Here is a 54,100-nt window from a genome sequence, read left to right as displayed (position 1 = left end):
GACCAGTAATACAGGGGGGAGGACTGTTAGACCGTCCTCCCCCCCCCCACCCCCTGCCCTGCGCCCACCCAGGGCCGGGGCGCCCCCGCGGCGTGCGTCACGGCCTTCGGTCCCTCCACGCCCGTGCGGTCCCGGCGGCCGCCGGGCCGAGGAGGGCGATCGAGGCGGCCGGGACCAGCAGGGTCTCCCGGGCACGGTCGGGTGCGGCGGGACGCCGCACGGCGGCACGGCGCACGGCGGCACGGCGCCGTCGCGGAGCCGCCCGGGCGCGGCACACTTGCGGTGTGGAGGCAGACCCGAGCCGGTCCGCGCGGCCGAGGCGCGTGATGGGCGCCGTCAGCGGGATCGTCGCGGCCGTCGCCGGGCTGGCGTTCGCGGAGCTGGCCGCTGCCGCCGTGCGGCCCGAGTCCTCGCCGGTCACCGCCGTCGGCGGGGTGGCCGTCGACCTGACGCCGGTGGGCGTCCGGGAGTGGGCCATCCGGCTGTTCGGCACCTCCGACAAGCTGGTGCTGACCCTCGGCATCGTCACCGTGCTGGCCGCGGTGGCGGCTCTGGCCGGGCTGCTGTCCGTACGCCACCTGCCCGCCGGGATCGCGGTCGCGGGCGGGTTCGGGCTGGTGGGGGCGGCGGCCGCGCTCAGCCGTCCCGAGGCCACGTGGCGGGACGCGCTGCCCTCGCTGCTGGGCGGACTGATCGCGGCCGGGGTGCTGTACCTGCTGGTCACCGCGGCGGCGCGGCCCCGGACGGAGTCTGGCGGAGGGACCTGGTCCATGGACCGGCGCGGCTTCGGCCGACTGGTCGCCGGCGTCCTGGCTGCGTCGGTCGCGGCCGGCTACGCCGGGCGGCGCCTGGGGGCCCACGGTTCGGCCGACGCCACCGCCTCCCGGGCCCGCTTCGTCCTCCCCCCGCCCACCGTGCCCGCGCCGCCGGTGCCGGCCGGCGCGGACCTGCGGGTGCCGGGGCTCGCCCCGTTCCTCACCCCCGACCGCGATTTCTACCGGGTGGACACCGCCCTGGTCGTCCCCCGCGTGGACGCGGACACCTGGCGGCTGCGCATCCACGGCGAGGGGGTCACGCGACCCCTCACCCTCGATCTCCGGGAGCTGCTCAGCCGGCCCCTGGTCGAGCACGACATCACCCTCACCTGCGTGTCCAACGAGGTCGGGGGCCCGTACGCGGGCAATGCCCGCTGGCTCGGCGTGCGCCTCGCCGACCTGCTCCGCGAGGCGGGGGTGCGACCGCCGTCCCGCGGCGGGCCGGCCGACCAGCTGGTGTCGCGTTCGGTGGACGGCATGACGATCGGCACGCCCGTCGAGGCCGTCATGGACGGCCGCGAGGCGCTGCTGGCCGTCGGCATGAACGGCGTGCCGCTGCCCTTCGCGCACGGCTTCCCGGTCCGGATGGTCGTACCGGGCCTGTACGGGTACGTCTCCGCGTGCAAATGGCTCACCGAGCTGCGGCTGACCACCTTCGGCGCGTACGGCGCCTACTGGGTGCGGCGGTCCTGGGCGCAGCGGGCCCCGGTCAAGACGCAGTCGCGGATCGACACCCCGCGCCCGTACGCCGACCTGGCGCCGGGCCGGGTGGCGGTGGCCGGGGTGGCGTGGGCGCAGCACCGCGGGATCGAGCGGGTCGAGGTACGGGTGGATGGCGGCCCCTGGCAGCAGGCGCGGCTCGGGACCGCGGACGGGGTGGACACCTGGCGGCAGTGGGTGTGGCCGTGGGAGGCGACGCCCGGGCGGCACACCCTGGAGGTGCGCGCGACGGACGGCACGGGCGCCGTGCAGACGGGGGTCCGCACCGGGACCGTGCCGGACGGGGCGACCGGGTGGCATTCGGTGGAGGTGAAGGTCAAGGCCCTCGGCTGATCGCCGGGCCGCGCGGCGGCCGGACTGCCTCGGCGGCGGATCCACGGAATAATCCGAACATCGTTGACGTGTCGCACCCGTACGACAGGAGCCGGCGCCGTGGAGCTGACCAGTACGTCGTTCCTCGTCACGCTGATCGTCGTGACCGCGCTCGCCGTGCTCGCCGCGCTGCTCCTGTGGAACCGGGTCCCCGGGCCGGGGTGGGTGCGGTGGCCGGCGCGGGTGCTGATGATCGGTCTCTGCCAGCTCACCGCCATCTGCGTGGTGGCCACCTGGATCAACGGCAGCTACGGGCTCTACGCCTCCTGGGACGACCTGCTGGGCACCGACGACGTGCAGGACGCGAGCACGATGACCGGGCCGGCGGTGGGCCGGGCCAGGTTCACGCAGAACGGGGACGGCACGCAGACCACCTTCTTCCGGGGATCCCACGCGAAGCTCGCCGGACAGGTGACCGTGTGGACTCCCCCGGAGTACGACGCGCCGGGCGCGGACCGGAGCCGTTTCCCGGTTCTGATGCTGCTGCACGGGTATCCGGGCACGCCCCGTACGTGGATCGACCTCGGCGACATGCCCGGTGCGCTGGCGCAGCTGGTGGAGCTGGGCGCGGCGCACCCGTTCATCGTGGTGATCCCGGAGATCTACCCGGGCGGGGTGAACACCGGCTGCAGCAACACCCCGCGGCGCAGGATCGCCGACTGGCTCGCGCTGGACGTGCCGGACCTGGTCGCACGGAACTTCCGTACGCTGCCCGCCCCGGGCGGCTGGGGGCTGATGGGCGTCTCCACCGGCGGGTTCTGCGCGGCCAAGCTGCCGTTGCAGTACCCGAAGGTGTTCCGGGCGGGCGCGGCGCTGGACCCGGATCCGCTGACGGGTGATCCGGAGGTGCTGGCCGACCGGACGCTGCGCGAGCGCAACAGCCCGATGTGGCTGGTGGAGCACACGAAGAAGGCGGACGTCGGGCTGTTCCTGGCCACCTCCGCCCAGGACAAGGACAGTCCGCCGCGGCAGCTGGAGGCCTTCGCCAGGGCCGCGGCGGGCAGCGGGGTCCGGGTCAAGACGCTCGTCCGCCCGGCGGGCGGCCACAACTTCCGGACCTGGACGGGGATGTACCCGGACGCGCTGGGCTGGCTGAGCACGGAACTGGCGCCGCCGAGCGCACGTTAGTGCGCCCCGCGCGCCTGCCGGGGGCGCCGCCGGCGTCCGGGCCGTGGAAGGCCTCGTCCCGGCCGGCGGCGGTGTAGCCGGCCATCACCGGGGTGCCCCGGGGGATGACGGTGCCGTCGAAGGTCAGGTCGCGCGTGGGGTACCGGAAGGGGAACCAGCTGACCGGTCCGTCCCAGCGCGGGGTCTCGTCCACCACGTCCGACCAGGTCGCCTTCCCAGCCGTCCCCGGTGCTCGGGGTTCACCCCGAGCAGCTCGCAGATGACGCTCATCGGGAGCGGGAGCGGGAGCGCGAAGTGCTCGCGCAGGTCGGCGACCCCGTCGGGGGCTTCGGCCGCGGCCCGGGCCAGGCCGTCGAGGAGCTCGGCGGTCAGCTCCTCGACGCGCAGCGGCCAGTCGCGGGGGATGGTGCCGTCGTGCAAGGCCGGGAAGTGCCGGGCGTCCTTGGCCACTTCGGGGTGACCGAGGAGCTCCTTCAGCGCGTCGTGGCCCAGGACGACCGCTCCGGGCACCCCGCCGGGGAGCACGACCTCCGCCACCGGGCCGTGCGCGGCGCGCAACCGGGCGTTGAGGGCGTGCGGGCAGCCTCCGGCGGGGTCGATGACGTACGGGGCGTCCGGGGCGGACGGGACGGGTGGCATCGGGGACGACAAGCCGGTTCTCCTGACCTGATGGACGAAACTCGGTCAACATCGCTGCCCCGGAGGCGGGTTGGACAAGACCGTCCCCGTCGTGTCTCAGAACCAGGTGAGGGTGAGCGCGAAGGCGGTGCCGGCGGTGGCCCCGGTGGAGTCGGTCGCGGTGGCGGTGACCTGGACCGTGCCGCTGCCCCAGGGCTTGCCGGTGATCCGGCCGGAGGCGGCGTCGAGGGTCAGGCCCCAGGGCAGGCCGGTGGCGGCGTACCGGACGGGGAGCTTTCCGCCGGTGGCGGTGAGCTGGATGGTGCAGGACTGGTTGAACTTGCACGTCTGCGGACCGGGGGTGGTGAGCCTCAGGTCACCGGGGGTGGGAGTCGGGGTCGGAGTGGGCGTGGGCGTGGGGGTCGGAGTGGGCGTGGGGGTCGGCGTCGGAGTGGGGGTGGGGGTGGGGGTGGGGGTCGGCGTACCGCTGCAGCCCGGGGTGGCTTCCGGCGGCAGCGGGACCCGCCAGACCTGGGTGTCGTTCTCCGACCCGACGAGCAGGCTCGTGCAGTCGGCGTACGTCACCGTCTCGCCCTGCGACTGGGCCGGGAGGGCGACGTCCGCGAGCTTGGCCCCCGCGGTGTCGTACACGGAGGCCGTGTTGGCGCCCAGCGGTCCGCCGCTGCGCAGGGCGTACGAGGCGCCGGACGGGGAGAACGCGCCGTCGGTGGCGAACACCGGGCCGGGCCGGACCGCGGTGAGGGTGTTGACCTGCCCGGTCACGGGCGGCAGCGGGGCCTGGTACAGCTGGCCGGCGGCTCCGATGACCTTGCTCGCGACGTAGAGCCGGCCGGTCACGGGGTCGGCGAGGAGGGACTCGGCGTCGTGCCTGCCGTCGGCGTAGGAGAAGCGGTACGTCACCGGGGTCACCGTGGCGTTCGCCAGCTGGTCGGGCTCCGCGAAACCGTGCACGGTGATCTCCGCGCGGCCGCTGAAGTTGTCGCCGATGTCCCCGACCAGGATCGCCGGGGCGCCCGAGGCGTCCTTGCCGAGGGCGAGGCCCTCCCAGTCGGTGTTGCCGACGCCGGAGAGGGTGAAGGTGGCCAGCAGCCGGCCGGTGGCGCCGTTGCAGTCGACGGCGAAGACCTGGTTGGTGTTCCCGCTGTCGTTGACGGCGTAGAAAACGCCGGGGTGCTTGCGGCTCATGGCGAGCCCGCTGAACTCGGCCAGGCCGCCGGGGAGGGTGCACTTCTTCTCCGGCGCGAGCGTTCCGGTTCCGGAGACGGCCGGTGTGGCGTAAGGGGCCGGGGAGGCGGTGGCGCTGGCCATCCAGGCGACCGCGGGCAGGAGCGTGGCGAGGGCCGCGGTCGCGAGGGCGGCGGCCCATGGGGGTGTCAGGAGTCGGGACATGCGCACAATGTGAGGGGACATCAGCTCGTGTGCCAGGCTCAATTCCCGCCCCTTCGAGCATCGTTCAATGCCGAGTGGGCATGTCCCGTCAGCGCACCGGTTCCCGGACCGGCCCCTTGTGTCCGGCCTGCGCGATGAACGCGCGGGCCGCGCGGCTCAGTGGCCGACGGGCGTGGGCGATGCCCACCGGGCGCAGCAGCGGCGGGGTGAAGGAGCGGATCTCGGCCCGGCTCCCGAACGCCCTCAGCACCACGTCGCGGTACCAGATGAGGGAGCCGCGGCCGTCCGTCACGCCGGTCACCCAGGCGAGGCGTTCGTCGACCTCCAGGGAGGGGACGGGCCGTACCCCGAGGCAGCTGAACATGGCCTCCATCTCGGTGCGCCGGCCGGTCCCCGGGGTGGGCAGGACCATCGGCAGCCCGTCGAGCATGCGCAGCGGCATCGGGTGGGGCAGCCGGGAGCCGAGCGGCGAGATCAGCACCACCTCGCGCTCCTGGATGAAGTGGGTGGAGAGCTCCTTGTCGACGGGCAGGTCCACCAGGGCCAACTCCGCCCGTCCCTGGACCAGTTCCTCGACGAGGACCTCCCTGCTGCCGTGCTGCTGGAGCCGGACGTCGACCGTCGGGTGCCGCTCGGTGAAGGTCCCGACCAGGTCAGCGGCCAGATCGAGGGCGAGGGTGGGGGTGGTGACGAGGGTCAGGACGGCCCGGGTGTCCCGGCCGTGCGGGGTCCCGATGTCGTCGATGGCCTCCACCGCGTTGAGCACGGTACGGGCCAGCCGGACGACCCGGGCCCCCTCCGGCGTGAGGTCCACCCCCCTTCCCCGGCGGGCGAGGAGCTCGACGCCCAGATCGCGTTCCATGGCCTGGACGGCCCGGGACAGGGCGGACTGGGCGACGAAGACCGAGGCGGCCGCGCCGGTGATGGACCGGCAGTCGGCGACGGCGACGAGATAGCGGAGCTGCGCCAGCGTGGGGGTCATGACCGGACGGTAACCTTGCGAGGCTGTACCTGTAAGGGCTCGTCGGGTGAACAACTTCCCGGTGGCCGGTTTGCCTTCATGCCCGGGCGGCGGCAAGGCATGCCGGTGCGGCATGTCCGCGGGGACGCGGCACCCCGTGCCGCGCCGCGGGGCCGGCCGACCCGGGCTCGGTAACACCGCAGGCCACGGCTCGGCCGGGGCGGTTCGCGGGTCCGCTCGGGGTGCACGCCAGGTGGTCCGCGAGCGCCGCGGGAGCGAAACACCGTACTCCGCATGGCTGTTGACAGTGCACGGCGACCACCGCACGATGCAACGCGGCATGAGGGTGTTTGACCACTGTTCAAGCCTGCCGCACTCCGGCAGACGTGCGAGACCGCCGCACTCCCCTCCTCGCGCTCTGTCGCGTTCTCCGCTCTCCGCTCTCCGCCCCGCCGTTCTGCCGTTCCGTCGTTCCGCCGTCCTGGACTCCGCCATGTCACACAGCACTGGAAGAGGAGCGCCCGTGACCCCCCACTCCCCACAGTCCGCCGCCACCCGCGATCTGGTCGTCGCGGTCAGCCCCTTCGAGGAGCCCTGCCCGGCCGTCGTGACCGCCGCCGAACGCGCCGGGGCCCTCGGGCTGCTCGACCTCGGCCGGGACGCGAACGCCGCGCGGAACGGACTCACGGAGTCGGGCCGCCGGCTCGGCAGCGGCGGCAGGTACGGAGTGCGGGTGCCCACGGGCTGCCCGCTCGGACCGGAGGAACTGCCGGCCGAGGTCGACACCGTGCTGCTCGCCGACCCCGCGTGGCACACCCCGGAGCGGGTGGCCGCGTGGGCGGCGGCGGCCGGCCGGCCCCGGGTGTGGGCCGAGGTCACCAGCCTGGCGGAGGCCACGACCGCCGCGGCCGCGGGGGCGGACTCGCTCGTCGCCAAGGGCCACGAAGCCGGCGGCCGGGTCGGCGCGGCCACCACCTTCGTGCTGCTCCAGCAGCTGCTCGGGGATCCCGCGATCCGGGTACCCGTACGGGCCCTCGGCGGGATCGGGCCGCACACGGCCGCCGCGGCCGTCGCGGGTGGCGCCGCCGGCGTGCTGCTCGACGCACAACTGGCCCTGACCGTCGAGGGGGAGGCCGCGCTGCCGGTGGAAGTGGTCACCGCGCTCCAGGGGATGGACGGTTCCGAGACCCGGCTCGCCGACGGGCACCGGGTGTTCGCACGGCCCGACCTCACCCCGCCCGAGGGTCCGGCCCACCTGCTGCTCGGCGCCCGGGACCTGCGGACCCAGCTGCTGCCCGTCGGCCAGGACGGTGCCTCGGCGGCGCGGCTCGCCGAGCGGCACCGGACCACCGGCGGTGTGCTCCTCGCCGTACGGGCGGCCATCGGCGAGCACCTGGCGGCGGCGGCCCGGACCGGGCCGCCGGCCGTCGCGCAGGGGCCGATGACCCGGGTGAGCGATCAGCCGGCCTTCGCCGAGGCGGTGGCCGCCGCGGGCGGCGTCCCGTACCTGGCGCTCGCCGTGATGGAGGGCCCGGACGTACGCCGGCTCCTCGCCGAGACGGCCGAACGGCTCGGGGAACGCCCCTGGGGCGTGGGACTGCTCGGCTTCGCCCCGCCGGAGCTGCGGCGGGCGCAGCTGGCGGCCGTGACCGAGGCCCGTCCACCGCACGCGATCATCGCCGGGGGCACCCCGGCGCAGGCGGCCCCGCTGGAGGCGGCCGGGGTCCGCACCCACCTGCACGTGCCCTCGCCCGGCCTGCTGGAGCGGTATCTCGCCGAGGGGGCTCGCCGGTTCGTCTTCGAAGGGCTGGAGTGCGGCGGGCACGTCGGGCCGCGCGCCTCGTTCCCGCTGTGGGAGGAGCAGGTCGAGCGGCTGCTGTCCTGCCCCGAACCGGAGGCCCTGGACCTGCTGTTCGCGGGCGGCATCCACGACGAACGGTCCGCCGCGATGGCGGTGGCGGCCGCGGCTCCGCTGGCCGAGCGCGGCGCCCGGATCGGGGTGCTGATGGGCACCGCCTACCTGTTCACCGAGGAGGCCGTGGCGGCGGGCGCGGTACTGCCGGGCTTCCAGCGGGCGGCGGTGGAGTGCGCGGACACCGTACTGCTGCGCACCGCGCCCGGGCACGCCACCCGCTGCGCGGACACCCCGTACGCCGGGACCTTCGAGGCGACCCGGCGGCGGCTCGCGGAGAGCGGCGTCGAACCCCGCGAGGTCTGGGAGGAGCTGGAACGGCTCAACCTGGGGCGGCTGCGGATCGCCAGCAAGGGCCTGCGGCGCGCGGCGGACCGGCTGGAGGCCGTGGACGAGGAACAGCAGTACGGGGAAGGGCTGTTCATGCTCGGCCAGGCCGCGACCCTGCGCACCGCGACCACCACGATCGGCGCACTGCACGCGCAGGTCACCGAGGGAGCCGCGGCACTGCTGGAACGTCGGGCCCGGGACTTCGCCGACGAGGCACCGGAGACGGCGGACCCCCTCGACATCGCCATCGTCGGGATGGCCTGCGCCTACCCCGGCGCGCCGGACCTCGCCGCCTACTGGGCGATGGTCCTCGCCGGGACGGACGCCGTCACCGAGGTGCCGGCCGAGCGCTGGGACCCGGAGCTCTACTACGACGCCGACCCGGCCCGGGCCGGGGAACGCACGCCTTCCCGCTGGGGCGGCTTCCTCGGCCCGGTGCCCTTCGACGCCCTCGCGCACGGCATCCCGCCCGCCTCCCTCGCCGGGATCGAGCCGGTGCAGCTGCTGGCCCTGGAGATCTCGGCACGGGCCCTCGGCGACGCCGGCTACGGCCGGGAGCGCGCCTTCGACCGCTCGCGGACCTCGGTGGTCTTCGGCGCGGAGGCCGGCACCGAACTGGCGGGCGCGTACGGGCTGCGCGCCCTGCATCCCGCCTACCTGGGCGAGCTGCCACCCGCCCTGGACGAGCAACTGCCCAGGCTCACCGAGGACTCCTTCCCCGGAATCCTCGCCAACGTCATCGCGGGCCGGGTCGCCAACCGGCTGGACCTGGGCGGCGCGAACTGCACGGTCGACGCCGCCTGCGCCTCCTCCCTCGCCGCCCTGGACCTGGCCTGCCGCCAACTGCGTGACGGGGACAGCGACATGGTGCTGTGCGGCGGCGCCGACGTGCACAACGGGATCAACGACTACCTGATGTTCGCCTCCGTCCGCGCCCTGTCGCCGGGCGGCCGCTGCCGGGCCTTCGACGCGGCCGCCGACGGGATCGCCCTGGGCGAGGGGGTGGGGGCGCTCGTCCTGAAGCGGCTCGCGGACGCGGAACGGGACGGCGACCGGGTGTACGCCGTGATCAAGGCGGTGGGCTCCGCCAGCGACGGCCGGTCCCTCGGCCTGACCGCACCCCGCCCGGAAGGACAGCGACGGGCCCTGGAGCGGGCCTACGCACGGGCCGGCATCGCCCCGGCCGAGGTGGGCCTGATCGAGGCGCACGGCACCGGCACGGTGGTCGGCGACAGCACGGAACTGGCCGTCCTCAGCAAGCTGTTCACCGCCTCCGGAGCCCCCGCCGGGTCCTGCGCCCTGGGCTCCGTGAAATCCCAGCTCGGCCACACCAAGTGCGCCGCGGGTCTCGCCGGACTCATCAAGGCCGCACGGGCCGTCCACTCGGGCGTACGGCCGCCGACCCTGCACATCGACACCCCGAACCCGGCCTGGCGGGCGGAGACCAGCCCCTTCGCCTTCGACGCCGAGGCGCGCCCCTGGGCCGTACCCGTCGAGCGGCGGATCGCCGGCGTGAGCGCCTTCGGCTTCGGCGGCACCAACTACCACGCGGTGCTGGCCGGTTACGGCGGGGCCGACGAGCCCCGGCACGGCCTGGAGGAGTGGCCGGCCGAGCTGTTCTGCTTCCGCGGCGCGGACCGGAAGGCGGCCGGCCGGGCGATGGCGCGGCTCGCGGCCCGCCTGGAGAAGAACGACACGGCCGGCCGCCCCTGGCCGCTGCGCGACCTCGCGGCGGAAACCGCCACCGGCTCCGGCCCGGTCCAGGTGGCGATCGTGGCCGCCGACCTCGACGAACTGGCGGCCCGCCTCGAACAGGCCCGCACCTTCACGCACGGCACGGGCCTTTACATCGCCAGGGAGAACGCGGGCCTGACCGCCTTCCTCTTCCCCGGCCAGGGCAGCCAACGCCCCGGCATGCTGGGCCAGTTGTTCACGGCGTTCCCCGCCCTGCGCACCCTCCTGGACTCGGCTCCGCCCCCGGTCGTGGCCGCGATGTTCCCACCCGCGGCGTTCACCGCCGGGGGACGGGCAGCCCGGAGAACGGCGGTCACCGACACCCGCGTGGCCCAGCCGGCCCTGGGACTGGCCGGGGCAGCGGCACACCTGCTGCTCGGCGAGCTCGGCGTACGGCCGGACTGCGTGGCCGGGCACTCGTACGGGGAGCTCACCGCGCTCTGGGCGGCCGGGGTCTACGACACCGGGAGCCTGCTGCGGCTGAGCGCCCGACGCGCCGAGGCGATCCTGACGGCCGCCGGCGCGGATCCGGGCGGGATGGCCGCGGTGTCGGCAACACCGGACCAGGTCGCCGCGCACACCGGCTGCACGATCGCCAACCACAACGCCCCCCGTCAGTGCGTGATCTCGGGCCCCACACCCACCATCGAAGAAGCGATCTCCGCTCTCCGCGAGGCGGGACTCCAGGCGGAGCCCCTCCCGGTGGCCTGCGCCTTCCACAGCGAGGTGGTGTCAGAGGCCTCGAAGGCCCTCGCCACGGCCCTGGCGGACACACCGATGACAGCCCCGGCCCTCCCCGTCTGGTCGAACACCACAGGACGCCCGTATCCGACCTCACCTGCGGACATGCAGAACCTCCTGGCCCGGCAGGTCGCGGAGCCGGTCCGGTTCGTCGACGAGGTGGAGGCCATGTACGCGGCCGGCGTCCGCACCTTCGTGGAGGCGGGCCCCGGCCGGGTCCTCACCGCCCTCATCAGCCGGATCCTGTCCGACCGCCCCCACACGGTGATCCCGCTGGACGTACCCGGCGAGCACGGCCTGGTCCGGCTGGTCACGGCACTGGCCGAACTGATCGCGGCCGGCGTGCCGGTGGCGCCGGAGGCCCTGTTCCGCGGCCGCACCTCCCGCCTCCCCGAACGCGCCCCGCGCCGCCCGGGCTGGCTGGTCGACGGCCACCTGGTCCGCACCGCATCCGGCACCCCGGTCCCCGGCGGCCTCCGCCCCGCGCAGCGCGTGGCCGCGCCCACCGAAGCCGTAGATCCGCGCACGACCGCGAACGGAGGCACGGGCATGACCACGAGCCGGACGGCAGGCGCCGAGGAGACGATCCTGGAGTACCTGCGCAGCACCCGCGAGCTGGTCGCGGCCCAGCGGGACGTCCTGCTGAGCTACCTGGGGCTGCCGGTGACCGGTCCCGCCGGGGTCGGGAGTGTGCCGGGGCGATACCCGCAGGGCGCCGAAGGCACTTCCGCCCAGCTCTCCGACCCCCCGACACGTTCGGTGTCCGAGGAGACGTCCCGGCGCGCGGCCGGCCCCACACCCCCGACCGCCCCCGCCGGAGCCCCGGCCCCCGACCGGTCCCCCGAGGCGGTCATGCAGGTCGTCCTGGAGATCGTCCACACCCGGACCGGCTACCCGCTGGACATGCTCGACCCCGGCCTGGACCTGGAGGCGGACCTCTCCATCGACTCCATCAAGCGCGTGGAGATCATCGGCGCCCTGGCCGACCGGATCGGCCTCCCCCAAGACCCGGGCGGCTCCGCCGAGTCCGCGGTCGAGGAGCTGTCCCGGATCAAGACCCTGCGCGCCATGGTCGACTGGATCACCACGCACACCACTGCACACCCGCAGGCGCACGCACACCCGCACGAGCACGAGCACCAGCACCCCCACCCACACCCGGCCCCCCAGCCCACCGCACTCCCACTCACCCGCCTCCGCGTGGACACGGCCCCCGCCCCAGCCCCCACACCCGCCCCGGACCCGGAAGCCCTCCACGGCCTGCGGATCGGCGTGGTCGACGACGGCCAGGGCCTCGCCCGAGCGCTCTCCACGGCGCTGCGGGCCTACGGGGCCGAGCCGCACCCCCTCACCGAACCCGAGCCCGGTTTCGACGGCATCGTCGACCTGACCGCCCTGCGGACCGGCTCGGAGCCCGTCCTCCCCCAGCTCTTCCCCGCGCTGCGCCGCACCCTGACGGCCGGCACCCACCGGCTGCTGCTCGTCACCGCACCCGGCACCCCCGCCGCCGGCCTGCACGGCTTCGCCCGCAGCGCCGCCCTCGAGTTCCCCGGCACACTCATCCGCGCGGTGGACGTCCACCCCAAGGAGGCCCCCGAACAGATCGCCGCGCAACTCCTGGCAGAACTGGGCTGCGACACACCCCACTCGTCCGTCGGGTACACCCCCGAGGGCACGCGCACCACTCGCACACCGGTCCCGGCCCCACTCGCCCCGGCCGCGGACGCACCGCCCGGAGGCACCGCACAGCACCTCGGCCCCGACTCCGTCGTCCTGCTCACCGGCGGAGCCCGCGGCATCACCGCCCGCACCGCCCTCGCCCTGGCCCAGGCCACGGGATGCCACATCGAACTCCTGGGCCGCACCCCGGAACCCGGCGCCACCGCCACGGACGAGTTCTCCCAGGCCCAGGACCGCGTCGCCCTCCGCGCCGCCCTGATCGCCGCGGGGCTCCGTACGCCCGCCGAGATCGAGGCCGCGGCCTCGCGGATCCTCGCCGAGCGCGAGGTCCGCGCCACCCTGTCCGCGCTCTCCGCGGCGGCCGCCTCCGTCCGCTACCACCGCGCGGACGTCACCGACGAGCAGGCCGTACGGGCCGTCGTGGCCGACGTACGGGAGCGCCACGGCCGGCTCGACGGCATCGTGCACGGCGCCGGCGTCCTGCGCGACGGCCTGCTGAGCGACAAGCAACCGGCCGACTTCACCGACGTGTTCACCACGAAGGTGACCGGCGCCCGGCACCTGGCCGCCGCGGCCGCCGAGCACGGCCCGGCGCCCGCCCCCCGTTTCCTCGCCCTGTTCGGGAGCGTGGCCGGGGTCTACGGCAACCGCGGCCAGACCGACTACGCCGCGGCCAACGACGCCCTCGACGGCCTCGCGCACACCTGGGCGGAGTCCTTCCCGGGCCGGGTGCTCTCCGTCGACTGGGGCCCCTGGGCCGCCGAGGCGGGCGGGATGGTCACCCCCGAGCTGGAGCGTGCGTACGCCCGCCGCGGCATCCCGCTCATCGAGCCGGCGGCCGGCGCCGCCGCGTTCCTGGCCGAACTGTCGCACGGGACCGACGTACAGGTCGTCCTCATGGCAGCGGCACCGACGGCGACGGCACAGGACGGCGGGAGTCGATGAGCAGCCGGCGCAACGACTCCGCCCCCCGCCCCACCGACGCCGCCATCGTCGGCATGGGCGCGGTCTTCCCGGGCGCCCCGGACCTGGCCGCGTACCGCCGCAACCTCCTCGCCGGTACGGACTCCATCGGCGAGGTCCCGCCGGGCCGCTGGGACCCCGAGGTGTACTACGACCCGACCGCCGCGGGGCCCGCCGGCGGACCCGCCGCCGGTGACCGGTTCTACTGCCGCAGGGGCGGGTTCGTCGACGGCCTCGCCGCCTTCGACCCGACCCGCTTCGGGATCATGCCGGCCGCCGTGGAAGGGGCCGAGCCGGATCAGATGCTGGCCCTGCACGCGACGGCGGAGGCGATCGCCGACGCGGGCGGCGAGGACCGGCTGCCGGCCGACCGTTCCCGGATCGGGGTGGTGCTGGGGCGCGGCGGGTTCATGGGCGTGGCCACCGCACGCCTCGACCAACGGGTGCGCACGGCACACCAGTTGGCACAGACCCTGCGGGAGCTGGCGCCGGAGCTGGGCGAGCGGCGGATCGCGGCGGTGCGCTCGGCGTTCCAGGACGCGCTGGGGCCGGAGCGGCCGGACGCCTCGATCGGGCTGGTGCCGAGCTTCACGGCCGCCCGGACCGCGAACCGGCTGGACTTCCGCGGACCCGCCTACACGCTCGACGCGGCCTGCGCCTCGTCCCTGCTGGCGGTGGACCAGGCGGTGGGACTGCTGGCCACGGACCGCTGTGACGCGGTGGTCGCGGGGGCGGTGCACCACTGCCACATCGCGACGCTGTGGAGCGTGTTCACGCAGTTGCGGGCGCTGAGCCCGAGCGAGCGGATCCGGCCCTTCGACCGCCGGGCCGACGGAACCCTGCTGTCGGAGGGGACCGGGGTGGTACTGCTGAAGCGGCTGGCGGACGCGCAGCGGGACGGCGACCGCGTGTACGCGGTGATCCGCGGGACGGGCGTGGCCGGGGACGGCCGGGCGGCGAGCCTGATGAGCCCCCTGGTGGCCGGCCAGGTACAGGCGCTGGAGCGGGCCTGGCGGGAGGCCGGACTGGATCCGCGGGCGCCGGGCGCGCTGGGGCTGCTGGAGGCGCACGGAACGGGCACCCCGGTCGGTGACGCGGCCGAACTGGACACCCTGGCCCAGGTGTTCGGTCCGCCCGCACCGGGGAACGGGCAAGGCATCGGTTTCGGTTCGGTGAAGTCGATGCTCGGGCACACCATGCAGGCCTCGGGCATGGCCGGACTGATCAAGGCCGCGCTCGCGGTGCACGAAGGGGTGCTGCCGCCGACGCTGCACCTGGAGGAGCCGCACGCGGACCTGGCCCGGACCCGGATGCGGCCGGTGACGCGGGCGGAGCCGTGGGAGCGCGGGCCGGAGCCCCGCCGGGCCGGGGTCAACGCGTTCGGGTTCGGCGGGATCAACGCGCACGTGGTCCTGGAGGAGGCTCCGGCGGCCGCGCGCCCGCCGCTTCCGGTGCGGCGCTTCCTGCCCCTGGGGGCCGCGGCCGCGCCGGTGGGGCCGGCCGCACGGGCCGACGTACTCCTGATCGGCGCGGACACCACGGCGGAGCTTTCGGCGCGGCTGGCGTCCGCTTCGGCGGCGTCCGCTCCCCCGGCCTCCGGCGGCGACGGTCCCTGCCGGGTCGCGGTGGTCGGGCCGACGCCGCAGCGGCTCGCGCTCGCCGCGAAGGTGGTGGCCCGGGGCCGGCCGTGGCGGGGGCGCGGGGACGTGTGGTTCACACCGGAGCCGCTGGGCGGCCGGATGGCGTTCCTCTTCCCGGGCCTGGAGCCGGAGTTCGCCCCCGTGGTCGACGACGTGGCGGACCGGCTCGGGCTGGAGCCGCCCCGGCTCACCCGGGGCGCGACCCTCGTGGAACGGGCCCTGGACGCGATCGCGACGGGCCGCTTCTTCGCCCGGGCGCTGCCCGGGCTGGGCATCGAGGCCGATGTGCTGGCGGGCCACAGCCTGGGCGAGTGGGCGGCGATGGTGGCGGCCGGAATGTATCCGCAGGAGGCGGCCGACACCTTCTTGGACTCGCTGCGGCCGGACGACCTGCGGGTCCCGGACCTCGTGTACGCGGCGCTGGGCTGCGGCGCCCGCCGGGCCGAGGCGGCCCTGCACGGCCTGGACGCGGTGGTGGTCAGCCACGACAACTGCCCGCACCAGTCGGTGATCTGCGGAGATCCGGACCAAGTGGCCTCGGTGGTGGAGCGGTTGCGCGCCGACGGGGTGCTCGGCCAGGAACTGCCGTTCCGTTCGGGCTTCCACACGCCCATGTGGGAGCCGTACCTCGGCCAGGTGCGCGCCGCCTTCGGCCGGCTGCCGCTGCGGGCCGGCTCCCTCCCGGTGTGGTCGGCGACGACGTGCGCGCCGTTCCCGTCCGTCCCGCACGAGGTGCGGGAGCTGGTGGTGCGGCATCTGCTGGAGCCGGTCCGCTTCCGCGCGTTGACGCTGCGGCTGTACGAGGACGAGGGCGTGCGCACCTTCGTCACGCTGGGGCCGGGCAGTCTGCCGGGCTTCGTCGAGGACACCCTGCGCGAGCGTCCCCACCTCTCCGTCTCCGCCTCCTCCCCCCGCCTGGCCGGCCTCGCGGCACTGACCCGCACCTGCGCCGCGCTCTGGGCCGAGGGGCACGCGCCGCGCTGGGGGCTCCTGGCCGAGACGGCCCCGACGGCCGGTTCGGCGCTCCGCCCCGGCCCGGCCGCACCGCGGCCGGCACCCGCCGGGCCGGGGCTCCGCGTGCCCCTGGACCTCGGGTCCCCGCTGGTCCGCCTGGGCGGGGCGGCCCGCACCTCCCTGACCGGCCTCCTCACCCTCACCCCCGCCCCCGCCCCGGCCCCGGCCGCCGGCCCGGCGGCGGGAGCGGTCCGGCCGGTGCTGCTGTCCGCCCTGGACGCGGTGCTGGCCGATGCCGGCTCGGCCGCCCGGGCCGTCACCGACGCCTGGTCGGCCGCTGCCGACGCGCCCGGTCCCGGCGGTCCGGCTACGGGAGGGGCCGCGGGGAAGGAGCTCCTGCGGCTCTCGCTCGCCGCGCTGCCCTCCGTACGCGACCACTGCGTGTACCTCCAGCCCGACGGCTGGCCGGAGGACTCCGACCGGTTCCCCGTCGTGCCCATGACCACCATGCTGGAGCTGGCCGCCGACGCCGCCCGGCGGCACGCCCCGCCCGGTCTCGCCGTCGTCGGCTACGAGGACGTACGGGCCCTGCGGTGGCTCGCCGTCGCGCCGGCCGTCGACGTCGAGGTCCGTGTCCGCGGCGACGGGCCCGGCCGGGTGCACGTCGCCCTCGGGGAGTACGCCTCGGTGGTCGTGCTGCTCGGCGAGCGGTACGGACAGCCGCCCGCGCCCGACGACACGCCGCTGTGCGACCCGGGGCCCGCGCCCGTCAGCGCCGCGGCCCTCTACCGGGACCGGTGGATGTTCCACGGGCCGCGCTTCGCCGGGGTCCACGAGGTGCGGACCGTCGGCTCGGACGGCATCCACGGCGTGCTGCGGGCCCTGCCCGACCAGGGGGCGCTCCTCGACGCCGCCGGTCAGCTCTTCGGGCACTGGATGCAGCTGCGGCTCCCGGTGGACCGGCTGGTCTTCCCGGCCACCGTGGACCGCATGCGGTTCTTCGGGCCGCCGCCGACCCCGCAGGAGCTGGTCACCGCCACCGCCCGGATCCGCGAGGTGCACGACGTCACCGTGCGCGGCGACCTCGAACTGCGCCGGGCGTCCGGCGGGGTGTGGGCCCGGATCGACGGGTGGACGTACCGCCGGTTCGGCGCCGACGAGCGGGTCTGGCCGATGAAGTTCACCCCGGAGGTCTGCGGGATCGGCGAGCCCCGGCCCGAGGGCTGGTGCCTGGCCCGGCGCCGCTGGACCGATCCCGCCTCGCAGGAGCTGGTGATGCGCCGCTACCTGGGCGCCGCCGAGCGGGCGGTCTACGAGCGGCTGTCGCCGCGGACCCGGGCGCCCTGGCTGCTGGGCCGGATCGCCGCCAAGGACGCGCTGCGCGGGCTCCTGTGGGGCGGCGGAGCCGGGCCGGTGTTCCCGGCCGAGGTGCCCATCGGCAACGACGCGGCCGGCCGGCCGCTCGCCGAGGGCCCGCTGGCCCGGGGGCACCGGCTGTCGATCGCCCACAAGGACCGGATCGCGGTCGCCCTCGCCGACCCGGCGCGGGCGGTCGGCATCGACGTGGAGCCCGTGACCGCCGATCCGGACGCGCTGATCCGGATCGCCCTCGCGCCGGACGAACTCCGCCTCGCCGAACGGCTGGCGGCCCGCGGAGGCACGGGGCTGCCGGCCGCGCTGACCGCCCTGTGGTGCGCCAAGGAAGCCGCCGCCAAGGCGGCCGGCAGCGGGCTGGGCGGCCGGCCGCGGGAGTGGCGGGTGGCCGGCGACCCGGATTCCGGCGGCCTGCTCGTGACGTCCCCGGACGGGCACCCGTACCCGATCCGCACGACACGGCTCGGCACACCGCTCACCGGCACGCCGACCGCGACCCCGCCGACCGGCTCACCGACCGACCACGTCGTCGCCTGGACCGCCCACCCGACCGCGCCCTCCCCCGTCCCCTTCCACCTCACGGAGAACCGTCATGGCTACTGACATCCTCGCCGAGATCACGGACATGCTCGTGGAGATCGTCGGCGACGAGTACCTGCTCGCGGAGGAGGTCACGATGAAGACGACGTTCAACGAGGACCTCGCCCTGGAGAGCATCGAGTTCGTCGCGCTCGCCGAGCTCCTCCACCACCGCTACGGCGCCGACGTGGACCTGATGGGCTTCCTGGCGGAGAAGGACATGGACGCGATCCTGGCCATGTCCGTCGGTGAACTGGTCACCCACATCGGCCGGATCACGCACACCTCCCTGGCCCGGGTCTCGGCGGGGGCCTCGCCCGCGTCGGCCGGCTGAGCCCGCCATGGCCGTCGTCCTCGCCAACTCCCTGCGCTTCCACGTCCAGCGGCTGCCGGCCGCCGACGGAGCCGACGCCCCGGACCGCCCCGTCGTGGTCTTCCTGCACGGGCTGGTCGTCGACAACCTCTCCTCCTTCTACTGCCCCCTGGCCGTACCGGTGGCCCGGGCCGGGCACGAGGCCGTCCTCTACGACCTGCGGGGCCACGGCCGGACCGAGCGCCCGGCCTCCGGCTACGACAGCCGCACCGCCGTACGGGACCTCTTCGCCCTGCTCGGCGCGCTGGGCCTCGGGCAGCGCCCGGTCCACCTGGTCGGCAACAGCTACGGCGGGACCCTCGCCCTGCACGCCGCCCTGGCCCGGCCCGACCTCGTCGCCGGGCTCACCCTCCTCGAACCCCCGCTCGGCGGAGCCTGGGTGGAGAACATGGTCGATACGCTGTCGGCGGCCGCGCTCAGCCTGGAGGACAGCCCGGTCCCCGCCGAGCTGCTCACCCTGCGCCTGCGCAAGGCCGCCAACCTGACGGCCATCGCCGACGCCCTCCTCAACCGCACCACCCTCATCGACGACATCGCCGCGAGCCGCACCTTCACCCCGGCCGACTACGCCCGGCTGCGCTGCCCGGTCCTGACCGTCTGCGGCGAACACTCCGAACTGGTCCCGGGCGGCCGGGAGCTGACCCGCCACGCCCCGCGGGGCACGCTGCGGATCCTGCCGGGCCTGGGGCACGACGTGCTGAAGGAGAGCAGCGGGGTGCTGCGGGAGTCCGTGCTCGCCCATCTCGGCGCGACGGCCGCGCAGCCCGCGACGACCGTGACGGCCGCGGCGGCGGACGAGGCGGACGCGGCGGACGCGGCGGACGCGGCGGACGCGGCGGACGCGGCGGAGGCGGCGGCGCGGCCGCGGGCGGGAGCGCTGGTCCCGTGAAGGTGCTGTTCACCGTGCCCCCGCTGGCCGGGCACGTCAATCCGACCGTGGCCGTCGGGGCCGAACTGGCCGCCCGCGGCCACGAGATCGCCTGGGCGGGACCGGCCTCGGCGCTGACGCGGCTGCTGCCGGCGCAGGCCCGGATCCTGCCCGCCGGCGAGGAGGCGGGCGGCGGGTACTCGGCGCTGCACGAGCGCTGGCGCGACCTGCGCGGGGTGGCGGCGCTGCGGTTCCTGTGGGAGGAGGCGCTGGTGCCGCTGGCCCGCGCGATGGTGCCGGGGGTGGAGCGCGCCGTCCGCGCCTTCGGGCCGGACGTGCTGGTCGCCGACCAGCAGGCCCTGGCCGGGCCGCTGGTCGCCCGGCGGCTCGGCGTCCCGTGGGCGACTTCCGCCAGCACCTCGGCCGAACTGACCCGGCCCTTCGCGGACTTCCCGAAGGTCGGCGAGTGGGTGGCCGGGCAGATCTGCGGCCTGCTCACGGAGTTCGGTGACGCGGCTCCGGAGTCGGGGGGCTGGGACCCGCGGTTCTCCGAGCGGCTGGTCCTTGTCTTCTCCACTCCCGAACTCGTCGGAACGGCCGGCGACTTCCCGGCGCACCACGCCTACGTCGGGCCGGCCTTCGGCTCCCGGCCGGTCTCGCCCGGATTCCCCTGGCAGCGGCTGGACCCGGCGAGGCGCCGGGTGCTGGTGTCCCTGGGCACCCTCAACCAGGAGGCCGGCGCCCGCTTCTACGGTGCGGTGCTGGGCGCCGCCGAACGGCTCGCCGACGAGGTGCAGTTCGTGCTGGCGGCGCCCTCCGCGCTGATCGGGCCGGTGCCCTGCCACGTACTGCTCCAGGAGAGCGTCCCGCAGCTGGACCTGCTGCCGCACCTGGACGCGGTGGTCTGCCACGCCGGTCACAACACCGTGTGCGAGACCCTCGCCCACGGGCTGCCGCTGGTCGTCGCCCCGATCCGGGACGACCAGCCGATCGTGGCCCGGCAGGTGGTCGAGGCCGGAGCCGGAATCCGGGTGCGGTTCGGCAGGACCCGGGCCGAGGAACTGCGCGACGCCCTCACGGCCGTGCTGGACGATCCCGGCCCCCGCCGGGCCGCCCGGCGGATCCAGGCCTCATTCGCCGCGGCGGGCGGGGCTGCCGCCGCGGCCGACCGGTTGGAGAAACTGCTATGACGCCACCCCCGCTCTCCCGGGTCCGGTGGACCTCCGCGGTGTTACTGGCCGCGCTCGCCGCCGGCACCGTACGCGCCGGGCGCCGACTGCGGGCGATCCCGGTGCTGCCCGTGACCCCGCCCGCGGCGGCCGGGGTACCGCGGCCCGCCGGGTGGCGGCTGCTCACCACCGGCGGTGTCGAGCCCGACGCGGCCACCTTCCTCGCCGCGTGCGCGCACGCCGAGGCGGAGGGGCTGCGGGTGCTGGACCTGCTGCCCGCGGACCTGCCCGCCGAGCGGGCACTGGGGCTGCTGAGGCTCGTCGACCCCGCCCGGTACCGGTGGGACCGGCTCGGCGAGGGGCGCGGGGCCGGCTTCGCCGTGCTCGTCGCCGAGGAGGTGCTGGCGCGGGCCGGGGTGGACCCCCTCGGCCCGCGCCCCGTACCGGCGGAACTGCTCGCGCTGACGCGCCGGTTGAAGGAGTACGCCGCCGACGCGACGGGCCTGGCCATCGCCCCCGGCCTGAGCTGCGGCGGACCCGCGGAGCCCGGGGGGCCCGCGCGGGTCGCCGAGCTGCGGGCCCAGGGGCTGCCGCCGGGGGCCCTGGCCGCCGCGCAGCTCGGCGGGCTGGCGCTGCTGGCGGGTGCCGCGCTGCGCCAGGGCCGGTGGGGGGCGGCGGCGGCCGGGCTGTACTGGCTCCAGCCGTACCTCGCCCTGGGCGGGCCGGGCTCCCCGCTGCGGCCCGCCGGTCTGGCCCGGGCCACCGCGGCCCGGCCGCTGCGCTCCCTCGGGGCCGCCCTGCGTACGGCCGCGGCGGCCGGCGGGGGCGGATCGGGCGAGGACCGCGCGCGGGACACCGTCCGGGCCGCCGCCTATCAGGCCGAACTGGCCTCGGGTACCACGCGGTTCCTCGAACCGCGCCGCCCGGACTGCCCGTGGTGCGGCTCCGACCGCCTCGCCCTCCGGGTGCGGGTGCCCGACCTGCTCCAGGGCAAGCCCGGCCTGTTCACGCTGGAGCAGTGCGACGAGTGCGGGCACGTCTTCCAGAACCCCCGACTGACCGTGGAGGGGCTGGAGTTCTACTACCGGGACTTCTACGACGGGCGCGGCGGCGAGGGCGCGGGCACGGTCTTCGGACGGCTGGGCGCCGCGTACCGGGGGCGCGCCGAGATGCTCCTCCCGCACGCCGACCCGCTGTCCTGGCTGGATGTCGGCACCGGGCACGGCCACTTCTGCAACGCGGCACGGGCCGTCTGGCCGCGGACCCGGTTCGACGGGCTCGACATGGGCGACGGGGTCCGCGAGGCGGAGCGCCGCGGCTGGGTGGAGACCGGATACCAGGGGCAGTTCCCGGAGTTCGCGTCGAAGCTGGCGGGCCAGTACGAGGTGGTCAGCATGTACCACTACCTGGAGCACACCCGGGACCCGCTCGCCGAACTGGACGCGGCGGCCGCCGTGCTGGCCCCCGGCGGGTTCCTGACCATCGAGCTGCCCGACCCCGAGTCACGGATGGCCCGGCTGCTCGGCCCGGTGTGGCTGCCCTGGTTCCAGCCCCAGCACCAACACCTGATGCCCGCCGCGAACCTGCGCGAGGCACTGGCCGACCGGGGGTTCACGGTCCTCGCCGAGGAGCACGGACCGGCCCACCAGGGCAACGACTTCTTCGGCGCGGTGGCGCTCGCGGCGACCGGGCTGGCCCCGGACCCGGACCGCCCGTGGGGTCCCCCGGCCACGGCCCGCGCGCGGGCCCGCGCCCGCGCCGTCCGGCTGGCCGCCCTGCCGGCCTTCGCGGGCGCGGCGGTACTCGACGCCCTGCGCACGGCGGCGGCCCACCGCACGGACGGCGGCAACGCCTACCGGCTGCTGGCCCGCAAGGACGCCTCGTGACAGCTCTGCCCGGACCCGGCCGTCAAACGCCGGACGGGCTGACGGATCCAGCCTCGCCGGCGTTTGAGGCGCGGGCTCCGGGGCGGAGCCCCGGTTTCCGTCCGGACGGGACGGGGGCCCTGGACCCCACCGGAGGCGACCCGGCTGAACCCGCCGGAGGCGACCTGGCTCGGCGGGCCACCGCCGATCCGCTGTTCCGGCTCGTCGCCTACGCCCTGGAGGCCGCGCACGGACGGCCGCCCGCCGCCGTGTGGAGCGCGCCGTACGCCTTCCACCTGGGCTCTCCCGGGCTGGTCGCGGCGGCCGGCTGGCCCACGGCGGCCGCCGCGGCCCCGCGCTCCGACGGCCTGGTGCGGCTCAGCTCCCTCGCCCACCCCGCGGACAGCTGTGATCTGCCGCTGACGCTGTCCGGGCCGCCGCCCGCGGCCCCCGACTGGGCCGTGCGGCCGTACACGGTGCTGCGGGCGCTGGCCCGCGCCGGTTACGGCCGCGGCGGGTCGGACCTGCACGTGCAGGGCTCGCTCACGGGGGCCGCCGGGCTGGCCACGGCGGAACCCGCCGAGTGCGCGGTGGCGCTGGCGGTGGCCGACGTACACACGGCGGCGGGTGCGCGGCCGGACCGTGCGGAACTGGCCGGGCTGCTGGCCGGCGCACTGCCGGACGGGGACGACGGGCTGCGCCGGGCGGTGCTCTTCGCCCGGCCCGGCCGGGCCCTGCTGGTGGGTCCGCAGCCCCGGCGGCGACAGCGGTACGTGACCTTCGATCCGGCGGCCTCGGGAGACCGGCTGGTGCTGGTCGCCGTGCGCGGCGAGGCCGCGGACCGGCCGCGGGAGCTGGCCCGGGCCGTTGCCTGCGCCCGGCGGGCGGGCGCGCTCAGCGCGTGGCGGCCCGGGCCGCGGCCGGGGCGGAGCGTGCTGGTGCTGCTGCCCCAGGCACGACTGACGGCGGTACGGGCCGCGGTCGCGGAGGACTTCCGCGGCCGCGGGGTGCCCGTACCGCGCTTCCTGAACATCGCCGTGGCCGGTGCGGCCCGGCGCGAGGAATGACACGGGGTCGCAGGACCCACGACAGGGAGGAAACACCCATGCCCACCCCCTCACCCTCACCCAGGGCCGAGCTGAGACGCCGGGCCCGCTGGTCGGCGCTCGTGGCCGGGCTCGGCGCGCTCGGCCTGCTGGGCGCCTTCACCGTGGCCAACTCACAGGCGGCGGAGAGTGGTTCGGCCGCTCCCGCGGCGGCGGCCGCGGCCGCGCTGCCGACCTACGACCACGTGGTGGTCGTCGTGTACGAGAACAAGCAGTACGGGGAGATCATCGGCAGCGCGAACGCCCCGTACATCAATCAGCTGGCCAACGGCGGCGCGAGTCTGACCGGCATGAAGGCGCTGACCCACCCCAGCCAGCCGAACTACTTCAACCTCTTCTCCGGTGCCACGCAGGGCATCACGGGCGACGGCTGCTACACCCCGCAGTCGATGACGGCGCCGAACCTCGGCCAGGAACTGATCGCCGCGGGCAAGACCTTCGCGACGTACAACGAGGACCTGCCGAGCGAGGGGTCCACGGCCTGCACGAACGGCCAGTACGCGCAGAAGCACAACCCGTGGTTCGCCTTCAAGAACGTGCCGCTGAACACCGGGAAGACCTGGGCGCAGTTCCCGCAGAACAACTTCGCGGCGCTGCCCAGCCTCTCCTTCGTGGTCCCCAACCAGTGCAACGACATGCACTCGTGCTCCGTGAACACCGGAGACACCTGGACGCGGAACAACATCGACGCTTACGCGCAGTGGGCGAAGGCCAACAACAGCCTGCTGGTGCTCACTTGGGACGAGGACAACTACCTCGGCTCGAACCAGATCGCCACCGTCTTCCACGGCGCGAAGGTCAAGACCGGCAAGTACGCCACGGCCTTCAACCACCACCACCTGCTGCGGACCTTCGAGGACCTCTTCGGCACGGCGACGCACGCGGGCAACGCGGCCAACGTCCAGCCGATCAGCGAGGTGTTCGACACCTCGACCGAGCCCACCCCGACACCCACGCCCACCCCGACCCCGACACCCACGCCGACTCCCACTCCCACCCCCACTCCGGGTGATCTGAAGCTGGCCAACCCGGGCCCGCAGACCTGCAAGTTCAACCAGTCCTGCACCATCCAGCTCACCGCCACCGGCGGCAAGCCCGCCTACCGGTACGCGGCCACCGGCCTGCCCTGGGGCCTGTCCGTCGACGCCGGCTCGGGACGTGTCTCCGGCAAGCCCTGGGGCAGCGGCACGGTCCAGATCACGGCAACGGCCACCGACTCCACCGGCACCACCGTCACCGCCGCGTTCCCGCTCACCATCAACTGGTTCTAGGCCGGAAGAGACGGCCCGGCCGCTCCCGAGGAGGCATGCGTGTACCTGTCGACCAGCCGGGCCGCGGACATCGCCGGGGACACCCCGGCCCCGAACGGCCCCCTGCGGGCCGTCCCCGGCACGGTGTTCGCGCTCGGGCTGGTCAGCCTGGTCACGGACGTCTCCGCGGAGATGGTCACCGCCGTCCTGCCGCTGTACCTGATGGCCGGGCTCGGCATGTCGCCGCTCGCGTTCGGCGCCCTGGACGGACTCCACCAGGGCGCCACCGCGCTGCTGCGCCTCGCGGGCGGCCGGATCGCCGACCGCACCCACCGCCGCAAACTCGTCGCGGGCACCGGCTATGCCCTGTCCGCCGTGTGCAAGGCGGCCCTGCTCGCCGTCACCACGCCCTGGTCGGTCGCGGCGGTGCTGGCCGCCGACCGGACCGGCAAAGGACTGCGCACCGCCCCGCGCGACGCGCTGATCTCGCTGTCCGTCCCGCCGGAGGAGCAGGGCCGTGCCTTCGGGGTGCACCGCGCGCTGGACACGGCGGGCGCGCTGCTGGGGCCGCTGGCCGCCTTCGGGGTGCTGTGGGTGGCGGTGGACGGATACGAGGCCGTGTTCACCGTGAGCTGCTGCATCGCCGTGCTGGGGGTGGTGATGCTGGCGCTCTTCGTACGAGAGGCCCCCGCTCCCGCGCCCGCCCCCGCCGCGGCTCCGCCCCGGGCTCCGCTGCCCCCCGTACGCACCCTGTTACGGATCCCCGGCCTGCGGCGGCTGTGCCTGACCGCCGCCGTGCTCGGCCTGTTCACCGTCGGCGACGCCTTCCTCTATCTGCTGCTCCAGCGCCGGCTCGACCTGTCGGCCGCGTACTTCCCGCTGCTGCCCGTGGGTACGGCGGCGGTGTTCCTGCTGGCCGCACTGCCCGTGGGCCGGCTCGCCGACCGGCTGGGCCGCCGCCGGGTCTTCCTCGGCGGGCACGCGCTGCTGCTCGGCGCCTGCCTGCTGCTCCTGGCCCCCGTACCGGCCGGGGCGCCGCTGGTCGCCGGCGTGCTCGCCCTGCTCGGTCTGTTCTACGCGGCCACCGACGGCGTGCTGATGGCCGCCGCCGGACCGCTGCTGCCGGCCGAGCTGCGCACCACGGGGCTCGCGGCGCTGCAGACCGCGCAGGCGCTGGCCCGGTTCGCGGGTTCCCTGCTCTTCGGTGCGGCCTGGACCCTGTGGGGGCCGGGCCAGGCGCTGGGCCTGGCGGCGGGCGGGCTGCTGCTGTCCCTGGCGGTGGTCGCCGTGTCCGGCGGGCGCAGGACGGGGCGGCCGTCGTAGGGTCGGGGCATGCCTGAATCACAGCGGACTCTCGAAGGCAGGGTGGCCCTCGTGGCCGGGGCGACGCGCGGCGCGGGCCGCGGCATCGCGGTCCAACTGGGCGCTCGGGGCGCGACGGTGTACGTGTCGGGCCGGAGCACCCGCGGCCGCCGCTCGGACTACGACCGGCCCGAGACGATCGAGGAGACCGCCGAGCTGGTGACCGCGGCGGGCGGCCGCGGGATCGCGGTGGTCGCCGACCATCTGGTGCCGGCCGAGGTCGAGGCGCTGGTCGGGCGGATCGACGGCGAAGAGGGCCGGTTGGACGTCCTGGTCAACGACATCTGGGGCGGGGAGGTGCTCTTCGAGTGGGACAGCACGGTCTGGGAGCACGATCTCGACAAGGGGCTGCGGCTGCTGCGGCTGGCGGTCGAGACCCATGCCATCACCAGCCATTTCGCCGTGCCGTTGCTGCTGCGCGAGCCGGGCGGGCTGGTGGTGGAGATGACGGACGGCACCGCCGAGTACAACGCGGCGAACTACCGGGTGTCCTTCTTCTACGACCTCGCCAAGTCCTCGGTGCTGCGCATGGCGTTCGCCCTGGGGCACGAGCTGGGGCCGCGCGGGGCGACGGCGGTGGCACTGACGCCGGGCTGGCTGCGCTCGGAGATGATGCTCGACAACTACCAGGTGACCGAGGCGAACTGGCGGGACGCGGTGGCCAAGGCCCCGCACTTCGCCATCTCCGAGACCCCCTCGTACGTGGGCCGGGCGGTCGCGGCGCTCGCCGCGGACCCGCGAGTGGCGCGCTGGAACGGACAGTCCCTCTCCAGCGGGCAGCTCGCGCAGGTGTACGGCTTCACGGACCTCGACGGCAGCCGGCCGGACTGCTGGCGCTACATGGTCGAGGTCCAGGACCCGGGCCGCCCGGCGGACGCCACCGGCTACCGCTAGGCCCGCCGGCCGGGAGGCATGGCGTCGGCCCACACCTCACCGCGGTCCACTGTGGCGACCGTGGACATGGGATGTCCGGCGCCGCGTCTCTAGCGTTCCGGCCATGACGAGCCAATCTCACGCAGCTCCCGGATCCTTCGCGCACGGCGGCGGCGGTGTGGACCTTTCGGGGCGCACCGCCATGGTGACCGGAGGCGGCAGCGGTATCGGACGGGCCTGCGCGCGGGCGCTGGCGGACGCCGGCGCCCTGGTGCACGTGGTGGACCTCGACTCCGGGGCGGCCGGGGCCGTGGCCGAGGCCGTCGGCGGCCGGCCGCACGTGGTGGATCTCGCCGATGCCGAGGCGGTTCGCACGCTCCCGGACGAGGTCGACATCCTGGTCAACAGCGCCGGACTGCAGCACGTGGCGGCCCTGGAGGACTTCCCGCCGGCCCGGTTCGAACTGATCCAGAAGGTGATGGTCACCGCGCCGTTCCTGCTGATCCGGCAGTGCCTGCCGTACATGTACGGGGCCGGCTGGGGCCGCGTGGTGAACATCTCCAGCGTGCACGGCCTGCGGGCCAGTCCCTTCAAGTCCGCCTACGTCGCGGCCAAGCACGGCCTGGAGGGGCTGAGCAAGGTCGCCGCTCTCGAAGGCGCCCCGCACGGGGTGACCAGCAACTGCGTCAGCCCCGGTTACGTGCGCACCCCTCTGGTCGAGCACCAGATCACCTCGCAGGCCGCCGCCCACGGCATCGCTCCCGAGGACGTGGTCACGGACGTGCTCCTGGAACGTACCGCGATCAAGCGGCTGATCGAGCCGGAGGAGGTCGCCGCGGTGGCGGTGTGGCTCTGCGGTCCGTTCACCGGCTACATCACCGGCACGTCGATCCCCGTCGACGGCGGCTGGGGCGCGCGCTGATTTTCTGCCCCTACCGCACCGTCTATAACACTTCCCCTGGCCGCCGCACGGGCGGACTTCGGCCCGTGGGCCGCCGCCCTCGCGGGTGGGGCGTGGGCGGGCTGTCTCGCCCTGGCCGCGCGGGACCGCTGCCGGGCCCCCGGCCTCTCGGCCGCGGCCGTGCTCCTCCTCGCCTCGCTCGTCGTGCTGTACCAACCTCCACGGGGGCGGCGCGGCATCAGCGTCCCGCCGTGGGACGCGGACAGCCCGGCAGCTGCGGCCGGTCCTTCGTGCGTACGACGGGGAGCCAGGCCGTGGAGGGTACGGACCCGCGCGGGAGGCGGACACGGAACCAGCGGGTCGACTGCAGGTCCTCTTCGTTGATCACGGGCTGCCCGTCGGGCAGCTGACACTCGGCGGCGAGGACGTCGCCGTGCCACACCCGGGTCGGTACGACGTTGTCGGCGGCATACGGCCGCAGGGGATCGACGGCCAGCCCCAGACTGCACTGCGGGTCGCGGTCGGCCCGCTCCTGACAGCCCCGCTCCGCGTTGAACACCCGGACCGTGCCCGCCGTCGCGCCCGCCCCGCCGAGCAGGGCGGACGAGCCCTCCCGTACCGCGTCCGACCACAGGGTCGCGCCCGCGATCCCGCACAGCGCCGTGGCGAGGACGACGGCCCGGGCCCGGCGGCCCCGCGTCCGCCCCGCCCCCGCCCCGTGCGTGCCCTGTTCGGCGGCGATGCGGGCGAGCAGGCTCTCGGCGGTGTGCGGGGCGCGCGCCGCGTGGCTCGGGGCGAGGCAGTCGGCGGCCAGCGCGCGCCAGAACGGCGGCACGGCGTGGTCCATGCGCAGCGGCGCGCGCCCTTCCCCGTACTCCTGGACGGCGGCGCCCCGCGCCATGGGGGTGGCCCCGTTGAACGGGGAGGCACCGGATGCGAAGACCTCGTGGATGACGATGCCCAGGGCCCAGATGTCCGCGGTCGGCCGGACCTGCACGCCGAGTTCCCCGAGGGGCGCCCGCCAGCGCTCCGGCGGGAGGTAGTCCAGGGTGCCCATGGGGGGCGCGTACCCGTGCGTGCCCGTCATCTCGGTGGCGAGCCCGAAGTCCGAGAGCTTCACGGAGCGGTCGGGGCCCAGCAGGACGTTCTCCGGCTTGAGATCGGCGTGGACCCAGCCCGACCGGTGGAGATGGGCGAGTCCCTCGCAGATGCCGGTGATCAGCCGGGCGCGATCGGCCTCGGCCACCCCGGCGTCGAGGAGTTCCCGCAGGCTGCCCGCGGCCCGCTCCATGACCAGGACGATCGCGCCGTCCAGGGAGGGGCGGTCCGGTGCGGAGAGGACGAAGGAGTCCAGGAGGCCGATCAGCCGGGGGTGGCCGGCCCTGCGTCCCAGTTCGACCTCGCGGCGGGCCGACTCCACGATCCTGCGTGCCTGGCGCGGTGCGAACCCGGCGGTGGGCATGATCTTGAGCGCGACGTCGGCGGGTCCCGCCGGCCGGCCCGCGGGGGCCCCGCCGGTCCGGTCCGGGTGCCCGCCGGCCGGCCGTGCCGCGTAGACCGTGGACCAGCCTCCGGCCCCGATCACGTCGGTGACCGTCCAGTCCCGGACCCGGTAGCCGGGCGGGAGCAGGTCCCCGCGTTCGCATTCGGTGGTGCCGCGCAGGCCGTGCGGCGGCGTCATCGCGCGGTCTGCCGCTCCCGCCCGGCGGCCCCCGTCAGGGAGGGCAGCAGTGCGAGGTGCTCCTCCCGTACGAGTCCGAACCGCAGCGCGAGCCCGACGATCTCCTCCCGCTTGCCGTTGCGGCGGTCGCTCTTGCCGGGTTCGCGGAGGTCCGGGACGCCGATGCGCAGTTTCTCCTCGGCGAGGTAGTCGATGTGCGAGCTGATCGCACGTGCGGTCAGCGTGCCGCCGCTGGCGTGCCCCCTGAGCCGCTCGACGATCTGGGGAGTCGTGGGGACCGCGACGCGGGACTGGTCGCGCAGGCGCGGTTCGCAGAGCGCGACCAGGACGAGGAAGTACGTGGCCGTCTCGTCCAGGGAGTACGCGGTGACCGTGAGGCGGCCCCAGGGGGCGCCCGTGGCGTCCGGGTCCAGGTAGACGTGGTCGGGTGCGAACACCTGGAAGGACACGGTGACGTCGCCGCGGGTGGGCAGCACCACGCGCGAGAACTCGAACGGGACCGGCGCCCCGACCCGTCGCGGCGCGACCCTCAGGTATTCCCCGGCTCCCTCCGGGTTCTCCACCAGGTAGCTGTGGGTGGCGCTGTGGTTGGTCAGCTGCCAGTGGTCGTCGGTCACGCGGATCTCCCCGGCGAGCCGGGAAATGGCCGCGTCGGCGAGGCGAAGCTCGACGGGGACCGTGGCGGAGCCCCGTCCGAAGCGGGCGACCTCGCCCGGTCCGAGCCGCAACGTCACCGCGTCACCGTACGGTTCGCCGCCGTCGGTGCCACCACATCCCTGCGGGAGATGGACGACTACGCCGCTCACCGCGCCCCCTGTTCCACGCGTCGTACCGGTCCGACGAGTGGAACAATACTCATCTCCCCAGGGAGTTCAGGGGCGCACTTCGGCCACTTCGGGCGGGGTCACCGCCGGGCGCGGACCACCCGCCCCGGCTGCCCCGGAAGGCTCCGCAAAGCCCCTTTCCCCCTGGGTTCCCCGGGCGCGTACGCCCCTTCCCGGCCCGGGCGGGGTGGGGAACGTCACCGTGCCCGGCGGCCTCACGGCCGCGCCGGACCGCTCGTCCGCCCCTTTCACCTGGCTTTCACTTGGCGAGATCCGCACTCCGCGCTCAGAGAGCGGGACTGCCCGACACCACGGGTGCGACCGTGCGGTCGCCGAAGGCCGTCCACGGCCGCCACCCGCCGCTCGGCCGGTCCTGGACGCGGGTGCGTACGCGGCCTTCGGTGGTGACGGCGAAGACGTGCGTCCGCCCGGTGGAATCGAGCGCGGCCGTGGGCGTGGCGGCGAGCCGGAGGCCGGGCTCGCCGAACTCCCCGCCGGGGGCCCAGCCTCCGCCCGGCGTGGTCTGCCTGCGGTGGCCGAGTCGGGCGCCGCCCGGTGCCAGGGAGAACGCCTCCAGGCGGCCGTCGGCGTGGGCGGCGAACGCCGGGGCGGCGGCGCTCCAGCCGGACAGGGGAAGCCACTCGTCCCAGCCGCCGCTCGGCACCGACTGCCGCCGGGAGAAGGTCCCCACGCCCGACGGTCCGATCGCGGCGACGGTGAGCCGGCCGCTGCCGTCCGCGGCCACCCGCGGTGCGGCGCCGGCCGCGGTACCGAAGCGCTGCCAGGCAGCGGTCCAGGCGCCGCCCGGGGCCTCCTGCCACCGGTGGTGGATCCCCGCGCCGCCGGGCGAGAGGGCGAAGACCTCCAGCCGCCCGTCGGCGTTCGCCGCGACCACCGGTGGCGCGCCCGCGGGCCCGCCGAAGCCGGGCTCCCACGGGTCCCAGGCCAGGGATCCCGGTGCCCCCTGCCGGCGCCGGGCGACGGAGGCGCCACCGGGGCTCAGGGCGAAGACCTCCAGTCGGCCACCGGCGTCGCGGGCGACGGCGGGGGCCGCGCCGGCCGGGCCGCCGAACTCCTCCCACTCGTACCAGCCGCCGTCCGGCCGCTGTACCCGGTGGTGCAGGTTGACGCCCTGCGGGGCGAGCGAGAACACCTCCAGCCGGCCGCCCGTGTTGCGGCCGAGCGTGGGCACCGCGCCGACCGGCCCGCCGAAGGACTCCCACGGCGACCAGGTGTCGGTGTCCGGGTCGAGCTGGACGCGCCGCAGCATCGAGCGGTCGGAGGCGTCGAGCGCGAACACCGTGAGGCGGCCGCCGACATCGAGTCCGGCCACCGGGTTGTCCGGGCTCTGCCACGGCGGTGGGGTGTCCCGCCAGTACAGGGGCGCCACGTGCAGCCCGTTCCGGAACCAGCCGGCGGCGCTGACCCACCACGTCTCCCCGTCGGCGATCACTTCCACGGCGTGACCGGCCACATGGCCGGAGTAGCCGGCGAGGTCGAAGCGGAACGGGTCCCGGGACGCCAGCACGTCCGTGCCCTCGTAGCCGCCCCGGGGCCCGATGAACAGGTAGTACCAGCCGTCCCGTTCGACGACGTACGGCGACTCGGTGACCGAGACGGTCGTGTCCGTCGTCGCGTCGGTGAACGCGGTGCCCGGCTCGCTCCAGTGCAGCAGATCGGCGGACCGCCGGTGGGCCACGACGTGGTGGCCGCCCGCGCCCGACAGTTCCGTGTAGTACATGACCCACTCGCCGCCGGCCCGCAGCAGCATCGGGTCGCGCGCCGCGAGCCCCCGGAACAGCGGGCCGGACGGCTCGCGCGTCCAGGTGAACAGGTCGGCCGACGTGGCCAGACTGATCGCGGCACCGGTGCGGCCGCCCCCGGCGTAGAACATCCAGAACCTGCCGTCCGCCTCGACGACGTGGGGCGCCCACAGGTGTTCCTCGCCGAAATAGGACGGATCGAGGGTGAGCGCGTCGGCATGGGTGGTCCACGGCCCGTGCGGGCTCGGCGCGGAGGCGTGGGCGAAGGCGATCTCCCCCGTACTGTCCGGCGATTCGCCGCGCGGCGCGCTGTCCCCGACGATGCCGAACAGGTGCCAGCGGCCCCGGGCCTTGATCAGGGTGTGGTCGTTCAGGTAGCGCGGGCCGCCCGGGGTCGACGGGTCGTAGACGTACGCGAAGGGGCCCGCGCCGGCCCACCGAGGGGGCGGCACCGCGTCGGCGGCCCCGGCCGCGGCCCGGCCGGCGCCCAGGAACGGGAGCGCGCCCGCCCCGGCGGCACCTTTCAGCAGGTTCCGTCGGCTGATCGGAAGCATGAGTCGTCTCCAGAGGGACCGCGTGGCCGGCCGTGTCCGTGCGGGCACGGCCGGCCACGGGTCGGGTGTGGGGCGGTCGGGAAGCGGGTCAGTCGAGGCCGGGGCCGGCGGTGTCGCTCAGCCAGCTCCACTCGGACCAGGTGGCGAAGCCGGTCTGCCACTTGTGGTGGACGCCGGCGCGGCTCGTGCCGAAGATCTCGATCCGCCCGTCGGCGTTGGCGGCCGCGGTGACCTCGGTACCACCGCCTCCGAAGGCGGACCATTCGCTGTAGGGCGCGTTGACGGCGCGCTGCCAGGTGTGCATCGCCGTACTGCCGTTGATGGCGAAGACCTCGATCCGGCCGTCCGGAGTGTGCTCGCTGGTGAGCTGCGCGTCCGCGGGCCCGCCGGTCGGTTCCCACTCGGACCAACTGCTCGGACTGCTCTGGTACTTGTGGAACACGCCGGCCGGGCCCGAGGCGAAGACCTCCAGGCGGCCGTCGGCGTTGTGGGCGGCGGTGAGGTCGCGGCCGCCACCACCGAAGGTGTCCCACGGGGACCAGCCGCCGTTGGGGTCCGTCTGGTACTTGTGCTGGAAGCTGTCGCGGCCCAGGGCGAACACCTCCAGACGTCCGTCAGGGGATTTCTCCATCTCCACGCGGCTGTCGGCGGGGCCGCCGCCGGTGGGTTCCCATTCCGACCACCCGCCGCTGGGGGCGGTCTGGTACCGGTGGAAGAGGCCGGCCGGGCCGGAGGCGTACACCTCGATGCGGCCGTCGGCGTTCACACCGGCCGCGGTGTCGCGCCCGCCGCCGCCGAAGTTCTCCCAGTTCGACCAGCCGCCGGAGGCAGAGAGCTGCCAGCGGTGCTGGAAGGTGGCGCCGCTCAGGGCGAACATCTCCAGACGGCCGTCGGCATTGGGGGCGATGGCCAGTTCGGCGTTGCCCGGCCCGCCGAGCGGTTCCCAGGCCGACCAGTTGCCGTTCACTTCCTGCTGCCAGGCGTGGTGCACACCGTCGGCGCCGGCGGCGAACAGCTCGAGGCGGCCGTCCGCCGACCGGGCCGACACCACCCGGCCCGACTCCGCCGGATGCACCAGCGGCTTGGGCCGCGGGCCACTGCCCGGGACGCAGGGCAGCACGACGCCGCGCTCCGCGAGATAGGCCTCGGGGTCGATGCCGTACGAGGTGGACTGGTCTCCCCAGATCCGCAGATGGAGGTGGGGACCGGTGGAGTTGCCCTCGGCGCCCATGAGGGCGATCTGCTGGCCGGCCGATACGTGATCGCCGACGAAGACGTCACGCCGGGACATGTGCCCGTATTCGGAGATCCTGCCGTCGGGGTGCAGGACGCGGATCCACTGGCCGTAGTCGCCGGTATACCCGGAGATCGTCACTTCGCCGTCGCCGACGGCGTAGATCGGCGTACCGACGTCGGCGGCGATGTCCACGCCGTTGTGTCCGCTGTGGTAATGCTGCGACACGATGCCGCCGGCCGGGCACGCGGCGGCCGCGAGGCCGGTGGCGGGCCGGGCCTCGGCCGGCACCGGGGCCACCAGCGACGACAACAGGGCGGCCGCGGCCGCGAGAACGCAGGTCAGTGCGCGTCGGGAGAGTCCGGGAAGCACGCCGGTCACGCCTTGCGCAGCCGGTCGACGATGCCGTCGATGTCGCGCTGCATCATGTCGTGGCGGATAAAGTGCCCGCCGGGCAGCTCGTACCACTCGTGGGGGATCCCCGCGTTCCCGAGGAGGGAACGGAACTCCCGTTGCCCCGCGAGCACCTGGGTCTCGTTGGCCGTGTCGAACCAGTTGACCGGATCGGGGCTGGTGCCGGCGACGAGGAAGACCCTCTTGTTGCGGTAGCTCTCGATGCGCTGCACCGGGTTGTCCGCGTTCACCCGGGCCTCGTCCCACAGCGGCGCCCCGTAGACGGTGCCGCCGTTCAGGTCCAGGAGCGCGGAGGAGGCGTTGGCCCAGTGGACCACGAGGCCGTTGTCGCGGCGCAGACTCGCCGGGCCGGAGTGGGCGCTGACCGAGGCGAAGTGGCCCCAGTACTTGGCGGCGTACTTCAGGGCGCCGAAGCCGCCCATCGAGAACCCGGACACGGCCCGGCCGTCGTACTCCGCGTACGTGCGGAAGTTCGCGTCGACCCACGGGATCAGCTGCTCGATGTGGAAGTGCTCCCAGTTCCGCGGGCCGGCGTTGGAGTTCACGGGGTTGGAGTACCAGCCCGCGTGGCCGCCGTCCGGCATCACGACGATGAGCGGCTTGCCCGCCGTCCAGGCGCGGATGCCCTCGCGGTCGAAGGTGATGAAGTCCTGGTCGGTGCCGCCCCCGTGGAAGAGGTAGAGCACGGGGTACGTGCGTCCGCTCCAGTGGTAGTCGTCCGGGAGGAGCACGTTGACGGCGGGGTTCCAGCCGATCGCCCCCGTCTGGAACCGGTAGTACCACATGCGGGCGTCGACCTCGCCGCGCTCGACGATGTGCAGGCCGAAGCCGTCACCGACGGCGGAGGCGGTCGACGCGGCGGCGAGGACTCCGGCGCCGCCCATGGCCAGCGCGGCCGAGAGGCCTCCGGCGGTCTTGAGGATGCTCCTGCGGCTGGGGTGCTGCGCGCTCAATGTGACCTCCTGGTCGGGAGTCTGACGATGCGTCCGGTCTCCGGTCGGCCGGCCGCTCCGGCCGACACCGTCGTCACGTTAGGGGCGGGCCCACCGGGCAGGGCATCCGGAACGATCCGGAGTGACATGCCGATTCCGCCGTCCTTTCATCGAGGTGCTCCACGACAGAAGGGAAGACAATGGCGATGGATGGTTTACGTCGCGTGTTCGCCAGACTGGCCCTCGTGGCCGGTGTCTGGGCGTTGGTCATCGCAATGACCGCTCCGGTCGCCCTCGCCGAGCCCGCGCCCGTTCCGGGCCCGGGCGATGACCGGTTCGGCGTCTCCCGGTACTTCAGCGGCCCGCAGGGCTTCGCCATTCCGACCGTGCCGTGTGATCCGGCCGGCCCGTCGGCCGCCGACGGCATCATGGCCGACCAGCTCAACCCGCAGTTGCACGCGAAGATGGCCGGCTATATGAACGCCTACAAGGTGTCCTGTGCGCGGATGGTCACCCAGGCGGTGAAGGACCGGGGGCTCAACCAGAGGGCCGCGGCCATCGCCATCGCCACGGTCATCGTGGAGACCAGCATCAACAACTACTCCCAGGCCGTCGACTACACCAGCCTCGGGCTGTTCCAGCAGCAGGACTGGTGGGGTACCCGGGAGGAGCGGCTGAACCCGGCACACGCCACCAACGCCTTCTTCGACCGGGTGGACCAGCTCTATCCGGGCGGCTCGTGGAACAACGAGGCGATCGGCGAGGTCTGCTGGCACGTTCAGCAGCCGAGGGAGGACCTGCGCGGTCTGTACGCGATCGAGGCGGAGGACGCGATCGTCATCGCCAACGCGCTGTGGTCCGGTACGGGCGGCGGCCCCAGGACTCCGTACGCCTCGGGCCGGGTGGTGTCGGGGCGGTCCGCGGACGGCCGGCTGGAGGCCTTCGCCGCCGGGGCCGACGGCGTGTACCACGCGTGGCAGACCGCGGTGAACGGCGACTGGTCGCAGTGGCGGTTCGAGGGCGGCCCGCGTGACGCGCAGCTGGCCGTGGCCTCCAACGCGGACGGCCGGCTGGAGGTGTTCGCGCTGTCGGGCAGCACCTTCGACCACATGTGGCAGACCGCGCCCGCCGGGGGCTGGTCCGCCTGGGCGAACTTCGGCGGCGGCGGGTACCGGCTGGCCGCGGGCAACAACGCCGATGGCCGCATCGAGGTGTTCGCCTCCAACGCCAACGGTGTGTTCCACCGCTGGCAGACCGCGCCCAGCGGCGGTTGGGCCGAGTGGGAAGGGGCCGGCGGCGGCCCGGCCAACGCACGGCTCGCCATGGAGACCGCACCCGACGGGCGTCTGGAGGTGTTCGCGCTCTCGGACGCGACGTTCGAGCACCTGTACCAGACCGGGGTCAACGGCGGCTGGTCCGCCTGGGAGAACTTCGGCGGCGGCGGACGCGACCTGGCCACCGGCCACAACCAGGACGGCAGGCTGGAGGTGTTCGCCTCCAACGCCAACGGCGTCTTCCACCGCTGGCAGACCGGCCCGGCCTCGTGGTCGGAATGGACCGGCATGGGCGGGATCCCCAACGCCGAGCTGACCATCTCGCGGTCGGCCGACGGCCGGGTCGAGGTGTTCGCGATCAACGCCAACACCGCGAGCCACGCCTGGCAGACCCGTCCGAACGCGCCGTACTCGGAGTGGGAGGCCTTCGGCGGCGGCGGCACCGAGATCGGGGCGGGCAACAACGCCGACGGCCGCATCGAGGTGTTCGCCACCAGCCACGCCGGCGTCTACCACCGGTGGCAGACCGGTTTCGCCACCTGGTCGGAATGGGGCTGGCTGAGCGATTCCGGCCCAGCGGTCAACTAGGTCCACGCCACCGTCGTCGCCGGGGGCGTGTGCGCGAAGGTGTCCGCCTCGTGGGAGACGGACACCTTCGGCGTCCCTGGCGTCCGCGTCACCTCAGAGGCGCGTGCCCGCACCCGCGAGGATCCCGGCGACGGCCGAGGCGTAGGCCGCCCGGATCATCCAGCCACGGGTAGTGGCCGGCGTCCGCCTGCACCATGAGGCGGGCATCGGGGAAGAGGGCGGCCGCGCGGCGCCGCATTGGGCCAGAGAGGCTGCCCCGCGGGGCGCTCCACCTGCGCACGGAGCGGGCGAGCGTACTCCTCGGCGCGTGAGTGCCCGTGCCGGGCAGACGGCTGGGTGTCAGTCCGCTGAAGTATCCTTCCCGCCACCGCACACCGCCTCGGAGGACCAAGAGAATTGTCTGGCCTGTCTGCCTTCCCGCTGCCTTTTCATGCATCCCGTTCCATATCGTTCGCGACACCCCGAACGCTGCGGGAACTGCAGATGATGCAGTGCAGCTCGCACATTCGGGCGAAGCCCGGGTGGTTCGACAAGATGAACGATCCCGAAATCGTCGCCAGGTGGACGCAGGAAGCGGTCGCCCAGGGGCTCACCGAGGCGCAAGTTCGTTACGTGCTCGCCGAACTCGCGCATTACGCCGCGCTGCGGGACGGGCGAACCGGTGTCGAGGTGTCCGCCGTCGACGGGGTGTGGCACTCGGACACACTGGTCGACGACAAGCTCAGATCCCGGCTGCGCGAGGCGGTTCACGTTCTGGAGCAGGTCCCCGAAGCCGAACAGGACTGGCATCCCGGATCTGGCGGCCAGGTGCTGGATCTGGTTCATCCCTCGATGTTCTGCCTGGTGAGAGAGGCGAGTGGGGCACCCGAGCAGGCGTGGCAGAACCCGACGGACCGCTATTCGAGGTACGAGTTCTCGGAGAGGTTCCAGTGGCTGCCCACGGACGTCGACGTCAGTGACGACGGCGAGGTCACCTTCCGTTCGTACGTCAACAACGTCCACCCCGAAATTCACCACGAACTGCTCTCCGTCCTCCCGGACGTGTTCGCGCGGCTGCGTCCGCTGCTGGAAAACGTGCTCACCGATCTGCGTCATCCGCGGCCCCTGCGCATCGAGGCCGATCCCTACGGGTGGTACGACTCGGAGCCGGAGTATCCGAGCAAATCCTCGTACGGTGATTCCGGGGCTTACGCGGAAGCCCTGCGTACGTGGGAACGGGCGCAGGACGACTGGTGGGAGAACCGCCGCCCGGTCGTCCCGGACGCCCCGGCCTTCACCCCGCCCGAGTCGCCCGGTCCTTCCGCCCGCGTCGACCTGCGCGGCCGCCGCCTCCAGGTCATCGTCAAGCTCGCCACCATTCACCTCACCCCGGACAAGCCCGAGTACCCCGGCGGGTCCTGGCACGTCGAGGGGATGCTGAACGAGCGGATCGTCTCGACGGGCATCTACTACTGGGACAGTGAGAACGTCACCGAAAGCCGACTGTGTTTCCGGGCGGCGCTCGACGACCCGAACTACGAACAGAACGACGACAACGGTCTGCGTGAGGTCTACGGCCTGGAGGACGAGGACGCGCTGAACCAGATGCTGGGATCGGCATCGACCCCGGGGGGCCGCTGCCTGGCGTTCCCGAACATCCTGCAGCACCGCGTCAGCCCATTCGGCCTCACGGACGCCACCCGTCCGGGACATCGTAAAATTCTCGCGTTCTTCCTGGTCGATCCGTCGGAAAGGATCGTCTCGACCTCCGATGTGCCACCACAACAGCCGTGGTCCGATACCTCGACCATGACGCTCGAACAGGCACGGAACTACCGCGAACAGCTCATGCGGGAACGAAAGTTCTTCGTCGACGAACACAACGAGCAGCTTTACGAACGCGAGTTCTCCCTCTGCGAGCACTGAGCCCGATTCACCCCGGCTTCACGCGGGCCGGGAGGGTGTGCACGGCCGGCCTGGACGATGACGTCCAGGCCGTTCGTGGAAGCGCCTCCCCGTTCGGCCGCACACGAGTGGGGGTTACTTGTCGCAGGACGAAGGCCGCGTAGAAGAACGGCAACCACCGCACGAGCCCGGAGGACGGCGGGAGGTGTCCCTTGCCGGGTGTGGCCGCTGGGCACATACAACGATGTCTGAATGTGTTGGGCCACCACATATGCCGCTGACCGGGGGACTTCTACGTTGTGGCGACACCGATCGTCCCCGCAGACCCCCTGGAAGTGGTGTTCATGGCCTCCCCCGAGACCGCTCCCCCGACCGCCGGATCCATCAAGAGAATCGTCGCCGCCAGTCTCGTCGGGACCACCATCGAGTGGTACGACTTCTTCCTCTACGGCTCGGCCGCCGCGCTGGTGTTCAACACGCTCTTCTTCCCCTCCAGTGACCCGCTGGTGGGAACCCTGCTGGCCTTCCTGACGTACGCGGTCGGATTCGCGGCCCGGCCGCTCGGCGGTGTCGTCTTCGGCCACTTCGGCGACCGGATCGGCCGCAAGAAGCTGCTGGTGCTCAGCCTGCTGATGATGGGCGGAGCGACCTTCGCGATGGGCCTGCTGCCGACCCATGCCTCCATCGGCGTCGGCGCTCCCGTCCTGCTGACCGTGCTGCGGCTGGTCCAGGGCTTCGCCCTGGGCGGCGAATGGGGCGGCGCCGTCCTGCTGGTGTCCGAGCACGGCGGCGACAAGAGCCGCGGGTTCTGGGCCTCCTGGCCGCAGGCCGGCGCTCCCGGCGGCAACCTGATCGCCACCGGTGTGCTGGCGCTGCTCGCCGCGGTCCAGTCCGACGAGGCCTTCCTCGCCTGGGGCTGGCGCGTCCCGTTCCTGCTCTCCGGCGTCCTGGTCGTCATAGGCCTGTGGATCCGCATCTCGGTCACCGAGTCCCCGGTCTTCCTCGAAGCCCGCGAGAAGGCCGCCGAGCAGGCGGCGGCCGGCCTCAAGGACGAGGCCCCGGTCGTCGAGGTGTTCCGCAGGAGTTGGCGCGAGGTGCTCACCGCGATGGGCACGCGCTTCGGCGAGAACATCTCGTATTACGTCCTCACGGCGTTCCTGCTGGTCTACGTCACCGTCCACCTCCAGCTCCCGAAGAGCGAGGCGCTCAACGCGGTGCTGATCGGTTCGGCGGTCCACTTCGTCACCATCCCGATGTGGGGGGCGCTCTCGGACCGGCTCGGCCGCCGCCCGGTGACTCTGATCGGCGCGCTCGGCATGGCAGGCTGGGCGTTCGCCTTCTTCGCCCTGCTGGACTCCCGCTCCTTCCCCGCCATCGCCTTCGCGGTCACCGTCGGCCTGCTGTTCCACGGTGCGATGTACGGACCGCAGGCCGCCTTCGTCTCCGAGATGTTCGACACCAGGGTCCGCTACTCCGGCGCCTCGATGGGCTCCCAGCTCGCCTCCGTCGTCGGCGGCGCGCTCGCCCCGATCATCGCGGTGGAGCTGCTGAAGGAGTACGGGACCTCCACCCCTGTCTCCGTCTACCTCTGCCTCGCGGCGCTCGTCACCGCCGTGACCGTCTGGGCGGCCAGGGAGACCCGCGGCCGCGACCTGTCCGTGGACGGGAATCCGTCCTCCGCCGCGGAACCGGGCCACGGGCTGCGGGACTCCGAGCCGCTCGGCAGGTGATCCCCGTATGCTCCCCGCCGTGACAGCACCAGGCACCCAGCACTCCCACACGGCCGTACGCCGGCTCCTCGACCTGCTGGCCGAGGGCGCGCCCGCCGAGGACTACGCCCGTCCCGGCGCCGAGGCCCGGGAGGCCGGTGCCCCGGCGGGCGAGCTGGCCGACATCGCCGAGGCCACGGGCGTGGCCCTGCGGATCCGGCGGACCCTCGGTCAGCACCGGCGGCGCGAGGCCGAGCTGACGGCGTTGTTCGACACGGCGAGCGACCTGGCCGCGCTGCGCGAACCGGACGCGGTGCTGCGGGCCATCGTCCACCGGGCCAAGCTGCTGCTCGGCACCGACGTCACCTATCTCTCCCTCAACGACGAAGCCGCGGGCGATACGTACATGAGGGTCACGGACGGCTCGGTCGCCGCCGCGTTCCAGCAGGTGAGGCTCGGCATGGGCGAGGGGCTCGGCGGCCTGGTGGCCCAGACCGCCCGTCCGTACGCCACGGGCGACTACCAGGCCGACTCCCGCTTCCGCCACACGTCCGCCATCGACGGCGCGGTCGGGCAGGAGGGGCTGCGGGCGATCCTGGGCGTGCCCCTGCGCGTCGGCTCGCGGATCATCGGCGTGCTGTACGCGGCGGACCGCGCTCCCCGGGAGTTCTCCCCGCAGGAGGTGGCCCTGCTGTCCTCCCTCGCCGACCACGCCGCCATCGCGATCGACGGCGCCCGGCTGCTGGAGGAGACCCGGGCCGCGCTGGCCGATCTCAACTCCGCCTCCGAGACGATCCGGGCCCACAGCGAGGACGTGCGCCGGGCGGAGCGGGCCCACGACCAGCTGACCGATCTCGTCCTGCGCGGTGGCGGAGCCGACGAGGTGGCCGCCGCCATCGCCGCCATCCTGGACGGCGCCCTCGTCATCCACGACGCCCACGGCGCCGAGCTCGCCCGGGCCGGGACCGGGCCGGTGCCCCCGCCCGCCCGGGCCGTGGAGGCCTCCCGGGCCAGCGGCCGCGCCGTCCCGCAGGACGGGACCTGGGTGTGCGCGGTGCTGGCCGGACCGGAACTGCTCGGCAGCCTCGCCCTGACCGGGCGCGCCGATCTGTCGGACACCGACCGGCTGCTGTTCGAGCGCGCGAGCGTCGTCACCGCGCTGCTGTTGTTGCTGCGCCGGTCCGTGGCGGAGACCGAGGACCGGGTGCGCGGAGAACTCCTCACCGACCTCCTCGCCCTGACCACGGACCCGGGCGCCCTCGCGGCCAGGGCGCAGCGCCTCGGTGTGGACCTGTCCCGGCCGCACTCCGTCTTCGTCATGCACGGCGACGCGGCCTCACGCCACCGCCTCCTCGCGGCGGCGGCCCGCAGCGGTCCCGCGCGCGGCGCCCTCGCCGGGATCCACCACGACCACGTGGTGCTCGTCGCGCCGGTCCGGGCGCCGGGCCCGACCGCCAAGGCGCTGGCGGCGGAGCTGAGTCAGGCCGTGGGTTCCCCGGTCACGGTCGGCGCCGCGGGCCCGGCCACGGGGCCGGCGGGGCTGTCCGGCGCGCACGGTGAGGCGCACCGCTGCCTGTCCGCGCTGCGCGCCCTGGGCCACACCGGGCGGGGCGGGGCCGTGTCCGAGCTCGGTTTCGTCGGCGTACTCCTCGGCGATCAGGCGGACCTGGTCGGGTACGTACGGAACACGCTCGGTCCGCTGCTCGACTACGACGCCCGGCGCGGCACGGACCTGGTCCGCACCCTGGACGCGTACTTCGCGCAGGGCACGAGCCTGACCAGGACGAGGGCGGCGCTGCACGTCCACGTCAACACCGTCGTGCAGCGCCTGGACCGGGTCGGCCGGCTCCTCGGCGAGGACTGGAACTCCCCCGCGCGCACCCTCGAGATACAGCTCGCGCTGCGGGTGCACCGCCTGACGCACGGGCTCTGAAGGGGCTCTGAAGGGGCTACGGGGTGGCTTCCGGGCCGGGCCGGGAGTCGATCAGGCGGGCCAGTCCGTCCAGGACGCACCGGAGGCCGAAGGCCCAGATCGTCTCCGGGTGGTATCCGCCGACCTCGCTGCCGACGCGGCCGGCGAGCGGGTAGCGCTCCGGGTCGAGGGCCCGCTCCAGCAGGGGTTCGCTGACGGCCCACCAGTCCTCCTGGCTCTGCCGGCTGTTGTGGGCGGCGTCGTCGGCGGCGGCCAGGGCGTTGGCGTGGACGAAGCCGAGGAGGTGGGTGAGGGCGGCGTCCATCTCGACGTCGGTGAGCCCGATGCCCTCGAAGGCCGCGAGTTCGTACTCGTACTTCCCGATCACTCCGGGGCCCAGCGGCGGGCGGGTGACCGCGAGGTCCGCGATCCAGGGGTGGCGGACGAGCAGGTCCCGGTTGTCGTCGGCGACGCGGGCGACCCGTAGCCGCCAGGGCTCGCCCGGGTCCACCGCCCGGCGGTCCATGTGGTGGTAGGCCTCGTCCAGCATGAGGTCGAGCAGTTCGGCCTTGCCGGGGACGTAGGTGTAGAGGGTCATCGGTGTCACCCCAAGGCGCCGGGCCAGTGCCCTCATGGTCAGCGCGGGCAGCCCCTCCTCGTCGGCGAGGGTGGTCGCGGCGCGGACCACGGTGTCCACGCTGAGGCCCTGCCGCGGGCCGCGGCGCACGGGCTGCGCCGGCTGCCCGGGCTCGCGCCACAACAGTTCCAGTGTGCGGACGGGGTCGCCCGCCCCGCTCCGGTCCTTCGCCATGCCCGGTCCTCCGCATGTTCGGCCACTGGGTCATTAACTCACTACGTCGTATAGAGTACAGTGTAGAGAGTTAGCTCGTAACACCGCCACCCGAGGAGTTCCGTGCAGAACGCCGCCGACAGTCACCAGGTCATCCAGGTCCGCGGAGCGCGGGAGAACAACCTGGCGGACATATCCCTCGACATCCCCAAGCGCCGGCTCACCGTCTTCACCGGCGTCTCCGGCTCGGGGAAGTCCTCGCTCGTCTTCGGCACCATCGCCGCCGAGTCGCAGCGGATGATCAACGAGACGTACACCGCCTTCGTCCAGTCCTTCATGCCGAGCCTGAGCCGGCCGGACGTGGACGGGCTGCACAACCTGAGCGCCGCCATCGTGGTCGACCAGGAGCGGATGGGCGCGGGCTCGCGCTCCACGGTGGGCAACGCCACCGACGCCTACACCATGCTGCGGATCGTCTTCTCCCGGCTGGGCGCCCCGCACATCGGCACGGCGAGCGCCTTCAGCTTCAACAACCCCGAGGGCATGTGCCCGCGCTGCGAGGGCGTCGGCCAGGTCTCCGACGTGGACGTGGACCAGCTCGTGGACCGCGAACTCTCCCTCAAGGAGGGCGCGATCACCGTCCCGGGCTACGCCGTGGACTCCTGGTACTGGCAGGTGATGGCCAACTCCGGCTTCTACTCCCCCGACACGAGACTGAAGGACTTCTCCGAGCAGGAGTGGGCCGACTTCCTGCACAAGGAACCGGTGAAGGTGAAGGTGGGGCCCAACAACTTCACCTACGAGGGCCTGATCACCAAGATCACCCGGACGTACCTGGCCAAGGACCGCGAGTCCATGCAGCCCCACATCCGGGCCTTCGTGGACCGCGCCGTCGTCTTCGCCGACTGCCCGGACTGCGGCGGCAGCCGGCTCTCCGCGGCCGCGCTCTCCTCCCGCGTCGACGGCGTGAACATCGCCGAGTGCGCGGCGATGCAGATCAGCGACCTGGCCGCGTTCGTCGCCCGCATCGAGGACCCGTCGGTGGCGCCGCTCCTGGCCGGCCTGCGCGGACTGCTCGACTCCCTCGTCGAGATCGGCCTCGGCTACCTCAGCCTGGACCGCCCCTCGGGCACCCTCTCCGGCGGCGAGGCCCAGCGGGTCAAGATGGTGCGCCACCTCGGATCCTCGCTCACGGACATCACGTACGTCTTCGACGAGCCGACCACCGGCCTGCACCCGCACGACATCCGGCGCATGAACGACCTGCTGCTGCGGCTGCGCGACAAGGGCAACACCGTGCTGGTCGTCGAGCACAAGCCCGAGGTCGTCGCGATCGCCGACCACATCGTCGACCTGGGACCGGGCGCGGGCACGGCCGGGGGGCGGCTCTGCTACACCGGTGACCTGGCGGGGCTGCGCGCCTCCGGCACCCTGACCGGCCGGCACCTCGGACACCGGGCGCGGCTGCGCGAGTCGGTGCGCGTCCCGACCGGGCAGCTCTCCGTCAAGGGCGCCGACCTGCACAACCTGAAGGACGTCAGCGTGGAGGTGCCGCTGGGTGTCCTCACGGTGGTGACCGGTGTCGCGGGCTCGGGGAAGAGCTCGCTGATCCACGGCTACCTGGCGGGCCGGGACGGGGTGGTGGTCGCCGACCAGTCCCCGATCCGGGGCTCGCGCCGCTCCAACCCGGCGACGTACACCGGGCTGCTCGGCCCGATCCGGACCGCCTTCGCCAAGGCCAACGGGGTCAAGGCGGCGCTGTTCAGCGCCAATTCGGAGGGCGCCTGCCCGCACTGCAACGGGCTCGGGCTGATCTACACCGACCTGGCGATGATGGCGGGGGTGGCCTCGGTGTGCGAGAGGTGCGAGGGCAAGCGGTTCACTCCTGAGGTGCTCACCTACCGGCTGCGCGGCAGGAACATCAGCGAGGTCCTCGACATGCCGGTGACGGAGGCCCACGCGTTCTTCACCACCGGCCAGGCCCGGGCCATCCTGGGCCGCCTCGCCGACGTGGGCCTCGGCTACCTGCGGCTCGGCCAGCCGCTCAACACCCTGTCGGGCGGCGAGCGGCAGCGGCTCAAGCTGGCCATCAGCATGGCGGAGAAGGCCTCGACGTACATCCTGGACGAGCCGACGACCGGCCTGCACATGGCCGATGTCGACAAGCTGCTGGCCCTGCTGGACCGGCTCGTCGACGACGGGAACTCGGTGATCGTCATCGAGCACCACCAGGCGGTGATGGCGCACGCCGACTGGCTGATCGACATCGGCCCCGGCGGCGGACACGCGGGCGGCGAGGTCGTCTTCGAGGGCACCCCGGCGCGCCTGGTGGCCGAGGCGGACACGCTGACCGCCCGCCACCTGCGGGAGTACGTCTCCGGCTCCGTCTCCGGCTAGGACCCCAGGCGGGCACCGAGAACGCCGTACGCGCCATGCGTACGGCGTTCGCACGTGCGTGAGGGTGGCGGCATGCCAGCCGACGAGAAGCAGCAGAGTCCCGGCGCGTCCGCCGCCTCCCGATCCCGTCCGCCTGGACCCGCCCGCGCCGCGAGGAGCGGCAGCCGGCGCTCAGCCGGGACCAGATCGTCGTGGCGGCCGCCTGGAGGTCCGGCTCAGCCGCGGCTGAGACCGCCCTCGGGCAGGCGCAGTTCACGGCCCTCCCCGAGCGGGGCGAAGTACCGCTCCACGTCCGCGCCGGACACCTCCGCCAGATCGGCCGGCGACCAGCGCGGCCGGCGGTCCTTGTCGACGACCTGGGCGCGGATGCCCTCGACCAGGTCGGGCGAGCGCAGGGCGTGGCAGGACACGCGGAACTCCTCGGCGAGCACCGGCTCCAGGGAACCGAGGGCCGCGGCCCGGCGCAGCGAGGCGAGGGTGACCTTGAGCGCGGTCGGGGACTTGGCCAGGATCGCCTCCGCGGCCTCCTTGGCGGCGGGCACGCCCTGGGCGAGCAGCCGGTCCACGATCTCCTCGACGGTGCCGGCCGCGTAGCAGCGGTCGATCCAGGCGCGCCGCTCGGCGAGTTCGCCGGGCGGCGGCGCCTCGCCGTACCGGGGCAGCACCTCGTGCGCGGGGGCCGTCGCGAGGTCCGCGGTCAACTCGGGCAGGCGGTCGGCCGGTACGAAGTGGTTGGCGAGCCCGCACAGCAGCGCGTCGGCGGCGCCCACCGCGGCGGCGGTGAGCGCGAGGTGGGTGCCGAGCTCCCCGGGGGCCCGCGAGAGAAGGTGCGTTCCGCCGACGTCGGGGACGAAGCCGATGCCGGTCTCGGGCATGGCGACGCGGGAGCGTTCGGTGACGATGCGGACGGTGCCGTGGGCCGAGATCCCGACGCCGCCGCCCATCACGATGCCGTCCATGAGGGCCACGTACGGCTTGGGGTAGCGGGCGATCCGGGCGTTGAGCCGGTACTCGTCGCGCCAGAAGTCCGCCGAGGCGGTGCCGCCGGCCTTGGCGTCGTCGTGGATGGCCCGGATGTCCCCGCCCGCGCACAGCCCGCGCTCCCCGGCACCGCGGATCAGGACCTGGTGGACCGCAGCGTCCTCCGCCCACGCGGCGAGCGCCGCGTCGATCCGCAGCACCATGGGGTGGGTGAGGGAATTGAGGGCCTGGGGGCGGTTGAGGGTGATCACCCCGGTCCGTCCCTCGACGTGGAGCAGGACCGTGCTGTCGGTGCTGCCGGTGCTGCCGGTGCTGCCGGAGTTCCCTGCGGTGTCGTCTTCGCTCTTCACAGCGATCAGTATGTCCGCGGCGTGGGGTCGGCGGCATGCGGAAGAAGGCACCCACACCTTCGGCAACGGCGTCGTACTCCTGCGCTACGCCCGCCCGTAGGCCCGGCCGTCCGCCCGAGGAGCCTGCGGGGAGCCCGGGGCGCGTCCGCGTCAGTCGCGGGGGCGGGACCGGTGGGCCTGCCAGGCGGCCAGGGCCTCGGCGCGGGCTCCGTCGGGCTGCCGGGCGTGCCAGTCGCGCAGGAAGCGGTTGAACTCGAACTGGGCGCCGACCTCCTGGGGTTCGGCCGCCCGCGCGCGGGTCCCGTGCCAGTGGGCGACAGCCTCGGCGAGGGTGTGCCCCGCATGCTGGGCGACGTACTCCCGCATGAAGGCGTCGAAGTGGAAGGCGGGACCGATCTCCCGTACGAAGTACTCCCGCAGCACCTGGCTGCACCGCTGGCCCTGCGGGATCACGGTCGAGCCGCCGACGGGGGCCGCGAGCTGGCGACCGGCGCGGCGGGGTGCGGAGGCCGCCGGGGCGGCGGGTACGGGGAGTCCGTCGAGCGCGGCGGCGAGGCGGGCCGTGACGGCCGCCTTGCCACCCCCGGCGGACAGGCCTATCCGGCGTGCCAGAGCGCTCAGTTCGGCCAGCGTCCAGTACCAGCGCAGCAGTTCCGCCCCGGTCAGCGCCGCCGTCAGGGCCGGCCGTGATTCCCCCACCATCGCATTCGCACTCACGTTCCCACACTAAGGGGCGCGGAGCGGACGGTGAACACGACGGCGGACAAACGGAGCCGACCCGCAGGGCCCCACCCAATGTCCCTTATCTTCGGACATGTCCCATCCAGTCGCCCGACGGAGGCCCCGTGACCGACGACCCGAACCACCTCATCCTCGGCGAGGACACGGCCCTGGTCCTCATCGACCTCCAGACGGGCATCCTGGGCATGCCCATCGCCCGGCCCGCCTCCGAGATCCTCGAGAAGGGGATCGCGCTCGCCGAGGCGTTCCGCGCCCACCGGCTGCCCGTGGTCCTCGTCAAGGTGGCCTGGTCCCCCGACGGCGGCGATCTGCCCACCTCCAACGTGGACCGCCCTGGTCCGGCCGCCGCCCCGCCCCCGGCATTCTCCGAGGTCCCCGCAGGACTCGCCGCCCTCGGCGACGCGGTCGTCACCAAACGGCACTGGGGCGCCTTCACCGGGACCGAGCTCGACCTCCAGCTGCGCCGCCGCGGCATCCACCGGATCGTGCTGGCCGGCATCTCCACCAGCGCCGGCGTCGAGTCCACCGCCCGTACGGCGTGGGAGCTCAGCTACGACCTGGTCTTCGCGGAGGACGCCACCGCCGACACCGACCCCGACTCCCACGCCCACACCTTCGGCAAGATCTTCCCGCGCATCGGCAAGGTCAGCAGCACCGACGAGGTCATCGCGGCCCTGCGGTCCCCTTCATAGTCCCGTCGAACGGGCCGCCGAACAGCCGCTGCCACGTCTCGCCGGCCCGTACCTCGCTCGGCCTGTTCCGGCAGCCGGAGGCGACGAGCGGGGCCGGGCTCCTCGACCAGTGCGGCGGTCCGCCGATCGGCACCCGGGACGGCCGAGGGGGGTTCACCCGTAACCGGGAGGGCTCCCGTGGGTTAGCAGCGCGGAAGACGAGGGAGTCCGCATGGCACAGCAGCACACGAAGTCCCTGCGGCTGCGCCTGCGGTACCGGTTCGACCATCTGGTGGCAGGGGGCACCGCCGCGCTCATCGGCTGGCTCGCCCTGGCCTGCCTCGCCGTCGTGATCCCGGCGAGCACGGTGCTCGTCTGGGCCGACCACGGCGCGCCGACGACCCTCTCCGGCCGGCTCACGGCCGTGTGGGTCAGCGTCGGGCAGACCCTCAAGATCGGCGGCGCGGTCGGCTCCCCCGTCTACGTGCTCGCCTCGGTGACGCTCGCCCTCGTCGCGCTGCTGTTCGTGTCGACGCTGGTCAGCCTGATCACCACCGGCATCAACAGGCGGATCATGGCGCTGCGCCGCGGGCACTCCACCGTGCTGGAGGCGGGGCACACCGTCGTCCTCGGCTGGTCCGATCAGATCCTTCCGGTGATCGGGGAGCTGGTGGCCGCCAACGCCAACCAGCGCAGGTCGGCCATCGCCGTCCTGGCCCCGATGGACAAGGTGGAGATGGAGGACGAGATCTTCACCTCCGTCGCGAGGACGGGCACGACGCGGATCATCTGCCGCAGCGGCCGCACCACGGATCCCTCGGTGCTGGCCCGGGTGAGCCCGCAGACCGCGAAGGCCGTGCTCGTCCTGCCGCCCGCCGGGGAGACGGGCGACGCCCATGTGGTGAAGACCCTGCTGGCCCTCGACGCGGCGGTCCCCGGGCCCGGTGACGCGGTGGTGGTCGCCGCCGTCCGTGACACGCGCAACCACCTCACCGCCCGGCTGGCGGCGGGGCCCGGCGGACACGTCCTGTGCGTCGACGACATCATCGCGCGGCTCCTCGTACAGACCGCCCGCCAGCCCGGACTCTCCCTCGTCTACCAGGAGTTACTGGACTTCGCGGGCGACGAGTTCTACACCGCTGCCGCCCGGGGTCTGGCCGGACGCACCTTCGGCGAGGCCCTTCTGGCGTTCACCACGTCCTCGGTGGTCGGCCTGCTGCGCGGCGACGGCGGCGTCGTCCTCAACCCGGACCCGGGTACGGCGATCGCCGTGGGCGACCGGATCGTCCTCATCTCCGAGGACGACGACACGGCCGTGCCGCAGGACGCGGCCGCCTGGGTCGAGGAGGACGCCATCGTGACGGCCCGCCCGAGGACCCCGCTGCCCGAACGTCTGCTCCTCCTGGGCTGGAACCGCCGCGCCCCGCTCGTCCTGGAGCAGCTCGACCAGTTCGTGAGCCCCGGAACCACCCTGGACGTGGTGGCCCTCGGCGGCGAAACGACCCTGCGCACCAGCCCCGAGGCCGCCGCGGTGCGCAGCCGACTCGACGTGTCCTTCCGCGGCGGGGACATCACCGATCCCCAGGTCCTGGCGAAGCTGGACGTGCCGTCGTACGACAGCGTGATCGTCATCGGCGAGGCGGCGACCGGGACGGGGGCGGCCGCCGGCACCGGCACCGGCACCGAAGACCCCGGCATCGAAGACTCCGGCATCGGCGCCGACACCGGGACGGACGACCGCACGCTCGTCACGCTGCTGCACCTGCGCGCGATCGGTGAGGCCGCGCAGCGGGACCTCTCGCTCACCACCGAGATGTCGGACGACGGCAACCGGCTGCTGGCCCCCGCCCGCGAGGGCGCCGACTTCATCGTCAGCGGACGGCTCATCAGTCTCCTCATGACCCAGATCTCGGAGAGCCGCTATCTGGCCGACGTGTTCGAGGAGCTCTTCAGGGCGAAGGGGAACGAGCTCTACCTGAAGCCGGTATCCGACTACGTCCGCACCGGCCGCGAGGTGGCGTTCGCCACCCTCGTCGAGTCGGCGCGCCGCCGCGGTGAATGCGCGGTCGGCTACCGGCTGCGCGCGCGGGCCGCCACGGGCCCCGACTTCGGGGTGCGGCTCAATCCCGACAAGCGGGAGCGGGTCCGCTTCGGCGAGCACGACTGGCTGATCGTGCTCGCCGAGAGCTGAAGTGGTCCGGTCGAAGGTCCGCTGACCGGGAGAGGGCTACTGCGGTCCGGCGATGCCCAGGTGCGCCGCCAGGGTCATGAAGGCCGCGGTCAGGGCGGGCACGCCGGCCTGGGTCAGGTAGCCCACGAAGCCGCCCATCAGCTGCTGGAGCCGTGAGGGCGAGGGCTCGTCCCCGGCCGCCTCTCCCTGCAACTCGTGCAGGGTCCGCCGCGCACCGTCCTCCTGATCGGTGGACAGGCCGAGCCGGGGGATGAGGCCCAGCATCAGCTCCACGAACGGAGCCACGGCCGCCGCCGTTCCGGAGTCGGCCGAGATGGTGGTGGAGGTCTGTTTGCCGTGGTCACCGCTCTGGAAGTGGCCGGTGGCCGCGCCGTGAATGATGATGTTCCGGGTTCCCTGGTCGTCGGCCATCTTCCCGTCCTTGTCTGGTGTCTTGGGGTGTGCGGGAGCGCACATCAGCCGTTCGAGGGTGTGCCGAGGCACTCGGTTCCTGCCGGGCCGCCGAAGGACGAGCAGGGGACGCGCTCCAGGGGCGGCTCCTGCGGCGTCGGCATCCTGGTCACGCCGGGAGCGAGACGGACCCTGGGGAACCGGGCGAAGGCGCCGGCCAGGGCGCTCGTGCCGGCGTCGCTCACGTCGGTGCTGGACAGGCCGATGTACCGCCCGGTCGTGAGGTTGAGCGTGCAGGTCCCCGTGCCGTTCGCGTACGTCTCCTGGCGGCCGCTGCTCTCGTCGATGCCCCTGCCGTTCGGGTCGAACGGGCTGGGAGAGGCGGGCCCTTCGTCGCAGCCGAACCACTCGGGCTCTCCGTTGAAGGGACGGGAAAACCCACGCGTGTTGCCCGTGATCTTGGCCGAGAGGCTCATTTTCGTGTGGAGGGGTACGACGAACTCACAGGCGCGTGGGGGCGGCGGCCCCGCGCCCTGGCCCGCGTTCCGGCCGAGGTCCAGAGGCGGTTGGACGCAGGGTTTCGTACCCGGCGTGTCGGGGGCGACGGTGACCTCGAAGTCCGTCGCCCCCAACTCGACGTGCACCAGGGCGGTTGGCGGTGCACCGGTGGATCGGCCGCCGGTCAGCCGCAGGCACTCCCGTCTGGCGGGCTCGTCGTCGGGGCTGGTCGTCGTGGCGCACACGGTGCGTTCGCCGTCGGCCTTGACGGTGCATGCCGCGGAGGAAGGGCCTTCCTCGCACCCCCAGTAGACGACGCTCACACCCTGCGGGAGCGGTTGGGCGGGAATGACCTGTACGGGTCCCCGCTCCCCCTTGACCACCTGCGAGACCTTCGTGCAGCTGGTCTTGCCGGTCCCGCCCAGGCAGGGGCCTTCCGGGACGCCGGGCATGTCCCTCACCTCGAAGAGGCTGGTCGCGACGTGCACGTGCAGGGGCACGGTGGGCGGGGCGGCGGAACCGCCGCCCATGTTCAGGACCGTGACGGTGCCACCCACTGCCGCGAGCAGCGAAGCTCCGATCACCACCTTGGCGAACAGCGAAAGACCGACCGGATCCCCGGGTGGGACGGGGGCTCCCGTGCCCGGTGGCGGACCGTGCGTCGGCGTTGGGGGGTCTGCGGGCAGATGCGACGGCGGCGGCCGGCTGTGCGCCGACGGAGCTGAGCTCGTGCCGGGGCCCGGGTCCGAGCCGGGGCCCCGGTCCGATCCCGCGCCGTGGTCTGAGCCCGATCCCGTGTTCGAACTCGCGCCCGTGTCACCACCCGTGTCCGTGCTCGTGTCCGTGCCCGGACTGGAATCGGGGCCCGGGAACGGCGCCGGGCCGGGCGTGGTCAGGGCCTGGGCGCCTTCGGCGATGGCGGCGCCGGTGTGGTCACCGAGGGCGTACCAGGCGGCCGCCGCCGCGCCGAACGCGGCGGCGGCGGCGACACGCTTGCCCGTCAGCCATGAACGCACGCCGGATTCGTACGTGAAGTAGGCCTGGGCATGTTCGTCACCGGCCTGACGGGCCGAGGCCAGGCCCCGGGTCAGGATCCGGCCCCATGCGCCCCAGCGAAGGGAGCACGCCAGAAGGGGGGCCGCGGCTCTGGTGAGAGCGACGCCCAGGTCAGGCCGGCCCGCCCGGCCGACGGCGTCGGCGAGTCCGGCGATCAGCAGGCTGTGGTCCGCCAGTGCCACGGGCTCGGTCCGCCGGGCGGACACCCACGCGGTGAGCCGGGTCACGGCCTCCGCGAGCTGCCGGGGGTCGAGCGCGAGGTGCTCCGGCAGCGTGCCGCTCGGATCGCCGGCCAGGCGGACCTGCGGCCCGGTGACGCTCAGCACCCCCAGCCCGGCCAGCCGGCCGACGGCTTCCTCGACGGCGGTGGTGGTGGCGCCCGGTACCAGCAGCGTGAGCACCTCGACGGTGGTGTGCGCGTCCGGCACCGTCCCGAGGAGCGACAGGATCTGCCGGGGCACGCCGACGAGCCCGGTCACGGCCCCGCGCAGCAATCCGGGAACCTCGGCGGGTGCCGGCAGCAGCGCCGTCCCCCCGTCCGCGCCGGGGCGTGCCAGGGCGGCCGCCCTGATCAGCGCGTACGGATTGCCCTCGCTCGCCCGCCACAACGAGGCCGCCGTGTCGGCCTCGGCAGGGAACAGCGGACGTTCCAGCTCCCGGGCCAGCAGCTGCAGCCCGGCCGACGCGGGGAGACCTGCGAGGGCCACGTCCCCGCCCTCCCCCCACAGCAGGCGCTCGCGCGAGCTGAAGGCCAGGGTGGCGGACGGCATCGCGTCCTGCAGCCGGGTCAGCTCCCCGGCCGGTACGTCGAGGTCGTCGACGACGACGCAGAGCCGGAGCCCGGCGAGGAGGCGGTGCAGCTCCCCCTCCCCCGGGCGGTATCCCGGGGCGTCGTAGCAGGCCTCGAAGACACTCTGGGTCAGGTCGTCGACGTCCCTGCCGTGCCCGTTGAGGTACACGACGCCGTCGTGGTGGCCGATCTCGAACACCGCCTGCCGGATCAGCGTGCTCTTGCCGATCCCCGCGGGCCCGTGCACCCCGGCCGGTTCGTTGCCGGTGATGCTCCGTACCAGCGAGGCCAGCTCGCCGTCCCTGCCGAGCGGCGGCCGGCTCGCACGGCGCGGCAGGCGTTCGATGCGTGCGCGGCGTACCGGCTTGGGCCGTGCGGCCGGGCTCACCACCGTCACGGCGGAATGCGTCGCGTTCACTGTGATGCTCAGGACGTCGTTGTTGTCACCGGTGACGAATTGGCCGAGGGCGTCGCCGCCCACGGACAGGCTCCGGTCTCCACCCGCCATTGTCCCTCCCGCCTTGGCGTACGGAACGTCTCGGCCAGCATTCCGCGTCCGTGCACGCCGCGATACCGGAATGGCGTACTCCTCGTCGCCGCCGAGGAGGTGAATCGTTTTGCCCCGAACCGCCACCGGCGGCCCGGGGGGGGGGGGGGGGGGGGGGGGGGGGGGGGGGAGGTGGGGGGGGGGGGTGGGGGTGGGGGGGGTGGGGGTGGGCGGGGGGGGGGGGGGGGAAGAGGAAGGCATGGGGAGGGCGGGGGGGGGAGAGGTGGTTCT

32 protein-coding genes and 1 pseudogene are annotated in these 54,100 nt (G+C 74.2%); 20 read left to right on the top strand and 13 right to left on the bottom strand.

Annotated features, from left to right (window positions below):
- The first annotated feature begins 326 nt into the window (after positions 1–326).
- Together ACZ4VT_RS04390 and ACZ4VT_RS04385 are read left to right on the top strand one after the other, a co-directional pair.
- Positions 327–1,868: a molybdopterin-dependent oxidoreductase gene (locus ACZ4VT_RS04390; RefSeq protein ID WP_467946829.1), complete on the top strand. Its 1,542-nt coding sequence runs from the start codon at positions 327–329 to the stop codon at positions 1,866–1,868.
- Positions 1,869–1,967: 99 nt separating this feature from the next.
- Positions 1,968–3,035, top strand: coding sequence for an alpha/beta hydrolase (locus tag ACZ4VT_RS04385; protein ID WP_467946496.1), 1,068 nt, complete (start codon positions 1,968–1,970; stop codon positions 3,033–3,035).
- Between the two features lie 28 nt (positions 3,036–3,063).
- On the opposite strand, the pseudogene ACZ4VT_RS04380 reads toward ACZ4VT_RS04385, so the two are convergent.
- The 3 genes and pseudogenes from ACZ4VT_RS04380 to ACZ4VT_RS04370 all read right to left on the bottom strand — a co-directional run.
- Positions 3,064–3,674 (bottom strand): annotated as a pseudogene (locus ACZ4VT_RS04380) (cytochrome P450 family protein); the annotation flags it as partial.
- Positions 3,675–3,770: 96 nt separating this feature from the next.
- Complete coding sequence (locus ACZ4VT_RS04375) at positions 3,771–5,063, bottom strand: putative Ig domain-containing protein (RefSeq protein ID WP_467946495.1); 1,293 nt, start codon at positions 5,061–5,063, stop codon at positions 3,771–3,773.
- Positions 5,064–5,151: 88 nt separating this feature from the next.
- Positions 5,152–6,045 (bottom strand): LysR family transcriptional regulator, encoded by an 894-nt coding sequence (locus tag ACZ4VT_RS04370; RefSeq protein WP_467946493.1) that lies wholly within the window; start codon positions 6,043–6,045, stop codon positions 5,152–5,154.
- Positions 6,046–6,547: 502 nt separating this feature from the next.
- On the opposite strand from ACZ4VT_RS04370, the gene ACZ4VT_RS04365 reads away from it, so the two are divergent.
- The 11 genes from ACZ4VT_RS04365 (at position 6,548) to ACZ4VT_RS04315 (ending at position 27,719) form a co-directional block, all read left to right on the top strand.
- Positions 6,548–13,366 carry an SDR family NAD(P)-dependent oxidoreductase gene (locus tag ACZ4VT_RS04365; RefSeq protein ID WP_467946491.1) on the top strand — a complete coding sequence of 2,273 codons (6,819 nt, stop codon included), beginning with the start codon at positions 6,548–6,550 and terminating at the stop codon, positions 13,364–13,366.
- Positions 13,363–17,955 (top strand): beta-ketoacyl synthase N-terminal-like domain-containing protein, encoded by a 4,593-nt coding sequence (locus ACZ4VT_RS04360; RefSeq protein WP_467946489.1) that lies wholly within the window; start codon positions 13,363–13,365, stop codon positions 17,953–17,955. Before ACZ4VT_RS04365 ends, ACZ4VT_RS04360 begins: the two co-directional genes overlap by 4 nt.
- The gene (locus ACZ4VT_RS04355) at positions 17,945–18,265 is read left to right on the top strand and encodes an acyl carrier protein (protein ID WP_467946487.1); all 321 of its coding nucleotides are present in this window, start codon (positions 17,945–17,947) and stop codon (positions 18,263–18,265) included. Before ACZ4VT_RS04360 ends, ACZ4VT_RS04355 begins: the two co-directional genes overlap by 11 nt.
- A gap of 7 nt (positions 18,266–18,272) precedes the next feature.
- Entirely contained in the window at positions 18,273–19,193 is a 921-nt protein-coding gene (locus ACZ4VT_RS04350; RefSeq protein WP_467946485.1) for an alpha/beta fold hydrolase, read from the top strand.
- 2 nt (positions 19,194–19,195) lie between these two features.
- Entirely contained in the window at positions 19,196–20,362 is a 1,167-nt protein-coding gene (locus ACZ4VT_RS04345) for a glycosyltransferase (protein WP_467946827.1), read from the top strand.
- A complete protein-coding gene (locus tag ACZ4VT_RS04340; RefSeq protein ID WP_467946483.1) occupies positions 20,359–22,227 on the top strand; it encodes a methyltransferase domain-containing protein in 1,869 nt (622 codons plus the stop codon). The genes ACZ4VT_RS04345 and ACZ4VT_RS04340 overlap by 4 nt, the downstream gene beginning before the upstream one ends.
- Positions 22,224–23,273, top strand: a complete 1,050-nt coding sequence (locus tag ACZ4VT_RS04335) for a galactokinase (RefSeq protein ID WP_467946481.1) — start codon at positions 22,224–22,226, stop codon at positions 23,271–23,273. Before ACZ4VT_RS04340 ends, ACZ4VT_RS04335 begins: the two co-directional genes overlap by 4 nt.
- Positions 23,274–23,311: 38 nt before the next feature.
- Positions 23,312–24,583: an alkaline phosphatase family protein gene (locus ACZ4VT_RS04330; protein ID WP_467946479.1), complete on the top strand. Its 1,272-nt coding sequence runs from the start codon at positions 23,312–23,314 to the stop codon at positions 24,581–24,583.
- Positions 24,584–24,622: 39 nt separating this feature from the next.
- Positions 24,623–25,885, top strand: coding sequence for an MFS transporter (locus tag ACZ4VT_RS04325; RefSeq protein ID WP_467946477.1), 1,263 nt, complete (start codon positions 24,623–24,625; stop codon positions 25,883–25,885).
- Positions 25,886–25,894: 9 nt separating this feature from the next.
- A complete protein-coding gene (locus tag ACZ4VT_RS04320) occupies positions 25,895–26,818 on the top strand; it encodes an SDR family oxidoreductase (protein WP_467946476.1) in 924 nt (307 codons plus the stop codon).
- Between the two features lie 103 nt (positions 26,819–26,921).
- On the top strand, positions 26,922–27,719 hold the full coding sequence (locus ACZ4VT_RS04315) for a 3-hydroxybutyrate dehydrogenase (RefSeq protein WP_467946474.1): 798 nt from the start codon (positions 26,922–26,924) through the stop codon (positions 27,717–27,719).
- A 217-nt stretch (positions 27,720–27,936) separates the two neighbouring features.
- Here the strand turns inward: ACZ4VT_RS04315 and ACZ4VT_RS04310 are convergent, their stop codons facing one another.
- The 5 genes from ACZ4VT_RS04310 to ACZ4VT_RS04290 all read right to left on the bottom strand — a co-directional run bounded on the left by ACZ4VT_RS04310 (position 27,937) and on the right by ACZ4VT_RS04290 (position 35,052).
- Positions 27,937–29,379, bottom strand: coding sequence for a serine/threonine-protein kinase (locus ACZ4VT_RS04310; RefSeq protein ID WP_467946472.1), 1,443 nt, complete (start codon positions 29,377–29,379; stop codon positions 27,937–27,939).
- Positions 29,376–30,185 (bottom strand): serine/threonine protein kinase, encoded by an 810-nt coding sequence (locus ACZ4VT_RS04305; RefSeq protein ID WP_467946470.1) that lies wholly within the window; start codon positions 30,183–30,185, stop codon positions 29,376–29,378. Before ACZ4VT_RS04305 ends, ACZ4VT_RS04310 begins: the two co-directional genes overlap by 4 nt.
- A 304-nt stretch (positions 30,186–30,489) precedes the next feature.
- The gene (locus ACZ4VT_RS04300) at positions 30,490–32,520 is read right to left on the bottom strand and encodes a DUF8189 domain-containing protein (RefSeq protein WP_467946468.1); all 2,031 of its coding nucleotides are present in this window, start codon (positions 32,518–32,520) and stop codon (positions 30,490–30,492) included.
- Between the two features lie 88 nt (positions 32,521–32,608).
- Positions 32,609–34,126 carry a DUF8189 domain-containing protein gene (locus ACZ4VT_RS04295; protein WP_467946466.1) on the bottom strand — a complete coding sequence of 506 codons (1,518 nt, stop codon included), beginning with the start codon at positions 34,124–34,126 and terminating at the stop codon, positions 32,609–32,611.
- A gap of 5 nt (positions 34,127–34,131) precedes the next feature.
- Complete coding sequence (locus ACZ4VT_RS04290) at positions 34,132–35,052, bottom strand: alpha/beta hydrolase (protein ID WP_467946825.1); 921 nt, start codon at positions 35,050–35,052, stop codon at positions 34,132–34,134.
- A 248-nt stretch (positions 35,053–35,300) separates the two neighbouring features.
- On the opposite strand from ACZ4VT_RS04290, the gene ACZ4VT_RS04285 reads away from it, so the two are divergent.
- The 4 genes from ACZ4VT_RS04285 (at position 35,301) to ACZ4VT_RS04270 (ending at position 42,488) form a co-directional block, all read left to right on the top strand.
- Positions 35,301–36,962, top strand: coding sequence for a PLL family lectin (locus ACZ4VT_RS04285; RefSeq protein WP_467946464.1), 1,662 nt, complete (start codon positions 35,301–35,303; stop codon positions 36,960–36,962).
- Between the two features lie 396 nt (positions 36,963–37,358).
- Positions 37,359–38,867, top strand: a complete 1,509-nt coding sequence (locus tag ACZ4VT_RS04280; protein ID WP_467946462.1) for a DUF4246 domain-containing protein — start codon at positions 37,359–37,361, stop codon at positions 38,865–38,867.
- Positions 38,868–39,190: 323 nt separating this feature from the next.
- On the top strand, positions 39,191–40,576 hold the full coding sequence (locus ACZ4VT_RS04275) for an MFS transporter (protein ID WP_467946460.1): 1,386 nt from the start codon (positions 39,191–39,193) through the stop codon (positions 40,574–40,576).
- Between the two features lie 7 nt (positions 40,577–40,583).
- Positions 40,584–42,488 (top strand): helix-turn-helix domain-containing protein, encoded by a 1,905-nt coding sequence (locus tag ACZ4VT_RS04270; protein WP_467946458.1) that lies wholly within the window; start codon positions 40,584–40,586, stop codon positions 42,486–42,488.
- 16 nt (positions 42,489–42,504) lie between these two features.
- Here the strand turns inward: ACZ4VT_RS04270 and ACZ4VT_RS04265 are convergent, their stop codons facing one another.
- A complete protein-coding gene (locus ACZ4VT_RS04265) occupies positions 42,505–43,278 on the bottom strand; it encodes a TetR/AcrR family transcriptional regulator (RefSeq protein ID WP_467946456.1) in 774 nt (257 codons plus the stop codon).
- Between the two features lie 102 nt (positions 43,279–43,380).
- On the opposite strand from ACZ4VT_RS04265, the gene ACZ4VT_RS04260 reads away from it, so the two are divergent.
- A complete protein-coding gene (locus ACZ4VT_RS04260; RefSeq protein ID WP_467946454.1) occupies positions 43,381–45,654 on the top strand; it encodes an ATP-binding cassette domain-containing protein in 2,274 nt (757 codons plus the stop codon).
- 215 nt (positions 45,655–45,869) lie between these two features.
- On the opposite strand, the gene ACZ4VT_RS04255 is transcribed toward ACZ4VT_RS04260, so the two are convergent.
- Positions 45,870–46,985, bottom strand: a complete 1,116-nt coding sequence (locus ACZ4VT_RS04255) for an enoyl-CoA hydratase/isomerase family protein (RefSeq protein WP_467946452.1) — start codon at positions 46,983–46,985, stop codon at positions 45,870–45,872.
- Positions 46,986–47,135: 150 nt separating this feature from the next.
- Positions 47,136–47,702, bottom strand: a complete 567-nt coding sequence (locus ACZ4VT_RS04250) for a DUF6434 domain-containing protein (protein ID WP_467946450.1) — start codon at positions 47,700–47,702, stop codon at positions 47,136–47,138.
- Positions 47,703–47,830: 128 nt separating this feature from the next.
- On the opposite strand from ACZ4VT_RS04250, the gene ACZ4VT_RS04245 reads away from it, so the two are divergent.
- Together ACZ4VT_RS04245 and ACZ4VT_RS04240 are read left to right on the top strand one after the other, a co-directional pair.
- A complete protein-coding gene (locus tag ACZ4VT_RS04245) occupies positions 47,831–48,418 on the top strand; it encodes an isochorismatase family protein (protein ID WP_467946448.1) in 588 nt (195 codons plus the stop codon).
- 211 nt (positions 48,419–48,629) lie between these two features.
- On the top strand, positions 48,630–50,588 hold the full coding sequence (locus ACZ4VT_RS04240) for a CASTOR/POLLUX-related putative ion channel (RefSeq protein WP_467946446.1): 1,959 nt from the start codon (positions 48,630–48,632) through the stop codon (positions 50,586–50,588).
- A 36-nt stretch (positions 50,589–50,624) separates the two neighbouring features.
- On the opposite strand, the gene ACZ4VT_RS04235 is transcribed toward ACZ4VT_RS04240, so the two are convergent.
- Together ACZ4VT_RS04235 and ACZ4VT_RS04230 are read right to left on the bottom strand one after the other, a co-directional pair.
- Positions 50,625–50,999: a hypothetical protein gene (locus ACZ4VT_RS04235; protein WP_362797751.1), complete on the bottom strand. Its 375-nt coding sequence runs from the start codon at positions 50,997–50,999 to the stop codon at positions 50,625–50,627.
- A 44-nt stretch (positions 51,000–51,043) separates the two neighbouring features.
- Positions 51,044–53,830: an ATP-binding protein gene (locus ACZ4VT_RS04230; RefSeq protein WP_467946444.1), complete on the bottom strand. Its 2,787-nt coding sequence runs from the start codon at positions 53,828–53,830 to the stop codon at positions 51,044–51,046.
- Positions 53,831–54,100 lie beyond the last annotated feature (270 nt).

Source organism: Streptomyces sp. NPDC029164, from assembly GCF_055563995.1.
This window is presented reverse-complemented; position numbering and strand designations above follow the sequence as displayed.

Bases quoted from the DNA above. Each gene is read 5' to 3' on its own strand.
- ACZ4VT_RS04390 (WP_467946829.1), top strand. From the start codon at position 327: ATGGGCGCCGTCAGCGGGATCGTCGCGGCCGTCGCCGGGCTGGCGTTC.
- ACZ4VT_RS04375 (WP_467946495.1), bottom strand. From the start codon at position 5,063: ATGTCCCGACTCCTGACACCCCCATGGGCCGCCGCCCTCGCGACCGCG.
- ACZ4VT_RS04370 (WP_467946493.1), bottom strand. From the start codon at position 6,045: ATGACCCCCACGCTGGCGCAGCTCCGCTATCTCGTCGCCGTCGCCGAC.
- ACZ4VT_RS04360 (WP_467946489.1), top strand. From the start codon at position 13,363: ATGAGCAGCCGGCGCAACGACTCCGCCCCCCGCCCCACCGACGCCGCC.
- ACZ4VT_RS04355 (WP_467946487.1), top strand. From the start codon at position 17,945: ATGGCTACTGACATCCTCGCCGAGATCACGGACATGCTCGTGGAGATC.
- ACZ4VT_RS04350 (WP_467946485.1), top strand. From the start codon at position 18,273: ATGGCCGTCGTCCTCGCCAACTCCCTGCGCTTCCACGTCCAGCGGCTG.
- ACZ4VT_RS04340 (WP_467946483.1), top strand. From the start codon at position 20,359: ATGACGCCACCCCCGCTCTCCCGGGTCCGGTGGACCTCCGCGGTGTTA.
- ACZ4VT_RS04330 (WP_467946479.1), top strand. From the start codon at position 23,312: ATGCCCACCCCCTCACCCTCACCCAGGGCCGAGCTGAGACGCCGGGCC.
- ACZ4VT_RS04320 (WP_467946476.1), top strand. From the start codon at position 25,895: ATGCCTGAATCACAGCGGACTCTCGAAGGCAGGGTGGCCCTCGTGGCC.
- ACZ4VT_RS04315 (WP_467946474.1), top strand. From the start codon at position 26,922: ATGACGAGCCAATCTCACGCAGCTCCCGGATCCTTCGCGCACGGCGGC.
- ACZ4VT_RS04310 (WP_467946472.1), bottom strand. From the start codon at position 29,379: ATGACGCCGCCGCACGGCCTGCGCGGCACCACCGAATGCGAACGCGGG.
- ACZ4VT_RS04300 (WP_467946468.1), bottom strand. From the start codon at position 32,520: ATGCTTCCGATCAGCCGACGGAACCTGCTGAAAGGTGCCGCCGGGGCG.
- ACZ4VT_RS04290 (WP_467946825.1), bottom strand. From the start codon at position 35,052: ATGGGCGGCGCCGGAGTCCTCGCCGCCGCGTCGACCGCCTCCGCCGTC.
- ACZ4VT_RS04285 (WP_467946464.1), top strand. From the start codon at position 35,301: ATGGCGATGGATGGTTTACGTCGCGTGTTCGCCAGACTGGCCCTCGTG.
- ACZ4VT_RS04275 (WP_467946460.1), top strand. From the start codon at position 39,191: ATGGCCTCCCCCGAGACCGCTCCCCCGACCGCCGGATCCATCAAGAGA.
- ACZ4VT_RS04270 (WP_467946458.1), top strand. From the start codon at position 40,584: ATGCTCCCCGCCGTGACAGCACCAGGCACCCAGCACTCCCACACGGCC.
- ACZ4VT_RS04265 (WP_467946456.1), bottom strand. From the start codon at position 43,278: ATGGCGAAGGACCGGAGCGGGGCGGGCGACCCCGTCCGCACACTGGAA.
- ACZ4VT_RS04240 (WP_467946446.1), top strand. From the start codon at position 48,630: ATGGCACAGCAGCACACGAAGTCCCTGCGGCTGCGCCTGCGGTACCGG.
- ACZ4VT_RS04235 (WP_362797751.1), bottom strand. From the start codon at position 50,999: ATGGCCGACGACCAGGGAACCCGGAACATCATCATTCACGGCGCGGCC.
- ACZ4VT_RS04230 (WP_467946444.1), bottom strand. From the start codon at position 53,830: ATGGCGGGTGGAGACCGGAGCCTGTCCGTGGGCGGCGACGCCCTCGGC.